Source organism: Streptomyces sp. NPDC000345, assembly GCF_042898825.1.
Taxonomy (GTDB): domain Bacteria; phylum Actinomycetota; class Actinomycetes; order Streptomycetales; family Streptomycetaceae; genus Streptomyces.
This window is the reverse complement of record NZ_JBIAZE010000018.1, coordinates 55779-110947: the sequence shown is the minus strand read 5'-3', so window position 1 is coordinate 110947 and position 55169 is coordinate 55779. Positions and strand designations below refer to the sequence as shown.

General features: G+C 73.9%; 54 protein-coding genes (1 of these 54 only partly in view). 26 read left to right on the top strand and 28 right to left on the bottom strand.

Annotated elements, in window-relative coordinates; all coding sequences use genetic code 11:
* The first annotated feature begins 1120 nt into the window (after nucleotides 1–1120).
* Together ACFY30_RS33215 and ACFY30_RS33210 are read left to right on the top strand one after the other, a co-directional pair.
* Nucleotides 1121–2707: an alkaline phosphatase D family protein gene (locus tag ACFY30_RS33215; protein ID WP_390848851.1), complete on the top strand. Its 1587-nt coding sequence runs from the start codon at nucleotides 1121–1123 to the stop codon at nucleotides 2705–2707.
* 123 nt (nucleotides 2708–2830) lie between these two features.
* Nucleotides 2831–4249: a GNAT family N-acetyltransferase gene (locus ACFY30_RS33210; protein WP_390848850.1), complete on the top strand. Its 1419-nt coding sequence runs from the start codon at nucleotides 2831–2833 to the stop codon at nucleotides 4247–4249.
* A gap of 195 nt (nucleotides 4250–4444) precedes the next feature.
* Here the strand turns inward: ACFY30_RS33210 and ACFY30_RS33205 are convergent, their stop codons facing one another.
* Nucleotides 4445–5710, bottom strand: coding sequence for a trans-sulfuration enzyme family protein (locus tag ACFY30_RS33205; protein ID WP_390848849.1), 1266 nt, complete (start codon nucleotides 5708–5710; stop codon nucleotides 4445–4447).
* Between the two features lie 60 nt (nucleotides 5711–5770).
* Between ACFY30_RS33205 and ACFY30_RS33200 the strand changes: the two genes are divergently transcribed.
* The 3 genes from ACFY30_RS33200 (at nucleotide 5771) to ACFY30_RS33190 (ending at nucleotide 9001) form a co-directional block, all read left to right on the top strand.
* Entirely contained in the window at nucleotides 5771–6274 is a 504-nt protein-coding gene (locus tag ACFY30_RS33200; RefSeq protein WP_390657252.1) for an Lrp/AsnC family transcriptional regulator, read from the top strand.
* Between the two features lie 136 nt (nucleotides 6275–6410).
* Entirely contained in the window at nucleotides 6411–8102 is a 1692-nt protein-coding gene (locus ACFY30_RS33195; RefSeq protein WP_390848848.1) for a DUF885 domain-containing protein, read from the top strand.
* A 104-nt stretch (nucleotides 8103–8206) separates the two neighbouring features.
* Nucleotides 8207–9001, top strand: coding sequence for an ATP-grasp domain-containing protein (locus tag ACFY30_RS33190; RefSeq protein WP_390848847.1), 795 nt, complete (start codon nucleotides 8207–8209; stop codon nucleotides 8999–9001).
* A gap of 16 nt (nucleotides 9002–9017) precedes the next feature.
* Here ACFY30_RS33190 and ACFY30_RS33185 read toward each other — a convergent pair whose 3' ends face one another.
* Nucleotides 9018–9497 carry a rhodanese-like domain-containing protein gene (locus ACFY30_RS33185; RefSeq protein ID WP_390848846.1) on the bottom strand — a complete coding sequence of 160 codons (480 nt, stop codon included), beginning with the start codon at nucleotides 9495–9497 and terminating at the stop codon, nucleotides 9018–9020.
* A gap of 124 nt (nucleotides 9498–9621) precedes the next feature.
* On the opposite strand from ACFY30_RS33185, the gene ACFY30_RS33180 reads away from it, so the two are divergent.
* Nucleotides 9622–10068, top strand: coding sequence for an Lrp/AsnC family transcriptional regulator (locus tag ACFY30_RS33180; protein WP_390848845.1), 447 nt, complete (start codon nucleotides 9622–9624; stop codon nucleotides 10066–10068).
* Here ACFY30_RS33180 and ACFY30_RS33175 read toward each other — a convergent pair.
* Both ACFY30_RS33175 and ACFY30_RS33170 read right to left on the bottom strand, forming a co-directional pair.
* Entirely contained in the window at nucleotides 10029–13139 is a 3111-nt protein-coding gene (locus ACFY30_RS33175) for an AAA family ATPase (protein WP_390848844.1), read from the bottom strand. The genes ACFY30_RS33180 and ACFY30_RS33175 overlap by 40 nt on opposite strands.
* Nucleotides 13136–14299: an exonuclease SbcCD subunit D gene (locus ACFY30_RS33170; protein ID WP_390848843.1), complete on the bottom strand. Its 1164-nt coding sequence runs from the start codon at nucleotides 14297–14299 to the stop codon at nucleotides 13136–13138. The genes ACFY30_RS33175 and ACFY30_RS33170 overlap by 4 nt, the downstream gene beginning before the upstream one ends.
* A 187-nt stretch (nucleotides 14300–14486) precedes the next feature.
* Here ACFY30_RS33170 and ACFY30_RS33165 point away from each other — a divergent pair, with 187 nt between their 5' ends.
* The gene (locus ACFY30_RS33165; RefSeq protein ID WP_390848842.1) at nucleotides 14487–15233 is read left to right on the top strand and encodes a class I SAM-dependent DNA methyltransferase; all 747 of its coding nucleotides are present in this window, start codon (nucleotides 14487–14489) and stop codon (nucleotides 15231–15233) included.
* A gap of 30 nt (nucleotides 15234–15263) precedes the next feature.
* On the opposite strand, the gene ACFY30_RS33160 is transcribed toward ACFY30_RS33165, so the two are convergent.
* The 3 genes from ACFY30_RS33160 to ACFY30_RS33150 form a co-directional block, all read right to left on the bottom strand.
* The gene (locus ACFY30_RS33160) at nucleotides 15264–15890 is read right to left on the bottom strand and encodes a YigZ family protein (RefSeq protein WP_390848841.1); all 627 of its coding nucleotides are present in this window, start codon (nucleotides 15888–15890) and stop codon (nucleotides 15264–15266) included.
* A 72-nt stretch (nucleotides 15891–15962) separates the two neighbouring features.
* Complete coding sequence (locus ACFY30_RS33155; protein ID WP_390848840.1) at nucleotides 15963–16502, bottom strand: SixA phosphatase family protein; 540 nt, start codon at nucleotides 16500–16502, stop codon at nucleotides 15963–15965.
* Nucleotides 16499–17212 (bottom strand): hypothetical protein, encoded by a 714-nt coding sequence (locus ACFY30_RS33150; RefSeq protein ID WP_390848839.1) that lies wholly within the window; start codon nucleotides 17210–17212, stop codon nucleotides 16499–16501. Before ACFY30_RS33150 ends, ACFY30_RS33155 begins: the two co-directional genes overlap by 4 nt.
* A 114-nt stretch (nucleotides 17213–17326) precedes the next feature.
* Between ACFY30_RS33150 and ACFY30_RS33145 the strand changes: the two genes are divergently transcribed.
* The 3 genes from ACFY30_RS33145 to ACFY30_RS33135 all read left to right on the top strand — a co-directional run bounded on the left by ACFY30_RS33145 (nucleotide 17327) and on the right by ACFY30_RS33135 (nucleotide 20015).
* Nucleotides 17327–17734 (top strand): CoA-binding protein, encoded by a 408-nt coding sequence (locus ACFY30_RS33145; RefSeq protein WP_390848838.1) that lies wholly within the window; start codon nucleotides 17327–17329, stop codon nucleotides 17732–17734.
* A gap of 89 nt (nucleotides 17735–17823) precedes the next feature.
* Nucleotides 17824–18750 (top strand): formylglycine-generating enzyme family protein, encoded by a 927-nt coding sequence (locus tag ACFY30_RS33140; RefSeq protein ID WP_390848837.1) that lies wholly within the window; start codon nucleotides 17824–17826, stop codon nucleotides 18748–18750.
* A gap of 56 nt (nucleotides 18751–18806) precedes the next feature.
* Nucleotides 18807–20015 (top strand): 4-hydroxybenzoate 3-monooxygenase, encoded by a 1209-nt coding sequence (locus ACFY30_RS33135; RefSeq protein WP_390848836.1) that lies wholly within the window; start codon nucleotides 18807–18809, stop codon nucleotides 20013–20015.
* Nucleotides 20016–20021: 6 nt separating this feature from the next.
* Here ACFY30_RS33135 and ACFY30_RS33130 read toward each other — a convergent pair whose 3' ends face one another.
* Nucleotides 20022–20381 carry an ArsR/SmtB family transcription factor gene (locus ACFY30_RS33130; RefSeq protein WP_390657238.1) on the bottom strand — a complete coding sequence of 120 codons (360 nt, stop codon included), beginning with the start codon at nucleotides 20379–20381 and terminating at the stop codon, nucleotides 20022–20024.
* A gap of 61 nt (nucleotides 20382–20442) precedes the next feature.
* Between ACFY30_RS33130 and ACFY30_RS33125 the strand changes: the two genes are divergently transcribed.
* Nucleotides 20443–21612, top strand: a complete 1170-nt coding sequence (locus ACFY30_RS33125) for a cation diffusion facilitator family transporter (protein WP_390848835.1) — start codon at nucleotides 20443–20445, stop codon at nucleotides 21610–21612.
* 9 nt (nucleotides 21613–21621) lie between these two features.
* On the opposite strand, the gene ACFY30_RS33120 is transcribed toward ACFY30_RS33125, so the two are convergent.
* Entirely contained in the window at nucleotides 21622–22176 is a 555-nt protein-coding gene (locus tag ACFY30_RS33120) for a YbaK/EbsC family protein (RefSeq protein ID WP_390848834.1), read from the bottom strand.
* Between the two features lie 43 nt (nucleotides 22177–22219).
* Nucleotides 22220–22792, bottom strand: coding sequence for a helix-turn-helix domain-containing protein (locus ACFY30_RS33115; protein WP_390657235.1), 573 nt, complete (start codon nucleotides 22790–22792; stop codon nucleotides 22220–22222).
* A gap of 124 nt (nucleotides 22793–22916) precedes the next feature.
* Here ACFY30_RS33115 and ACFY30_RS33110 point away from each other — a divergent pair, with 124 nt between their 5' ends.
* A complete protein-coding gene (locus ACFY30_RS33110) occupies nucleotides 22917–23774 on the top strand; it encodes an EamA family transporter (protein ID WP_390848833.1) in 858 nt (285 codons plus the stop codon).
* A gap of 1 nt (nucleotide 23775) precedes the next feature.
* Here ACFY30_RS33110 and ACFY30_RS33105 read toward each other — a convergent pair whose 3' ends face one another.
* Entirely contained in the window at nucleotides 23776–24540 is a 765-nt protein-coding gene (locus ACFY30_RS33105; protein ID WP_390848832.1) for an acyltransferase, read from the bottom strand.
* A gap of 110 nt (nucleotides 24541–24650) precedes the next feature.
* Between ACFY30_RS33105 and ACFY30_RS33100 the strand changes: the two genes are divergently transcribed.
* The gene (locus ACFY30_RS33100; protein WP_390848831.1) at nucleotides 24651–25178 is read left to right on the top strand and encodes a gamma carbonic anhydrase family protein; all 528 of its coding nucleotides are present in this window, start codon (nucleotides 24651–24653) and stop codon (nucleotides 25176–25178) included.
* A gap of 54 nt (nucleotides 25179–25232) precedes the next feature.
* On the opposite strand, the gene ACFY30_RS33095 is transcribed toward ACFY30_RS33100, so the two are convergent.
* Nucleotides 25233–25877 (bottom strand): DedA family protein, encoded by a 645-nt coding sequence (locus ACFY30_RS33095; protein WP_390848830.1) that lies wholly within the window; start codon nucleotides 25875–25877, stop codon nucleotides 25233–25235.
* 205 nt (nucleotides 25878–26082) lie between these two features.
* Between ACFY30_RS33095 and ACFY30_RS33090 the strand changes: the two genes are divergently transcribed.
* Nucleotides 26083–26481, top strand: coding sequence for a hypothetical protein (locus ACFY30_RS33090; protein ID WP_390848829.1), 399 nt, complete (start codon nucleotides 26083–26085; stop codon nucleotides 26479–26481).
* Nucleotides 26482–26625: 144 nt separating this feature from the next.
* Here the strand turns inward: ACFY30_RS33090 and ACFY30_RS33085 are convergent, their stop codons facing one another.
* Together ACFY30_RS33085 and ACFY30_RS33080 are read right to left on the bottom strand one after the other, a co-directional pair.
* On the bottom strand, nucleotides 26626–26865 hold the full coding sequence (locus tag ACFY30_RS33085) for a hypothetical protein (protein WP_390848828.1): 240 nt from the start codon (nucleotides 26863–26865) through the stop codon (nucleotides 26626–26628).
* Between the two features lie 595 nt (nucleotides 26866–27460).
* A complete protein-coding gene (locus tag ACFY30_RS33080; protein WP_390848827.1) occupies nucleotides 27461–28714 on the bottom strand; it encodes a hypothetical protein in 1254 nt (417 codons plus the stop codon).
* 382 nt (nucleotides 28715–29096) lie between these two features.
* Between ACFY30_RS33080 and galU the strand changes: the two genes are divergently transcribed.
* Nucleotides 29097–30029 carry a UTP--glucose-1-phosphate uridylyltransferase GalU gene (galU, locus tag ACFY30_RS33075; protein WP_390848826.1) on the top strand — a complete coding sequence of 311 codons (933 nt, stop codon included), beginning with the start codon at nucleotides 29097–29099 and terminating at the stop codon, nucleotides 30027–30029.
* Nucleotides 30030–30158: 129 nt separating this feature from the next.
* Here galU and ACFY30_RS33070 read toward each other — a convergent pair whose 3' ends face one another.
* Complete coding sequence (locus ACFY30_RS33070) at nucleotides 30159–30596, bottom strand: DUF4442 domain-containing protein (RefSeq protein WP_390848914.1); 438 nt, start codon at nucleotides 30594–30596, stop codon at nucleotides 30159–30161.
* A gap of 612 nt (nucleotides 30597–31208) precedes the next feature.
* Here ACFY30_RS33070 and ACFY30_RS33065 point away from each other — a divergent pair.
* Nucleotides 31209–32240, top strand: a complete 1032-nt coding sequence (locus ACFY30_RS33065; protein WP_390848825.1) for a hypothetical protein — start codon at nucleotides 31209–31211, stop codon at nucleotides 32238–32240.
* Nucleotides 32241–32477: 237 nt separating this feature from the next.
* Here ACFY30_RS33065 and ACFY30_RS33060 read toward each other — a convergent pair whose 3' ends face one another.
* Together ACFY30_RS33060 and tuf are read right to left on the bottom strand one after the other, a co-directional pair.
* A complete protein-coding gene (locus ACFY30_RS33060) occupies nucleotides 32478–33335 on the bottom strand; it encodes a spermidine synthase (RefSeq protein WP_390848824.1) in 858 nt (285 codons plus the stop codon).
* A gap of 112 nt (nucleotides 33336–33447) precedes the next feature.
* The gene (gene tuf, locus ACFY30_RS33055) at nucleotides 33448–34617 is read right to left on the bottom strand and encodes an elongation factor Tu (protein WP_390848823.1); all 1170 of its coding nucleotides are present in this window, start codon (nucleotides 34615–34617) and stop codon (nucleotides 33448–33450) included.
* A gap of 340 nt (nucleotides 34618–34957) precedes the next feature.
* On the opposite strand from tuf, the gene ACFY30_RS33050 reads away from it, so the two are divergent.
* A complete protein-coding gene (locus ACFY30_RS33050) occupies nucleotides 34958–36322 on the top strand; it encodes a cell filamentation protein Fic (protein WP_390848913.1) in 1365 nt (454 codons plus the stop codon).
* On the opposite strand, the gene ACFY30_RS33045 is transcribed toward ACFY30_RS33050, so the two are convergent.
* Nucleotides 36319–37047 carry a DNA alkylation repair protein gene (locus ACFY30_RS33045; protein ID WP_390848822.1) on the bottom strand — a complete coding sequence of 243 codons (729 nt, stop codon included), beginning with the start codon at nucleotides 37045–37047 and terminating at the stop codon, nucleotides 36319–36321. The two genes, ACFY30_RS33050 and ACFY30_RS33045, sit on opposite strands and share 4 nt — an antisense overlap.
* 49 nt (nucleotides 37048–37096) lie before the next feature.
* On the opposite strand from ACFY30_RS33045, the gene ACFY30_RS33040 reads away from it, so the two are divergent.
* A complete protein-coding gene (locus tag ACFY30_RS33040; protein ID WP_390848821.1) occupies nucleotides 37097–37903 on the top strand; it encodes a TVP38/TMEM64 family protein in 807 nt (268 codons plus the stop codon).
* 45 nt (nucleotides 37904–37948) lie between these two features.
* Here ACFY30_RS33040 and ACFY30_RS33035 read toward each other — a convergent pair whose 3' ends face one another.
* A complete protein-coding gene (locus ACFY30_RS33035; RefSeq protein ID WP_390848820.1) occupies nucleotides 37949–39118 on the bottom strand; it encodes a thiolase family protein in 1170 nt (389 codons plus the stop codon).
* Between the two features lie 116 nt (nucleotides 39119–39234).
* Here ACFY30_RS33035 and ACFY30_RS33030 point away from each other — a divergent pair, with 116 nt between their 5' ends.
* Nucleotides 39235–39714: a winged helix-turn-helix transcriptional regulator gene (locus tag ACFY30_RS33030; RefSeq protein ID WP_390848819.1), complete on the top strand. Its 480-nt coding sequence runs from the start codon at nucleotides 39235–39237 to the stop codon at nucleotides 39712–39714.
* Between the two features lie 149 nt (nucleotides 39715–39863).
* Here the strand turns inward: ACFY30_RS33030 and ACFY30_RS33025 are convergent, their stop codons facing one another.
* Genes ACFY30_RS33025 through ACFY30_RS33015 form a run of 3 tightly spaced genes read right to left on the bottom strand, consistent with a single transcriptional unit; the run spans nucleotide 39864 to nucleotide 42657 of the window.
* Nucleotides 39864–40574: a cupin domain-containing protein gene (locus ACFY30_RS33025; protein WP_390848818.1), complete on the bottom strand. Its 711-nt coding sequence runs from the start codon at nucleotides 40572–40574 to the stop codon at nucleotides 39864–39866.
* On the bottom strand, nucleotides 40568–41497 hold the full coding sequence (locus ACFY30_RS33020) for a PmoA family protein (RefSeq protein WP_390848817.1): 930 nt from the start codon (nucleotides 41495–41497) through the stop codon (nucleotides 40568–40570). The genes ACFY30_RS33025 and ACFY30_RS33020 overlap by 7 nt, the downstream gene beginning before the upstream one ends.
* Nucleotides 41494–42657, bottom strand: a complete 1164-nt coding sequence (locus tag ACFY30_RS33015; protein ID WP_390848816.1) for a Gfo/Idh/MocA family protein — start codon at nucleotides 42655–42657, stop codon at nucleotides 41494–41496. Before ACFY30_RS33015 ends, ACFY30_RS33020 begins: the two co-directional genes overlap by 4 nt.
* A 1038-nt stretch (nucleotides 42658–43695) precedes the next feature.
* Between ACFY30_RS33015 and ACFY30_RS33010 the strand changes: the two genes are divergently transcribed.
* Both ACFY30_RS33010 and ACFY30_RS33005 read left to right on the top strand, forming a co-directional pair.
* On the top strand, nucleotides 43696–44571 hold the full coding sequence (locus ACFY30_RS33010) for an undecaprenyl-diphosphate phosphatase (protein WP_390848815.1): 876 nt from the start codon (nucleotides 43696–43698) through the stop codon (nucleotides 44569–44571).
* Between the two features lie 160 nt (nucleotides 44572–44731).
* A complete protein-coding gene (locus tag ACFY30_RS33005) occupies nucleotides 44732–44911 on the top strand; it encodes a hypothetical protein (RefSeq protein ID WP_390848814.1) in 180 nt (59 codons plus the stop codon).
* Between the two features lie 228 nt (nucleotides 44912–45139).
* Here the strand turns inward: ACFY30_RS33005 and ACFY30_RS33000 are convergent, their stop codons facing one another.
* Nucleotides 45140–46252 (bottom strand): AI-2E family transporter, encoded by a 1113-nt coding sequence (locus tag ACFY30_RS33000; RefSeq protein ID WP_390848813.1) that lies wholly within the window; start codon nucleotides 46250–46252, stop codon nucleotides 45140–45142.
* A gap of 266 nt (nucleotides 46253–46518) precedes the next feature.
* On the opposite strand from ACFY30_RS33000, the gene ACFY30_RS32995 reads away from it, so the two are divergent.
* On the top strand, nucleotides 46519–46980 hold the full coding sequence (locus tag ACFY30_RS32995) for a nuclear transport factor 2 family protein (RefSeq protein WP_390848812.1): 462 nt from the start codon (nucleotides 46519–46521) through the stop codon (nucleotides 46978–46980).
* Nucleotides 46981–47087: 107 nt separating this feature from the next.
* On the top strand, nucleotides 47088–48665 hold the full coding sequence (gene lnt, locus ACFY30_RS32990) for an apolipoprotein N-acyltransferase (RefSeq protein WP_390848811.1): 1578 nt from the start codon (nucleotides 47088–47090) through the stop codon (nucleotides 48663–48665).
* On the opposite strand, the gene ACFY30_RS32985 is transcribed toward lnt, so the two are convergent.
* Both ACFY30_RS32985 and ACFY30_RS32980 read right to left on the bottom strand, forming a co-directional pair.
* Nucleotides 48583–49494 (bottom strand): Gfo/Idh/MocA family protein, encoded by a 912-nt coding sequence (locus ACFY30_RS32985; RefSeq protein WP_390848810.1) that lies wholly within the window; start codon nucleotides 49492–49494, stop codon nucleotides 48583–48585. The genes lnt and ACFY30_RS32985 overlap by 83 nt on opposite strands.
* A 10-nt stretch (nucleotides 49495–49504) precedes the next feature.
* Entirely contained in the window at nucleotides 49505–50719 is a 1215-nt protein-coding gene (locus ACFY30_RS32980; RefSeq protein WP_390848809.1) for an FAD-dependent monooxygenase, read from the bottom strand.
* A gap of 82 nt (nucleotides 50720–50801) precedes the next feature.
* Between ACFY30_RS32980 and ACFY30_RS32975 the strand changes: the two genes are divergently transcribed.
* The 3 genes from ACFY30_RS32975 to ACFY30_RS32965 all read left to right on the top strand — a co-directional run bounded on the left by ACFY30_RS32975 (nucleotide 50802) and on the right by ACFY30_RS32965 (nucleotide 52642).
* Nucleotides 50802–51401 (top strand): TetR/AcrR family transcriptional regulator, encoded by a 600-nt coding sequence (locus ACFY30_RS32975; RefSeq protein WP_390848808.1) that lies wholly within the window; start codon nucleotides 50802–50804, stop codon nucleotides 51399–51401.
* A gap of 118 nt (nucleotides 51402–51519) precedes the next feature.
* A complete protein-coding gene (locus ACFY30_RS32970; protein WP_390848807.1) occupies nucleotides 51520–52032 on the top strand; it encodes a DinB family protein in 513 nt (170 codons plus the stop codon).
* 148 nt (nucleotides 52033–52180) lie between these two features.
* On the top strand, nucleotides 52181–52642 hold the full coding sequence (locus ACFY30_RS32965; RefSeq protein WP_390848806.1) for a hypothetical protein: 462 nt from the start codon (nucleotides 52181–52183) through the stop codon (nucleotides 52640–52642).
* Between the two features lie 74 nt (nucleotides 52643–52716).
* Here ACFY30_RS32965 and ACFY30_RS32960 read toward each other — a convergent pair whose 3' ends face one another.
* From ACFY30_RS32960 to ACFY30_RS32950, 3 genes are all read right to left on the bottom strand, one after another.
* Entirely contained in the window at nucleotides 52717–53181 is a 465-nt protein-coding gene (locus ACFY30_RS32960) for a hypothetical protein (RefSeq protein ID WP_390848805.1), read from the bottom strand.
* Between the two features lie 157 nt (nucleotides 53182–53338).
* On the bottom strand, nucleotides 53339–54022 hold the full coding sequence (locus tag ACFY30_RS32955) for a uracil-DNA glycosylase (RefSeq protein ID WP_390848804.1): 684 nt from the start codon (nucleotides 54020–54022) through the stop codon (nucleotides 53339–53341).
* Nucleotides 54023–54147: 125 nt separating this feature from the next.
* On the bottom strand, nucleotides 54148–55169 hold the 3' portion of the coding sequence (locus ACFY30_RS32950; RefSeq protein WP_390848803.1) for an ABC transporter substrate-binding protein. The gene runs 562 nt beyond the window's last position; 1022 of the gene's 1584 nt are visible here — the last part of the coding sequence; its start codon lies off the right edge, out of view — the gene reads right to left on this strand; its stop codon occupies nucleotides 54148–54150.

Sequence of the window (55169 nt, the reverse complement as noted above, 5' to 3'; positions counted from 1 at the left end):
AGGCATCCGGACCGCGTGCCGAGGCGCCCGTGGCGACCCCGAGTCCGGCCAGGGCGCCGCCGGTCGTCCGGGCCGGGCGGCACGCGCCCGTTCCGGCCGGAGGGGCGGTGCCGGCGGCGACGGGGATGAGGCCGAGAAGAGGGGCGCGCGTTCGGCGCGGTCCGCTGGAGGCCCACGTACCAGCACACGAAGCCGACGACGGTGACGACCCGCCGCCCGCCCCGGCAGCGCACCCGCCCCGCCCGCGGCCGGCCGCCGCGCCACGCCGCGCCGTCGAGCAGCGGGCCGAGCACGGCGGACTCGGCGGCGGCGAGGCCGCACATCGTGGCGGACAGCAGCCGCGGGCCCGGCGACCGCGGCACGGGCACGGCCAGGACGGCGGAGCCCACCTGTCCGGCGAGGGCGCAGACTCAGCTCATGGATCGTCGGTCTGTACGCCGTCTCGAAGGCCTTGCAGGCCGGGCAGCGGAAGTCCTCCCACACGGTGAGCGTGGACCTGGGAGCGGGCGAGGCCCGCCCCGTCCGTACGCCCCCACCCCTGGAGCGTGAAGGCGCCCACGGCGACCGGCGCGGCCCCGTCCCCCTCGACCGGGCGCCGTTCGCCCGTTTCGTGGAGCGCGGCGGCTACGACCGCCGGCTGCGGCGCCGTCAACGGGCTCACCGGGAGCGTCGGGACGGCCCTGGTGGACGCGCTCCGGGAGCACTTCCCCCGGGCACGCGGGTGTCCGGGATCGCGGCCGGGCTGCACGTCATCGCGGAGCGTTCGGCGGCCCACGGGCCCGGGCGGACTTCCTCGGGCGGATGGCGGCGGTCGGTGTGGAGGAGCGCGCGCCGGAGGAGTAGGCACCCCCGCGTGACGGACGCGAGGGCGGGACAGGGGACGACAGCGGGACCGAGGGTCACGGCGGGACGGTGCGGATCGTCCTCGGGTACGCGCACGGGTCGCCCGCGCGACTCCGGGACGGTGTACGGCTGATGAGGGAAGCGGCGAGGGGCCGACGCGCGTCGGTTCCCCCGCCCCGCGCGGCCGGTTGTTCACTTGCGGTTCGCGTGTGCGCCGCGGTGCACCAGTAGGAGTGACGGTGCACATCGGCCGGATCCCGCCCCTGGAGGCCCACTCATGACACACCGTCCGTTTCCCGGGCGCCGCAGCGTCCTGCGCGGCTCGCTGGCCGCTTCCGCGGCCCTGACCCTGCCCGTCGCGGCCGGCGCGGCGCCGGCGCTCGCCCTGTCGGGGCGGCCACGGGCCGACTGGGGTGTGCAGACGGGGGACGTGACCTCCGACTCCGGGCTGGTGTGGGTGCGTGCGGACCGTCCGGCGCGGATGATCGTCGAGACGGCCGCCACCGAGTCGTTCCGGCACCCGCGCCGCTGGTACGGCCCGCTGCTCGGCGCGGGCACGGACTTCACCGGCACGACCGCGCTGCACGGGCTGCCGTCGGGCGAGCAGATCCACTACCGCGTGCTGCTGGCCGACCCGGACGACCCGCGCCGCACCGGAGAGCCGGTGACCGGCACCTTCCGCACGGTCCCCGCCGGGCGCCGGCGCGGGGTGCGCTTCCTGTGGTCGGGGGACCTGGCGGGCCAGGGCTGGGGCATCAACCCCGAGCTCGGCGGCTACCGCATCTACGACGCGATCGCGAGGCTCGACCCCGACTTCTTCCTCTGCAGCGGCGACACCATCTACGCCGACGGCCCGCTCACGGCGACGCAGGCCCTGCCCGACGGCGGTCTCTGGCGCAACGTCACCACCGAGGAGAAGTCCAAGGTGGCCGAGACGCTCGCGGAGTTCCGCGGCAACTTCCGCTACAACCTGCTGGACGAGAACCTGCGGCGGTTCAACGCCCAGGTGCCGTCGGTCATCCAGTGGGACGACCACGAGGTCCGCAACAACTGGTACCCCGGGGAGGTGATCGCCGCCTCCGACACCCGCTACACGGAGAAGAGCGTCGACGTCCTCGCGGCGCGCGCCCGGCGGGCGTTCGGCGAGTACTTCCCGATCTCCACGCTGCGGCCGGGCCTAAGGGAGGGCCGGGTGCACCGGGTGCTGCGGCACGGGCCGCTGCTCGACGTGTTCGTCCTGGACATGCGGACGTACCGCAACGCCAACTCGCCCGACGACCAGACGGTGGACCCGCAGGGCATCCTGGGCCGCGAGCAGCTGGAGTGGCTGAAGCGGGAGCTCGCGCGCTCGCGGGCGGTGTGGAAGGTGATCGCCGCCGACATGCCGCTCGGGCTGGTCGTGCCGGACACCACCGAGGGCAGGGCGAACCTCGAGGCGGTGGCACAGGGCGATCCGGACGCGCCGCTCGGCCGTGAGCTGCAGATCGCCGAGCTGCTGCGCTTCGTCAAGCACCGGCGGATCACCGGCACGGTGTGGCTGACCGCCGACGTGCACCACACCTCGGCCCAGCACTACCAGCCCTCGCGGGCCGCGTTCACCGACTTCGAGCCGTTCTGGGAGTTCGTCTCCGGCCCGCTCAACGCGGGCGCCTTCCCGGCCGGCGTCCTCGACGGCACGTTCGGCCCGGAGCGGATGTTCGTGAAGGCGCCCACCGCCTCCAACGTCTCTCCCGCCGGCGGATACCAGTTCTTCGGCGAGGTCGACATCGACGGCGACAGCGGCGAGCTCACGGTCCGGCTGCGCGAGCAGGACGGCACCGTGCTGTTCACGCAGGTCCTGCAGCCGGGACGGGTGGGGCAGTGAGAGCGGGGCCGCACGGGCGGGGCAGTAGTCGTAGAAGAATTAATAAAAGGGACATTGGGAACCTTTACCCATCAGTCACAAAGCGTTCGTGATCACGCAACACCATTCCTCCACAGTGGCCGCATGACTCGAGACATGTGTGACGTGACGCGTGCGAAACACGGGCGCCCCGTGCACCACTGGCGGCGGGACGTCGTGGAACTCGCCGCGGTCTTCACGGCCGTCGCCGTGGCCGACGTGGTGGCGAACCTGGTGGGACACGGGCCCGACGGTCCCGCGCTGCTGGCGTTCTCCGCGGCCGCGCTGGTCGCAACAGCGGGGTTCCACACCTGGTGGGCGAGGCGGCACGGCCACGCACCGCCGGTGAGCGATACCGATACCGGTGCCCGGCCGTCCTCTTCGCAGGAGCAGGCCGGGCCCGGCGTCGTCGGCGCGGAGAGCACCCTGTGGCGGATGCGGACGACGGTGAAGGACGCGCCGGGATCACTGGCCGCGCTGTGCACGGCGCTGGCCGGACACAGGGTGGACATCCTGAGCCTGCAGACGCATCCGCTGGGCGAGGACACGGTGGACGAGTTCCTGCTGCGCGGCCCGGGGGCGCTCGCGGCGGCCGACATCACCCGCGCGGTGGCCCGGGCGGGCGGCAGCGGCACCTGGATCGAGCGGGCCGACGCCCACGACCTGGTGGACGCGCCGACCCGGGTCCTCGGCCTCGCCACCCGCACCGCCCTGGACGCGGCGGAACTGCCGCTCGCGCTCAGGCAGTTGCTGGGCCGGTGCACGATACGATCACTGCCTGCCAGGCCTGCGGGCGGCGGCCGGGGACCGGCCGACGTGCCCGTCGAAGGGGTGCTGGAGGACACCGTGATGCGCCTGCGGGCGCCGGAAGGCGGAGTGATCACCGTGGAGCGGCCGTACCTGCCGTTCACCCCCACCGAGTTCGCACGCGCGCGTGCCCTGGTCGAGCTGGACGCCCGGCTCGGTCCGCGGATCCCCCGCAGCCAGGACGTGCTGACGCTGCCCGAGGGCAACGACATCACCGTGCGCCGGGCCGACACCGGTGACCTGGAGGCCGCCAGGGCGATGCACGAGCGCTGCTCGGCCCGCACGCTCGGCATGCGGTACCACGGGCCGGTCGGCGACGCCGACCGCTACCTCAACCACCTGCTCAGTCCCCGCTTCGGCCGCACGCTCGCCGTGCAGACGCCGTCGGGCCGTGTCGTCGGTCTCGGTCACCTCCTGTGGGACGGCGACGAGACCGAGGTGGCGCTGCTCGTCGAGGACCAGTGGCAGCGGCGCGGCATCGGCCGAGAACTGCTCGGCCGACTGGTCGCGATGGCCGTCGAAGCGGGGTGCGAGAGTGTCTACGCGGTGACGCAGTCGTCCAACACCGGAATGGTCGCCGCGATGCGCGGTCTCGGACTGCCCCTGGACTACCAGATCGAGGAGGGGACGCTCGTGATCACCGCTCGACTGGACTCTGCGGAGCGCGGGGCGGTCGGGGGACCGCTGTCCCGCTCCGGCGAGCCGGGGAACGCCTAAAGGGTGCTTCGCAAGTCCTGTGCGGTGCCCGGGGTGTCCGGTGCGTGCTCTCGGCGTGCCGGACGAAAGCCCACGTACTGGGTGTACTCGGGCTTTCGGCCGGTGCGGCGGTGGGGGTGCCTCCCGCTCGAGCGATGCCGAGAGCGGGGGAGGGTGCCGGGCGCCGCGGGTGCTGTGCGGGACTTACGAACCCCCCTAGGGCGCCATGCGGGCTGCCGTGCCGGCGGTTGCGGGTTCGTACGGCTGGGCGTCCCGTTCCCCGAGCCCCTCGGGGGGTGCGCAAGCACCCCCCAGAGCGCCGTCCAGGTCCCGCCACAGGTCCTCGACGTCCTCCAGCCCCACCGACAGCCGCAGCAGCCGGTCGCTCACCCCGGCGCCCCGGCGCTCGTCGGCGTCCACGATGCGGTGGCTGATGGACGCCGGGTGCTGGATCAGGGTGTCGACGCTGCCGAGGCTGACCGCCGGGGTGACCAGGCGGACCCCCGCGATCACCTCGTGCGGATCGCCGGACACCTCGAAGGCGATCATCGCGCCGCCCAGGCGCGGATAGTGGACGCGGGTGACGCGCGGGTCGGCGGCGAGGCGGCGGGCCAGTTCGGCGGCGGTCGCGGAGGCGGCCCGGACCCGCACCGGCAGCGTGGACAGGCCGCGCAGCAGCAGATAGCCGGCCAGCGGGTGCAGGACTCCGCCGGTGGCGAACCGTATCTGCCGAAGCTGTCCCGCGAACTCCTCGTCGCAGGCGACCACGCCGGCCAGCACGTCGCCGTGTCCGCCGAGGTACTTGGTGGCGCTGTGCAGGACGAGCCGCGCACCGTGTTCGGCGGGCCGCTGCAGCACGGGCGTGGCGAAGGTGTTGTCGGCGAGCAGCGGGACCGTGCCGCAGGCGTGGGCGACGGCCCGCAGATCGACCTCGGCGAGGGTCGGGTTGGCCGGTGACTCGACCATCACCAGCCCGGTGTCGGGGCGCAGCGCGTCCGCGATCCCGGCCGGGTCGGTCCAGGTGACCTCCGAGCCGAGCAGTCCGGCGGTCAGCAGATGGTCACTGCAGCCGTAGAGGGGGCGGACGGCCACCACGTGGCGCAGGCCCGTCGAGGCACGCGCGAGCAGCACGGCGCTCAGCGCGGCCATCCCGCTGGCGAAGGCGACGGCGCTCTCGGTGCCCTCCAGGCGGGCGAGGGCCGTCTCGAAGCGGGCGACGGTCGGGTTGCCCAGCCGTCCGTAGACCGGCGGGCCCTGCGGCTCCGCGCCCGTCGCGGCGAACGCGTCGATGCGGGCGGCCTCGGCGCGGCTGTCGTAGGAGGGGTAGGTGGTGGACAGGTCGATCGGCGGGGCGTGCAGGCCCTGCCGGGCCAGGTCGTCCCGCCCGGCGTGCACGGCCTCGGTGGCCAGTGCGCGGGGTGCCGGGGACGTACGCACCTCGTCGTACGGGTGCGCGTGCGTGCTCGCTGCGGCTGAGTCCATGGACCGCAGAGTGAACAACGGACGGGCGACGAGAATCGAACACCGTGCTACGTTCGGCCGATGGCCGAATCTGTCGTACTGGACCCGGTGGATCTCCAGCTGCTGCGGCTGCTGCAGAACGACGCCCGGACGACCTACCGCGATCTCGCGGCGCAGGTCGGGGTGGCGCCCTCGACGTGCCTGGACCGCGTGACACGGCTGCGCCGCTCGGGCGTGATCCTCGGGCATCAGCTGCGGCTGGATCCGGCCAAGCTGGGGCGGGGCCTGCAGGCGTTGCTGTCGGTGCAGGTCAGGCCGCATCGGCGGGAGCTGGTGGGGCCGTTCGTGGAGCGGATCCGGGCGCTGCCGGAGGCGCTGACCGTCTTCCATCTCACCGGTCCCGACGACTATCTGGTGCATGTCGCGGTCGCCGACATGGCCGATCTCCAGCGGCTGGTCCTCGACGAGTTCACGGCCCGGCGGGAGGTGGCCCGGGTCGAGACCCGGCTGATCTTCCAGCGGTGGGACTGCGGGCCGCTGCTGCCGCCCGGGGAGGGGCCCGCGCCCTCGGCTCGAACACCGTGACGACGCGCTCCCCGCCCCGCTCGAACAGCCGTGGAGGAGGTCCGGCGCACCGTCGGTTCAAACACCCGCACGCGGTCCTACGCCATCAGCTCAAACGCCGTGACGTGCGCCGTCCCCTCGTACGAGGATGGTGTGCATGTCACATACCAACAACCCGCTTCCCCGTGCGGTCGCCGACGCCTACGTCGACGGCCTCATCGCCCTCGACCCGGTCACCGGTACCTATCTAGGCGTGGCGGAGAGTTCGAGCCGTCTGCCCGACTTCTCGCCCTCCGGTCAGGAGGCGTTCGCCCGGCTCATGCGGGACACCCTGGCGCGGCTCGACGAGGCGGAGCGGCAACCGGGCGCGGACAGTGACATCGAGCGCCGGTGCGCGCGCCTGCTGCGCGAGCGCCTCACCGCCGCTCTCGCCGTGCACGACGCCGACGAAGGCCTGCGCTCGGTCGGCAACATGGGCACGCCCGCGCACCACGTGCGTGAGGTGTTCACCGTGACGCCCACGCAGACCGACGAGGACTGGGCGGCGGTCGCGGAGCGGCTGCGGGCGGTGCCCGCGGCCCTGGCCGGCTACCGGGAGTCCCTGGCGCTCGGTCTGGAGCGCAAGCTGTACGGCGCGCCGCGGCCGACCGCCACCTTCGTCGGCCAGCTGACCGAGTGGTCGGACACGGACGGCTCCGGCCGCGGCTGGTTCGAGGACTTCGTCGCGCCCGGACCGGACGCCCTGCGCGCGGAGCTGGACGAGGCGGCCCGTACGGCGACGGCGGCGGTCGTGGAACTGCGGGACTGGATGCGCGAGGTGTACGCGCCCACCGTCGAGCACGCGCCGAACACCGTCGGCCGCGAGCGGTACGCCCGCTGGTCGCGTCACTACAACGGCACCGACCTCGACCTGGACGAGGCGTACGCGTACGGCTGGGCGGAGTACCGCCGGCTCCTCGGCGAGATGCGCAAGGAGGCCGAGCGGATCCTGCCGGGCGCCGCGACGCCCTGGGTGGCGCTCGCGCACCTCGACGAGCACGGCAAGCACATCGAGGGTGTCGACGAGGTCCGCGACTGGCTGCAGGGCCTGATGGACCAGGCGATCGAGGCGCTGGACGGCACCCACTTCGAGCTCGCCGAGCGGGTACGGCGGGTGGAGTCGCGGATCGCCCCGGCCGGCAGCGCGGCCGCCCCGTACTACACGCCCCCCTCGGAGGACTTCTCGCGGCCGGGCCGCACCTGGCTGCCCACGATGGGCCAGACCCGGTTCCCGGTGTACGACCTCGTCTCGACCTGGTACCACGAGGGCGTCCCGGGCCATCACCTCCAGCTGGCGCAGTGGGCGCACGTCGCCGAGAACCTCTCGCGCTACCAGGCCTCCGTCGGCATGGTCAGCGCCAACGCCGAGGGCTGGGCGCTGTACGCGGAGCGCCTGATGGACGAGCTGGGCTTCCTCACGGATCCGGAGCACCGGCTCGGCTATCTGGACGCGCAGATGATGCGGGCGGTGCGGGTCATCGTGGACATCGGCATGCACCTGGAGCTGGAGATCCCGGCGGACTCGCCGTTCCACCCGGGCGAGCGCTGGACGCCCGAGCTGGCGCAGGAGTTCTTCGGGTCGCACAGCAGCCGCCCGGCGGACTTCGTGGAGAGCGAGCTGACCCGCTACCTGACCATCCCCGGCCAGGCGATCGGCTACAAGCTCGGCGAACGGGCCTGGCTGCTGGGCCGCGAGAAGGCCCGTGAGCGCCACGGGGCCGCCTTCGACCTCAAGTCCTGGCACATGGCGGCCCTTTCGCAGGGGTCTTTGGGCCTCGACGACCTGGTGGACGAGCTGGCGCGGCTCTGACCCGGGCGGGGCGGGCCCCGGAAGCGCGCTGTCGCCGGGGCGAGCGTGGGGGCCGCGGAAATTCGCTGTCGCCGGGGCCCGCCGCTGCGCCACCCTCGTCTCCCATGACGATCACCCGGACCCTGTTCCTGTCCCCGCGGCTCACCGCGACCGGCCGCGCCCTCGCGGACGCGGCGCGGCGGCGCGGGGCGCAGGTGGAGACGCTGCACGACGGGCGGGTGCCGGACGGGTGGCGCGCGGCCGAAGGCGCTTCGCTGTACGCCGGTCCGCTGTTCGCGGACGCGGTCGCGCGGGAGCTGGGCGTCGGACTGCTGGAGGCCCCGGAGGACTGGCTGGCCCGGCTGCCTCACGCCCTCACCCTGCGGGAGGTGGAGTTCACCACGATCGAGGAGGCGCGGAGGCTGCGCCGCCCCGCGTTCGTGAAGCCGCCGAACGACAAGAGCTTCCCGGCCCGCGTCTATCCGGACGGCAGCGGGCTGCCGGGGTCCGACGCGGTCGAGGGCACGGAGCCCGTGCTGGTCAGCGACATCGTGGCGTTCGCCGTGGAGTACCGCCTGTTCCTGCTGGACGGCGAGGTGCGCACGGGCAGCCGGTACGCGACCCGGGGCGCCCTGGACGTCGTCCCGCTGGCGGAGGACCCGCGGCGCGCGGAGGTGCCGGCCTTCGCGGAGCGGCTGGCGGGGACGGGGCTGCCGAGCGCGATCGTGGTGGACGTGGGCCTGATCGACGGCGCGGGCTGGGCGGTGGTGGAGGCCAACGCCGCCTGGGCCAGCGGCCATTACGCGTGCGACGCGGACGCGGCGCTGGACGTCGTCCTGTGCGCGGCCCGCCCCGAGGGGGAGTTCGGGGAGGCGGAGCGCCGCTTCCTGCGGCCGGTCCCCGAGGTCGTACGCGACTGACGCGGCACGGGAGCGGTCAGCAGCCGCAGTTCGCCGCGTCCACGGGAGCGGTGAGCGGATCGGCGTCGCGCCGCTCCCGGCCCTCCCAGGTCTCGTAGGCGAAGCCCTCGCGCACCCAGTACTCGAAGCCGCCGAGCATCTCCTTGACCCGGTAGCCGAGTTCGGCGAGCGCCAGGGCGGAGCGGGTGGCGCCGTTGCAGCCGGGGCCCCAGCAGTACGTCACCACCGGCACGTTCCTGTCGAGGAGCTGCTCGGCCTGCTCGGGGACGAGCGCGGTGGGCAGGTGGACGGCGCCGGGGAGGTGGCCCTGGTCCCAGGCCTCGGCGGAGCGGGAGTCCAGGACGACGAACCCGGGGTCGCCGCCGCCCGCCGCGTCGAGGGCGGCCGCCACGTCGGAGACGTCGGCGTGGAAGGCGAGGGAGGCGCGGAAGTAGGCGGCGGCCTCGGTGGGGGCGGCGGGGGCGACACGCAGGACGGGGTTCACGGTGGCGGTCATCGCAGGGCCTCTCTGTGGCGGGTTCCCTATGACCAGAAATCTACGGCCGGTGATCACCTGTCTGAAGGGGCATTCCCCGGCGCGAGGGTTGCTCCGCCGGGGATTCCCCTGCTATCCCTCGCTCATGACCGCGTATTCCCCGGACGCCACCGACTGGCGCATCCTCGAGGTCCTCCAGCGCGAGGGCCGGGCCAGCTTCGCCGAGCTGGCGCGGGCCGTGTCGATGTCCCCCAGCGCCGTGACCGAGCGGGTGCGGCGGCTGGAGGAGGCCGGCGTCATCCGGGGGTACGCGGCCGTCGTGGACCCCGAACGGCTGGGGCTGCCGATCCTGGCGTTCGTACGGCTGCGCTACCCCAACGGCCACTACAAGCCGTTCCACGACCTCGTGGCGGTCACCCCCGAGATCCTGGAGGCGCACCACGTCACGGGCGACGACTGCTTCGTGATCAAGGTGGCCGCCCGTTCGATGCGGCATCTGGAGGAGGTGTCCGGGAAGATCGGCGCGCTCGGGTCGGTGACGACCAGCGTCGTCTACTCCTCGCCGCTCCCCCGGCGCCCGCTGGGCCGGTAGCCCCGCTGCCGCACCACCGACCCCGCGCGGCCCTTCACGACCTCCAGCTGGGCGTGGACACGCCGGCGCAGGTCGGCGACGTGGCTGACGATGCCCACGCTGCGGTCGCGTTCCCGCAGGGAGTCCAGGACGTCGAGCACCTCGTCGAGGGTCTGGTCGTCCAGGCTGCCGAACCCCTCGTCGATGAAGAGGGTGTCCAGGCGCACCCCGCCCGCCTCGTCGGTGACCACGTCGGCGAGGCCGAGGGCGAGGGCGAGCGAGGCGAAGAAGGTCTCGCCGCCCGAGAGGGTCGCGGTGTCGCGCTCCCGGCCGGTCCAGGCGTCGACGACGTGCAGGCCCAGCCCGCTGCGGCCGCGTCCGGCCCGGTCGTCGGAGTGGACGAGGGTGTAGCGCCCCGACGACATCCGCTGCAGCCGCGCGGTCGCGGCGGCGGCCACCTGCTCCAGACGGGCCGCGAGGACGTACGCCTCCAGGCGCATCCTGCGCTCGTTGTCGGCCGAGGTGCCCGCGGTGAGGCCGGCCATGCGGGCCACCCGGTCGTACTCCTCGCGCAGGGGCGCGAGCCGCCGTACGCCCTCGGCCGTGCGGGCGGAGAGCCGGTCCAGTTCCGTGCAGCGCCGTGCGGCCGCGTCGCGCGCGGAGGCGGCGTCGCGCAGCCGCCGGGCCGCGGCGGCGGCCGCCTCCTGCGCCGTCGTGAGGTCGGCGGGCGGCTGCTGGGCGGCGGCCGCGGTGTCGGCCTCGGCGAGCACCGCGCGGACCGCGGCCTCCTCGGACTGCCGTGCGTCCAGGCGCCGTTGCAGCTCGCGGTGGGCGTCGGCGTCGAGGAGGGCGTCGGCCGCGGCCTGCGGGGTGTCGAAGCCGGCCCGGAACGCGGCGTCGGCGAGCCGTGCGTCGGCGTCCTTGAGCCGCTGAGCGGTGTCCTCTGCGGCCCGCGCGGCATCCGCGGCCTCGGTGAGCAGCGCGACCCGCCGCTCCAGCTGGGCGGCACGGGCCGCCACGCTGTCGGCCGCGCCCCGCGCCTGCGCCAACTCCGCTTCGAGTGAAGTCCGTTCCCGGTCCAGTGCGTCCCGTCGCGCGACCCTCGAAGCGGCGCGTACGGCGGCCTCCTGCTGATCGCGGACACGCCGGTCGCGTTCCTGCTCGGCCTGCCGCAGCTTGTCGTGCGCGTCCCGCAGGGTCGAGGCGCCGCTGCGAGCCAGGTCGTACTCCCGCTCCAACTCCTCGACGAGCGAGGCAAGTTGCTCGGTGGGCGCGTCACCGGCCTCGCCCTCGGCCACGGCCAGCTCCCGCTGGACGAGGCCCAGGCTCCGCTCGGCCTCGGCGCGCTCCTCGTCGGCCCGCTGGAACGCGGCCAGCGCCCGCTCCTCGGTCTCCCGGCCGATGTGCCCGGCGTCCTTGCGCGCGGGTGCCGGGTGCTCGACGGCACCGCAGACCGCGCAGGGTTCGCCGTCGGTGAGCCGCGCGGCGAGTTCGGCGGCGATGCCGTTCAGCCGCCGCTCCTTGACGTCCAGCCATGCGGCGCGGGCCTGCTGGGCGCGCTCGGTGGCGGTGAGCACGTGCCGGTGTGCGTCGTCCGCGTTCCGGGCGAGCCGGTCCCGCTGACGGGCGGCGGCGAGCCGCTTGCGGGCGGGTTCCCGCTGCACGGCGAGCCGTTCGGCCCGGGTGGCGTCCTCCTGGGCGGACTCGACGGCGCTCAGGAGGGCGGTACGGGACTCCTCCCACCCGGCGAGCCATGCCCCGGCCTCCTGGAGGACGTCCGCGTCGGCCCGCTCCTGCCGGTCCAGACCGGCACGCTCCGCGAGGAGTCCGGCCAGCCGCCGCTCGGCCCGGCGGGCCGACTCCAGACCGCCGAGCTCCTCCGCCGCCCGACGGGCGGCGGCCGCGAGTCCGGCGGCGCCGGCGTCGGCGAGCGCATCCCCCGGCAGCGCGGCCCGGGTCCCGCCCGCGCTGTCGCTGTCCGTCCGGGAACCCTCGGGTCCGGCCCCGTCGAAGGACTCCCGCACCAGCGCCCGCGCACGGGCCTCCGTCCGTACCGCCCTGTGGTGTTCCGTCTCGGCCGCCTCGCGCAGCTCCAGCGCGGGGGCCACCGCCTCGGCCTTGCGGGACCGCTCCATGCGTGCCTGGTCCTCGCGGTGGGCCCCGGCGCGCTCCTCCAGCCGCTCGGCCCGTTCCCGTGCCTCGGCGAACCGCCGCTGCAGACGTGCGAGTTCGCGTACGTCGGTCAGCGTCCGCTCGGCGGTCGCCTGGGCGGACTCGGCGGCGGCGAGGCGGCAGTGGGCGATCGTCAGCTGCTCGCGGGCGGTACTGCGGGCCACGGCCGCGGCGGTGACGACGGCCTCGGCGAGGCCCGGCTCGCCCGGCTGGAGCTCGGGCAGCTCCATGGCGTCCCCGGCGGCCTGCTGCATCCGGTGGGCGTCGGCGACGAGGTCGGCGTCGCCCTCCCGCACGCGTGCCTCCGCCTCCCGGCGGCGCTCGGCGAGCCGCTTCTCCACCTCGGCGAACCGCCGGGTGTCGAAGAGGCGGCCCAGCAGCCGGCCGCGTGCCTCGGCGTCGGCGCGCAGGAACCGCGCGAACTCGCCCTGCGGCAGCAGCACGACCTGGCAGAACTGCTCCCGGCTCATGCCGAGGAGCTGGGTGATCTCCTCGCCGATCTCCTGGTGGGACCGGCTGAGGTCCTTCCAGGCGCCGGTGACGGGGTCGTACTCGCGCAGCGAGGTCTGCGCCTTCTCGACCGTCGTGCCCGTGCCGCGCTTCTTGGCGCGCTCGTGCGGCGGCTGCCGGGTGATCTCCAGCCGTCGTCCGGCGACGGTGAGTTCGAGGGCGACCTCGGTGCGGGTGCCGGGGGCCGCGTGGTCGCTGCGCAGGGTGAGCCCCTGGCCCTGGACGCTCTGGCGGGCGCCCGGGACGGAGCCGTAGAGCGCGTAGCAGACCGCGTCGAGGACGGAGGTCTTGCCCGCGCCGGTCGGGCCGTGCAGCAGGAAGAGGCCGGCGGCGGAGAGTTCGTCGAAGTCGATGCTCTGGGAGCCGCCGAAGGGCCCGAAGGCCGTCAGATCGAGCCGGTGCAGCCTCACCGCGCCACCTCGCGCACGGTGTCGTCGGCACGGACGGCGTCGAAGGCGTCCCGCAGCACGCCCCGCTCGCGCTCGTCGGGCCCCGCGCCGCGCACATGGGCGACGAAGTCCTCGGCGATCTCCTGGTCGCTGCGGCCGGCGAGGCGCCTCGCGTACGAGACGTCCGGGTCGTCCGGGGCCCGCTCGGGGGCGAAGACGAGGCTGAGCGTGTGCGGGAACCGCTCGGTCAGCCGGGCCATGGGGTCGGCGGGGCGGACGGTGTCGGTGAGCGTCGCCTCGACCCAGGCCTCCTCGTACCGGGCGAGCGCGGGGTCGGCGAGCAGCTCCTCCAGGGTCCCGGAGATCCGGGCCAGCGCGCGCGGCACCGGGCAGTCGATCCGCTCGGCGGTGACGGCCCCTTGCGCGTCGAGGTCGACGAGCCACATGGTCTTGCGGTGGTCGGCCTCGGAGAAGGATTGCGGCAGCGGTGAGCCCGAGTAGCGGACCCGCTCGGTGAGGGTCTGGGAGCCGTGCAGATGCCCCAGGGCCACGTAGTCCACGCCGTCGAAGACACCCGCGGGCACCGAGGCGACTCCGCCGACGGTGATGTCCCGCTCGCTGTCGCTGGGTTCGCCGCCGGTGACGAAGGCGTGGGCGAGGACGACGGACCGGGTGCCGCCCGCGCGGGTCGCGAGGTCGGCGCGGACCCGGTCCATGGCGGCGGCGAGCACGGCCTCGTGGCCGGCCTTCTCCACGCCGAACTCGTCCTTCACCAGGGCGGGTTCGAGGTAGGGCAGACCGTAGAAGGCGACGTCGCCGTGGGGGTCGGCGAGCACCACCGGGGTCCCGGCCGCCGAGGGGTCGGTACGCAGATGGATGCCCGCCCGGCCGATCAGTCCGGCGCCCACGCCGAGCCGGCGGGCGGAGTCGTGGTTGCCGGAGATCATCACCGTCGGCACGCCCAGGTCCGCGAGGCGGTGCAGGGCGTCGTCGAACAGCTCGACCGCGGCGAGCGGCGGCACCGCGCGGTCGTAGACGTCGCCCGACACGACGACCGCGTCGACCTCGCGCTCCCGCACGGTGGTGACGAGATGGCCGATGAACGCGGCCTGCGCCCCGAGCATGTTCACGCGGTGGAAGGACCGGCCGAGATGCCAGTCGGACGTGTGCAGCAATCTCAAGAAACCGCTCCGACCTACAGGACCGACCGTGAACAGCGACCACGCTAACGCCTTCGGCCCCTGATCCCTCACCCGCTTCGGTCTTTTGTCCGAACCAGTGCATAAATCGAACGATATGCCCGCTCCCTTGGCCGGCCCGGCATGAATTCGTTGGACAACTGGTCCGCGTCCGACGACCGTTGGTGGGATGGAACAGGAGCAGATCTGGGACGCGGACACCGCCCGGCGCTACGACACCCCCGGTAGCGGAATGTTCGCACCCGAGGTTCTCGAACCGGCCGTGGAGCGCCTCGCCGAGCTCGCGGGCGGCGGACCGGCGCTCGAGTTCGCCGTCGGCACCGGACGTGTGGCCGTCCCGCTCGCCGCGCGCGGGGTGCCCGTGACCGGCATCGAGCTGTCCCGCCCGATGATCGACCGGCTGCGGGAGAAGGCGGACGACACGACGATCCCGGTGGTGGTCGGGGACATGGCGACCGCCCGCGCGCCGGGAACCTACGCACTCGTCTACCTGGTCTACAACACGATCTCCAACCTGCTCACCCAGGCCGAGCAGGTGGAGTGCTTCCGCAACGCGGCCCGCCACCTCGCTCCCGGGGGACGGTTCGTGATCGAGCTCTGGGTGCCCGAACTGCGCAGGCTCCCCCCGGGGACCCCGGCGACCGTCTGGCACGCGGAGCCCGGCTACATCGGCCTGGACACCTATGACGTCCTGCGCCAGCACGTCGTCTCGCACCACTTCAGGTTCGACGAGGAGGGCCGCCAGGCCCGGCTGGACCGCTCACCGCACCGTTACATCTGGCCGGCCGAGCTCGACCTCATGGCCCAGCTGGCCGGATTCGAGCGGGAGAGCCGGCACGCGGACTGGTCGGGAGCCGAGTTCACCGCCGAGTCCCGTTCCCACGTGTCGGTCTACCGCATCCCCGCGGACGCCTAGGGCGTCCCCCGTCCGGCCGCGCGCCGCCCGTCAGGCGTCCCCGTACGCCTCGCCGCCCACTTCGAGGACCGCGGTGCCCGCCGTGGTGTCGGCGAGCCAGGAGCGGAAGGCGTCCACGTCGGCGTCCGGGAGACCGATCTCGATGGTGACGGTCTCGCCGTAGCGGACGTCCCGCACCTCGCGGCCGGTGGAGCGCAGGTCGTTCTGGACCCTGCCGGCGCGCTGGTGGTCGACGGTGACGGTGGCGAGACGGAAGCGGCGGCGGGTGAGGGTGCCGAGAGTGTCGAGGGCCTCGCCGACCGCGCCGCCGTAGGCCCGGATCAGGCCGCCGGCGCCGAGCTTGACACCGCCGTAGTACCGGGTGACGACGGCGACGACGTACCGCATGTCCCGGCGCAGCAGCATCTGGAGCATCGGGACGCCCGCGGTGCCGCCGGGTTCGCCGTCGTCGCTGGCCTTCTGGACGGCCGCGTCGGCGCCGATGACGTAGGCCCAGCAGTTGTGGGTGGCGTCGGCGTGCTCCTTGCGGACGGACGCGATGAAGTCCTGGGCCTCCCGCTCGGTGGCCGCCGGGGCGAGGGCGCACAGGAAGCGTGAGCGGTTGACCTCGGTCTCGTGCACGCCCGCCCGGGCGACTGTGCGGTACTCGTCCTGCATCCGGCCAGCCTATGCGCCGGCGCCGGGCCCGCCGGCACCGGAGGTGCGGCGGCGCCGACGGGCGGGGCCGGTTCAGCCGCCCTTCTTGCCCCGGGGCACGATCATCGAGGTCAGCAGGGCGGTCCCCGGCGTCAGGGTGTCCCAGGCGGTCCCGTGCCAGGCCAGCACCGCGATCGCCGACGTCGGGAACTTCAGCCGGACCTCGTCCAGCGCGTCGTCGAGTGCGTCCCCGGCCAGATCCAGGACCAGTTCCTCCAGCCCCGGGTTGTGCGCGACGAGCAGCAGCGTCCCGACCCCCGCGGGCGTCTCCCCCACGACCTCCAGCAGTTCGGGCACGTCGGCCGCGTACAGGCGCGGCTCGAAGCGGACCGGGGGCGGGGTGTCCCACTGGGCACGGGCCAGGTCCCAGGTCTGGCGGGCGCGTACGGCGGTGGAGCACAGGGCGAGGTCGGGGACGCAGCCCGCCTCGGCGAGGGCGCGGCCCGCGGCCGGGGCGTCCCGGCGGCCGCGCGGCGCGAGGGGCCGCTCGTGGTCGGGGACGCCGTCCGGCCAGTCCGACTTGGCGTGCCGCAGCACCACAAGCCGGCGCAGGGGGCTCCCCTGCGCGCTCATGCCGGGGCTCCCAGGTCGCGGGTGAGGTCGAGGCCGAGGAGACGGTCGGCGTAGGCGTAGGTCTCGAAGCGGGCGCCGTCCGGCAACTCGGGCCCGGCGTCCTCCACCCCGCGCAGCACCCTCAGCACCTCCGGCACGTCCAGGTCGTCCTCCCAGGCGGCACGGAGCCGTCCGCGCACCTCGTCCGGGACGGGCCGCGACGGCCGGCGCGCCCAGCCGGCGACGGCCCTCCGCCAGCGTACGAGGAGGTCCTGGGCCTCGCCCAGCGCCGCGGCGTCGAGCCCGACGGGCTCGGTGCGGGGCCGGGACAGCAGCGCGAGGCGCAGCGCGGCGGAGTCGGCCGGGACCGCCCCCGTCACCGGCGCCACGGCGATCCGCACCCCGTCGGGGGCGGGGCCGGCCTCCCCCACCACGTGCAGGATCCGCGCCTCCCCCACCCCGGCGCCGAGGTCCCGGCCGTCCTCGAAGGGGTGGATGCCGAGGGCGGTCGCGCCCGCGCGGAGCTCCGCCTGGTCGCGTTCGCCGGTCAGCACGGCCCACACGGGCGTGCCGCCGAGCTCCAGCGTCCGCACGAGGACGTCGGCCACGAGGAGGACGCGGAGCGAGCTCGCGTCGTACCCCGAGGCGTGCGCCTGCACCCGGGTCAGTCCACGGCGGGCGGGGGCGGCGACGACGGGTTCGCCGGTTCGGGCGTCGGTGATGCGCAGCACGAGGCGAGCCTAGGCGGCCCGCGGGCGATGCGCAGGCGGGCCCCGGAATCAGCGGGCGGCCCGCGCTGTTGACGCCCTGGACAGACCCCGTCCGCACCCCGCAGGAGGCCGACCGTGTACGGCGACGAGGCAACGATCCGCAAGATCCTCACCGGGCTCGGTGACACCTGGGCCGTGGTGGGGCTCTCGACGAACCGCGGGCGGGCCGCGTACGGCGTCGCCGAGGTGCTGCGGCGTTACGGCAAGCGGGTGGTGCCGGTCCACCCGAAGGCGGAGACGGTGCACGGGGAGCGGGGCTACGCCTCCCTCGCGGACATCCCCTTCGAGGTGGACGTCGTCGACGTCTTCGTCAACAGCGACCTCGCGGGTGCCGTCGCCGACGAGGCGGTCGCCAAGGGGGCCAAGGCCGTGTGGTTCCAGCTCGGCGTGGTCGACGAGGCGGCCTACGGGCGGACGCGCGCGGCGGGCCTGGAGATGGTGATGGACCGCTGCCCGGCCATCGAGATCCCGCGGCTGGGCTGACCCGGCCTGCGCTCCCCCGGCCGGCTGGGCCGACCCGGCCGGCAGGCCTCCCCGGGCCCACAGGTTCCTCGGGCATGCTGGGCGCCCGTATGCCCGAGAACGAGTACGGCTCCCCGTCCCCCGCCCGCTGCTGCATGCCCGCCGGCGGGGGTGCCGCCGAGCCGGCGCGCCCGTCGCCCGTCCCGTCGCCGCGTGCCGCCGCCGACGGGACGGTGGAGCTGCCCGGCGGTGAGTTCCTGATGGGCGCGGAGGACTGCGAGGGTTTCCCGGCGGACGGCGAGGGTCCCGTGCGGGCGGTGCGGGTCGCGCCCTTCCGGATCGACGCGTACGCCGTCTCGAACGACCGGTTCGCGGAGTTCGTCGCCGGCACCGGGCATGTGACGGACGCCGAACGGCTCGGCTGGTCGTACGTGTTCGCCGGCTTCCTGCCGGGCGCGCTGCGCCGGGACTCGCCGCGCCCCGAGCGGACTCCCTGGTGGTGCGCGGTCTCCGGGGCCGCCTGGAACCGGCCGGAGGGACCGGGCAGCGGCCTGGACGGACGCGGGGACCACCCGGTGGTGCACGTCTCCTGGTTCGACGCGGCCGCCTACGCCGCCTGGGCGGGCGGGCGGCTGCCCACCGAGGCCGAGTGGGAGTACGCGGCCCGGGGTGGTCTGGAGCAGAAGCGCTATCCATGGGGCGACGAGCTGAATCCGGGCGGGGAATTCCGCTGCAACATCTGGCGGGGCACCTTTCCGGCGAAGAACACCGCCGCCGACGGACATCGGGGAACGGCGCCCGTCGACGCCTTCGCACCGAACGGGTTCGGGCTGTACAACGTGTCGGGAAACGTGTGGGAGTGGTGTGCCGACGCCTGGTCCGCGCACAGCCCGGAGAAGGTGATCCGGGGCGGCTCGCACCTGTGTCACGCCTCCTACTGCAACCGTTACCGCGTGGCCGCACGCAGCGCCAACACCCCCGACAGCTCCAGTGGCCACGCGGGTTTCCGGTGCGTCCAGGACGTCCAGGACGTCTGAAAGACGCGTGACCGCCGGACGGCCGGCCTGTTCCAGAGGGCGTCCATAATGTGCGGGTGACCACCAACTCCCCTGCCCCCGGCCATGCTTCGGTCGTCATCCTCGGCGCGGGGCCCGCGGGACTGACCGTCGGCAACATCCTGCGGGCCGCGGCCGTCGACTGTGTCGTCCTGGAGACGGAGAGCCGTGCGTTCATCGAGCAGCGGCCGCGGGCCGGCGTCCTGGAGGAGTGGGCCGTCCGCGGTCTCCAGCAGCGCGGCCTGGCCGGGAACCTGCTGGCGCGGGCCCAGCGGCACACCGCCTGCGAGTTCCGCTTCGGCGGCGAGCGGTACCGCCTCTCCTACGCCGAACTGACGGGTCATCACCACTGGGTGTACCCGCAGCCGTTGCTGGTGACGGACCTCGTCCACGAGTACGTCGACGTGCGCGCCGGTGACGCCCGGTTCTCCGTGCGCGACGTCGAGCTGCACGACCTGGACTCCGCCCGCCCCGCGGTGTCGTACACCTGCCCGGAGACGGGTGAACGGCGTTTGCTGCACTGCGACTTCGTCGTCGGCGCCGACGGGGCGCGCGGGGTCAGCCGGAACGCGCTGCCGCCGGAGCACCTGCGGATCGCGCGGCACGACTACGGCGTCGCCTGGCTGGCCCTGCTCGCCGAGGCGCCGCCGTCCGCCGACTGCGTGGTGTTCGGCGTCCACCCCAACGGCTTCGCCGGGCACATGGCCCGCAGCCCCGAGGTGACCCGCTACTACCTCCAGTGTCCGCCCGGCGACGACCCGGACGACTGGCCCCACGACCGCGTCTGGTCCGAGCTGCACCAGCGCCTCGCGGGCGCGGGCGCCCCGCCGCTCACCGAGGGACCGCTGATCGAGAAGCGGGTGCTCGACATGCACGACTACGTGGTCGAACCGATGACGTACGGGCGGCTCTTCCTGGCCGGTGACGCGGCGCATCTCGTCGCACCGATCGCCGCCAAGGGCATGAACCTGGCTCTGCACGACGCGTTCCTGCTGGGCGACGCGCTGTGCGCCTGTCTCGACGGCGGGGACGGCGGAGGCCTGGACGGCTACTCGGAGCTGTGTCTGCGCCGGGTGTGGGACTACCAGGAGTTCTCGCAGTGGCTGTCGGAGGTCTACCACGGCACCGCGGCCGGGGACCCGTTCCGCGCGGGCACGGCCTTCGCCCGGCTGCGCCGCCTGTTCACCTCACCCGCCGCCGCGGCCGCCTTCGCCGAGCAGTACCTGGGAACCGCCGAGCACTACTGACGTGCCCTAGTCGTGCACCGGCTGGTCCCCGAGCCGGTGGTCGGCCACGTTCAGCGCCTCGTCCAGCAGGCGGCGCAGATGGCCGTCGGAGAGGGAGTAGATCACCCGGCGGCCCTCCTTGCGGGTCTGCACGAGTCCGGCCAGCCGCAGCCGGGCCAGGTGCTGACTGACCGCCGGCCGGGCGGCCCCGCACGCCTCCGTCAGTGTGGTCACGTCGGCCGCGCCGGAGGTCAGGGCGTGCAGCAGGGTGAGCCGGGTGCGGTCGCCGAGCAGGGCCAGCAGCTCGGCCGCGAGCGCGAACTGCTCCTCGCCGGGGGTGCGCGGGTGCACATGGTGCGCAGGTGACAGGTGCATGCGTGCGCTCATACGCACATAATGGCGGGGTGGGCGTACGCACGTCCACCCCGGCGCACCTGAAGGGACCGACGTGAGCGAGCAGCACGACCACCACCACGGTCACGACCACCCCCTCGGGGACGAGCACCGCCACCGGCACGGGCACCACCACGGGCCCGGGCATCCCCGCGGGCACGAACACCCCGACGGGCCCGACGCCCCTCAGGGACACGACCGCCGTCACGCCCCTGACCCCTCGTCCCACCGCCCCTCCGCCGGCCTCCGCCACCGCCTGGAGCACCTGCTCACCCCGCACTCCCACGAGACCGCCGACAAGCTCGACCGGGCCCTGGAGTCCTCGGCCCGGGGCATGCGCGCCCTGTGGGTCTCCCTGGCGGTGCTGGGCGTGACGGCCCTGGTCCAGGCGGTCGTGGTGGTGGTCTCGGGGTCGGTGGCCCTGCTCGGCGACACGGTGCACAACGCGGCGGACGCGCTGACCGCCGTACCGCTCGGCATCGCCTTCGTGCTCGGCCGGCGGGCGGCCACCCGCCGCTTCACGTACGGCTACGGGCGCGCCGAGGACCTGGCGGGTCTCGCGATCGTGCTGACCATCGCCGGGTCGGCGGTCTTCGCCGGCTGGACGGCGGTCGAGCGGCTTCTTCATCCCCGGCCGGTCGAACACCTCGGCGCCGTCGCGGTGGCCGCGCTGGCCGGCTTCGCGGGCAACGAGTGGGTGGCCCGGTACCGCATCCGCGTCGGCCGCTCGATCGGCTCGGCGGCGCTGGTGGCGGACGGGCTGCACGCGCGCACGGACGGCTTCACCTCACTGGCCGTGCTGGTGGGGGCGGGCGGTTCGGCGCTGGGGTGGCAGGCGGCCGACCCGGTCGTGGGACTGGTGATCACCGCGGCGATCGCGCTGGTGCTGCGGGACGCGGCGCGGGAGGTGTTCCGGCGGGTGCTGGACGCCGTGGACCCGGCCCTGGTCGACCGGGCCGAGCGGGCGCTGCGGGAGGTCGCAGGGGTGCACGGGGTGGGCGAGCTGCGGCTGCGCTGGATCGGGCACCGGCTGCGCGCCGAGGTGGCGGTCGTCGTGGACGGCGAGGCGACGGTACGCGAGGCGCACGCGATCGCCGTGAACGCGGAGCACGCGCTGCTGCACGCGGTCCCCCGGCTCACCGCGGCCCTGGTGCACGCGGACCCGGCGCCGGTGCCGGGCGAGGCGGATCCGCACCTGGCCCTCGCCCACCACACGGCGGCCTGAGCGGGGGCGTCAGACCCCCAGCCCCTCCAGCACGACCGCGCCCGGCAGTTCGGCCAGCGCCTTGCCCGGGACGAGCAGCTTGCCGCGCCGGCGCCCGCTGCCCACCAGGACGTACGGCAGGTCGACGACGCGGGAGTCCACCAGCACCGGCCAGGCGGCGGGCAGGCCGATCGGGGTGATGCCGCCGTACTCCATGCCGGTCTCCCCGACCGCCGTGTCCATCGGGGCGAACGAGGCCTTGCGGGCGCCCAGTTGACGGCGGACGGCGCCGTTGACGTCCACCCGGGTGGTGGAGAGGACGACACACGCGGCGAGGGTGGTCTCCCCGCCGCGCTTGCCCGCCACGACGACACAGTTCGCGGACCGCTCCAGCAGCTCCTGCCCGTAGTGCTCGACGAAGACCGCGGTGTCGGCCCACCGGGGGTCGGTGTCGACGTGGACGAGCTGTTCGGCGGGCACGCTGCCGCTCCAGTGGCGCACGGCGTCGGCGACCGGGCCGGTCAGCTCGTCGAGGCAGTCGGGGGCGGGGGCGGCGGTGTCGAAGTGTCCGATGGGTGCGCGCATGTCCGCACGCTGACAAGACCCGGCCGGGCGGGGCGGCGGTGTCTCAGTGCACGGGCGGCACGGACACGGTCAGCACCATCTCGGTCGGGACCTCGCCCCGATTGGCGTACGTATGGGCCGCGTTGGCCTCGAAAGTGACGCTCGCACCGGCCGGGACGCGGAACTCCGCGCCCTCGACGGTGAGGGTCAGCTCACCGGCCGTGACATGGGCGATCTCGACCGTGCCGGCCGGGTGCGGGTCGGAGCCGCTGCTCTCGCCGGGCATCAGCCTCCAGTCCCACATCTCCAGCGGGCCGGGCGCCTCCGTGCCCGCGAGGAGGCGGCTGTAGCTGCCCGCCTCGGTGTGCCACAGCCGGACCACCTGGTCGGCGGGGACGACGCGGACCTTGGGGCCCTGTTCGTAGTCGAGCAGGGTGGTGATGCTGATGCCGAGCGCGTCGCCGATCTTGACGACCGTGCCGAGGCTGGGGTTGGTGCGGGCCTGCTCGATCTGGATCAGCATGCCGCGGCTGACGCCCGCGCGGGCGGCGAGCGTGTCGAGGGTGAAGCCGCGCTCGGTGCGCCAGCGCTTGACGTTGCGCGCCAGGGACTGGGTCAGCAGGTCGAGGTCCGACACGTTCCGTCCAATTCCGTCCGTTCCCCTCCGGGCCAGGAGTCCAATATTCTGGATGCCGGGGTCCACTTCCATGAACTACGGTGGGGTGCACCTGATCGTGCACCGAACTGTACTGCGAGGGACCGTGACAGCACTCTTCGCCCTGGCCACCAGCCTGCTGTGGGGCCTGGCCGACTTCGGCGGCGGGCTGCTGACCCGTCGTGCCCCGGCCCTGACGGTGGTCGTCGTGTCGCAGTCGATCGCGGCGGTCGTCCTCGGCGCGGTCGTGGTCACCGGCGGCGGCTGGAGCGAGGCTGGGCCGCGCCTGTGGTTCGCGGTCGCCGCCGGTCTGGCCGGCCCGGTCGCCCTGCTCGCCTTCTACCAGGCGCTGGCGCTGGGCCCGATGGGTGTGGTCTCCCCGCTGGCCACCCTGAGCGTGGCCGTCCCGGTCTCGGTCGGGCTGTTCCTCGGCGAGCGCCCCGGGCTGGTCCAGGTCGCGGGCATCGCGGTCGCGGTCGCGGGCGTCGTCCTGGCGGGCGGTCCGCAGCTGCGCGGCGCGGCGGTCCAGCGGCGGGCCGTGCTGCTCACACTGGTCGCGGCGCTCGGCTTCGGCACGGTGTTCGTGCTGATCACCGAGGCGTCGACGACGGTCACCGGCCTGTTCCTCGCCCTCTTCGTGCAGCGCGTGACCAGTGCGGCGGTGGGCGGCGCCGTCCTGTACGCCACGGTCCGGCGCGGCACGCCCGCGCTCCCCGAGGGCGGACTGCCCCGGGCCGCGCTGCCGGCGTACGCCTTCGTGGGGCTCGCCGACGTCGCCGCCAACGGCACCTACGCGGTCGCCGCCCAGCACGGCCCGGTGACCGTGGCCGCCGTGCTCGCCTCCCTCTACCCCGTGGTGACCGCCCTGGCCGCGCGCGGCTTCCTGCGGGAGCGGCTGCGGGCCGTGCAGGCGGCGGGCGCGGGGCTGGCGCTGGTCGGCACGCTGCTGCTCGCGACCGGCTGAGTCAGCCCTCGGGCTCCAGCTGTGCCAGCTTCTCCACCGTCTCCTCGTCGAGGTCCGACAGCGCGACCAGCTGGTCCGGGGTGACCCCGTCCGGGATCGGCACCGGCGCCGGGGTGCGCAGCGGCGGCTGCCAGCCCTCGCCGGGAGTCCACCGTCGTACGACTCTGGCGGGCGCGCCCGCGACGACGGCGTGGTCGGGGACGGTCCCGCGCACCACGGCCCCCGCCGCGACCACGACGTTCCGCCCGATCCGCGCCCCCGGCAGGATCACCGCGCCGGTGCCGATCCAGCACCCGGGGCCGATCTCCACCGGCTCCATGCGCGGCCACTGCTTGCCGATGGGCTCGTGCGGATCGTCGTAGGAGTGGTTGGTGGAGGTGACGTAGACGTACGGACCGAAGTAGCAGTCGCTGCCGATGGTGACCGTCGTGTCGGCGATGACGTGGCTGCCCCGGCCCAGGACGACCCCGTCGCCGATGCGCAGGATCGGGTCCGGGCCCAGGTCGAGGTCGGGCATCAGACCGGCCGTCAGGGTGACCTGTTCGCCGACGATGCAGTGGGAGCCGAGGTGGATCCAGGGCTCGCCGAAGACGGTGCCGAGCGGGAAGGCGAGCCGGGTCGCCGGTCCGATCGAGCCGAAGCGCAGACGTCCGGGGTGCTCGGCGGTGACGGAGCCGGCGCGCTGCACCCAGGCCCAGCCCGCGTGGACGGCGCGCTGCGCGAGGCGGCCCCGCCAGGATGAGAACGTGTTCTTGCGCTTCGGCACCCGTTCACCGTACTCAGCGCCCGGTGCGGGGATACGGCCGCAGGCCTGTGATCTTCGCCCCACCGGGGTGGCGTACGGTGCGACGGTACGACGGACACGAGGAGACGGTGATGACGCACAGGGCGCTGATCGTGGGCATCGGCGGCAGGGAACCGAAGGTCGACGAGGAGGCGTTCGTGGCGCCGACGGCCTCGGTCGTCGGGGACGTGACGCTGGAGGCGGGGGCGAGCGTCTGGTACGGGGCGGTAGTGCGCGGTGACGTCGAGCGGATCACCGTCCGGCGCGACGCCAACATCCAGGACAACGTGACCCTGCACGCCGACCCCGGCTTCCCGGTCACCGTCGGCGAGCGGGTGTCCATCGGCCACAACGCGGTCGTGCACGGGGCGACCGTCGGGGACGACTGTCTGATCGGGATGGGGGCGACGGTGCTCAACGGGGCGGTGATCGGGGAGGGTTCGCTCGTCGCCGCGCAGGCGCTGGTCCCGCAGGGGATGGAGGTGCCACCCGGGTCGCTGGTGGCCGGGGTGCCGGCCAAGGTCAGGCGGGAGCTGACGGAGGAGGAGCGGCAGGGCGTCACCCTGAACGGCACCCTGTACGCGGAACTCGCGAAGGCTCACGGAGAGCTGCATCGCTGACCGCGGGTGCGGGGTGGCCGGCCGCGCGGTCCCCGGCGCCCCTCGGGGCGGGCCTCACTCCCCGGCGGGGACCGGCTCCGGTTCCTGCTGCGCGGCCTGGGCCTTCCTGGCCTTGCGCCGGATGACGAGGAAGGACGTGAGGCCGATCAGCACCGCCAGCACCAGCCCCAGCCAGGAGAACCTCTTCAGCCAGGACTCCGCGACCACCCCGACGTAGTAGATGACGGCCGTCGTCCCGCCCGCCCAGACGATCCCGCCCAGCACGTTGGCGATGAGGAACTTCCAGTACGGCATGTGCAGCACGCCCGCGAGCGGGCCGGCGAAGATGCGGAGCAGGGCGATGAAACGGCCGAAGAAGACGGCCCACATGCCCCACTTCTCGAAGGACCGCTCGGCCGTGGCGATGTGCGCCTCGCCGAAGTGCTTCGGGAACCTCTTGCCGAGCCAGGCCAGCAGCGGGCGCCCGCCCTTGCGGCCGATGGCGTAGCCGATCGAGTCACCGATCACGGCGCCCGCGGAGGCGACGGTGCCGAGGATGACGGGGTTGATGCCGCCGTGCTGGGAGGACAGCAGCGCGGCGGAGACCAGGATGATCTCGCCGGGCAGCGGGATGCCGAGGCTCTCCAGCCCGATGACCAGGCCGACCACGGCGTAGACGGCCGCCGCGGGCACCGTGTCGAGCCACTCCTGGACGTGCACCGGCGGTCCCTCCCCTTTGGCATTCCTTGAACGTCGCGTGCTGCCGGGAAGCCTACCGGGTCTGCCGGCCCCGGCCGGGATCCGTGGTGGAGCGGACTCCACCACGGATCGGGGGGTGCGGTCCCTCGTGACGGCGCCGCGGCCCGCGTGATCGTGGTCGGTGACCACAGCAGCGCGAAGCAGCAGCGAAGAAGGGACCCCTCCCATGCCCGTGAACCGTCGGCGCCGTCGCCGTACCGCCGTCATCTCCTCCGTCGCGGCGGCGGCCGCGCTGACCACCGGACTGCTCACCGGCTGCGAGTTCGGCGACCCGGCCGACTGCCTCTCGCACGCCGACGCCATCACGCGGACCGTCGCGGCGATCGACGAGGCCGGAGCGGACGCGACCGAGGACCCGTCGAGCGCCGAGGACTCCATCGCCACGATCGAGAAGAACCTCGACAAGATCGACGACGGCGCGGACGACACCGAGGTCGGCAAGGCGGTGAACGACCTCCACCGGGCGATACGGGACTACAACCAGGACATCCTCGACGGCCGCACACCGGACGCGAGCGGGATCGACAAGGCGGCCGCCGGTTTGAGGGACCTCTGCGCCTCCTAGTGCGGCGTCACAGGGGTACCTCGCGCCCGGGGCGTGCGGAGCGCGGGGCGGGAGTGTGTGCGGCCGGGCGTCGGGACGAACCCCTGCGGGGCGAACGTCGTCGGCCAGGGCACGGGCGTGCGGCCGGTTCCGCATCCGTACGGTTCAGCGGCCGAGTGCCGTCGTCACGTCCGCGACGGTGTCGGCGACCGCGTCGACGGGAGCCGGCAGGGGGTGGCGGTCCCCGGCCGGCTCGGGCGCTCCGCAGCAGCCGGTCTGGGCGATCCTCGTCTCGGCCCCCGAGGGCCGGGGAACCGTCCCGGACCCGCCCGGCGTGGGCTCGGTGGGCGCCGGGCCGGTGCCGCGGGAGAGCGGCGGGGCGGTGGGCGCCGCCGCCGGCTCCACCGGTGACCGCCCCTCAGGAACCGGCGTGGCCCGCGCCGCCCGCATCGCCCGCGCCACCGGCTCCACCGGTGACCGCCCCTCAGGAACCGACGTGGACCCCGTCCCCGCGCCGCCCGCATCGCCCGCGCCACCGGCTCCACCGGTGACCGCCCCTCAGGAACCGACGTGGACCCCGTCCCCGCGCCGCCCGCGCCGCCGGGCCTGCCGGTGCCGCCTGAATCGCCTGCGCCGCCGGGCCCGCCGGTGCCGGCCGTGTCGAACACCCAGCGGCGGCGCTCGGGACCGTCCCGTTGCGCGACCACGGCCTGCGCCCGGGCCCCCCGGTGCCGGGGGCCACGACCAGCTCTCCGCCCCCGCGCGGCAGCAGTTCACCGCGGACGGTCAGGCCGAAGAAGACCTCGCCGGAGTGCACCACGCAGCCGGCCGGCGCGGCCGGCGCCCGGCCGGTGTCGGCGGCCAGGCAGAGGGTGGGGGCGGCGGCGCTGCGCAGCGGCCCATCGTCCCGGTACGACCACTGTCGGGAGGCGGCCGAGGAGCAGTCCGCCAGGACGGCCGGCGCACCGGACCGGGCGCGAGCTACCCCTGTGACGCCGCACTAGGAGGCGCAGAGGTCTCTCAGCCTGGCGGCCGCCTTGGCGTTCCCGCTCGCGTCCGGTGTGCGGCCGTCGAGGCAGCGCCCCGTCTCCGGGCTGCGCAACCGCCCGTGGGCGACCTCCCCGGAGCGGGCGCCGGAGGCGGCCGAGGGCGAGGCGGAGGGCGGGCGGTCGTCGGCGCCCGGGCTGCTGGTGCCGCCGGCCGGCACGCCCCAGGTGGCGCGGGAGGCGGGGACACCGTTGTCGTCGGACCAGCCCTTGGCCACGAGGACGGTCGCCAGCAGGACGAGGGAGGTCAGGCCGACGCCGACGAGCACGGCCGTGGAGCGCCGCCCGCCCGGCAGGGCGAGCAGCCCGGCCGACGTCGTGCGATGGCGTCCGGTCGGGCGCGTCGGAGCGGGCCCGGCCGGGCGGCCGCCGGACGCGGTGCGGGCGGGGCGTGAGCCGAGGTAGCGGTGGGCTCCCCAGCCCAGAACGGTCTCGGCGAGCAGGGCGTCCAGCCCGCCGTCGAAGTGGCTGAGCTGTTCGGCGGCGTGCCGGCAGAAGCGGCAGTGCGCGAGATGCCTGCGGACATCGGGCAGCAGGGTTCCGCCGCGGCGCAGGGGAACGTCGAGGAGGCGGTTGTAGAAGCGGCATTCGGGGGTGGGCGCGAGTTCGCGGTGGGCGCGGACGCAGCCCGCCCGGAATTGCTCGCGGGCCTGTTCCAGTCCGGCCGTCGCCGTGATGTCGTCCACGCCCAGCAGAGCGGCCGGCACGGATATGGGTTCCGCCTCCACCTCGGTGTGCCACAGCAGGCATTGGGAGGCGGCCGGAAGCAAGGAGAAAGCGCGCTCGGCGAGCTGCCGCCTTTCGGGGGTGCCGGGCCGTGCGGCACGCAGGCCGCGGCCGCCGACGGTTTTGCGCAACTCCGGCAGGAAGGCGGAAAGTCCTTCGTTCCCGGCCCATTCCCGGACCGTGTTCCGCACGGCGATGAGGAGTTGGGGCCGCAGGGCCCCTCCCCCGTGCCCGTCGGCGAGCCGGGCGAACACCGTGTGGAACGCGGCGGCGGCCACGAGCCGCGCCGAGTCGCCGGTGTCGGCCAGGCAGACCGCCGCGTAGTCCTGGGCGGCCGGCCAGTGCCGGGCGAGCAGCAGGGCGACCGCGCGACCGGTTCCGTCACCCTGGGCCAGCCGGGCGATGAGGTGGGGGTCGGAATCGCCGGGGTGCCATCCGGGACGGGGCGGGTAAGGGGGTCGCGGGGGGTTCGGGGACTGCACGGAACCATTTCCTTCCAAGCCGACGGGACGTACGCGAATAGCGCGTCCGTCGGAAAGCAGGTGGCTGATTGGTGCGTACCTTTGACCTGGCCGGATGGGGACTACCGGCTCGGCCGCAAGGGGAGGCTCACCTTCGCACACGCGCATCACAGGAAACAAGGAGTCAGATCGACCCAAGTTCAAAGCGCGGGAATTCCAGATAAGTTACCGGCGGTATCCACACTCGCATTCGAAATGCGGCCGGACTCCGCGACTCAACTTGTGGACGAGCCAGGCCGGTTGGCACACGGAATCTGCAACTTACCGGCACCGGACGCGCTCCACAGGAATCTCCAATGCGGCTCTCGGGATACTCCCATCCCGTTCGTACAACATGATCCACATGAGTACCCCCCACTCCGCACCCACGGTCCGCAAGGCGGTCGTCCCGGCGGCGGGCCTCGGCACCCGCTTCCTGCCCGCGACGAAGGCCACCCCGAAGGAAATGCTGCCGGTCGTCGACAAGCCGGCCATCCAGTACGTCGTCGAGGAGGCCGCCGCGGCCGGTCTGGACGACATCCTGATGGTCACCGGCCGGCACAAGCGGGCCATCGAGGACCACTTCGACCACGCCTTCGAGCTGGAACAGGCTCTCGCGGCCAAGGGCGACACCGTACGGCTGGACGCGGTGCGCGACCCGGCCCGGCTCGCCGACATCCACCACATCCGGCAGGGCGACCCGCTCGGGCTCGGCCACGCGGTGCTGTGCGCCCGCCACCACGTCGGCGACCAGCCCTTCGCCGTCCTCCTGGGCGACGACCTCATCGACCCGCGCGACACCCTGCTCAGCCGGATGCTGGAGGTCCGCGACCGGCACGCCGGCAGCGTCGTCGCCCTGATGGAGGTCCCTCCGGAGCAGGTCCACCTCTACGGCTGCGCGGCCGTCGAACCGTCCGGCGAGGACGGCGTCGTACGGGTCACCGGACTGGTGGAGAAACCGTCGCGCGAGGTCGCGCCCAGCCGGTACGCCGTCATCGGGCGCTATGTCCTGGACCCGGCCGTCTTCGACGTCCTGGAACGCACCGGGCCCGGCCGCGGCGGCGAGATCCAGCTCACCGACGCCCTGCAGGAACTGGCCGCGGACGGCACGGTCCACGGCGTGGTCTTCTCCGGCCGCCGCTACGACACCGGCGACAAGGCCGACTACCTGCGCACGGTGGTCCGGCTGGCCTGCGACCGGCCCGACCTGGGACCGGAGTTCGTGGCCTGGCTCAAGGACTTCGTGGCGGAGCTGGAGAACGGCGGCACGACCGACCACGAGCAGCTCGCAGCCTGACGCCCCCGCCTCGCCGCCGGACCGTCTGCGACTGCGAGGGGCCGGGTGACGGCGGGGCCGGGACTGGCGGGAGCCCGGTGCCGGCGTACCCCCTCACCGCCGTACGGGCCCCTGACGCGTCGGTGTCGCTCAGCCGTTGGGGCGCAGTGTCCACACGACGGTCATCTCGCCGGTGACGGCGCCGTCGGCGCGGCGGATCTCGATCGCCACCGGGAACTCGGGGCGCTCCCCCGCGTCGAGCTGCGCGACGACCTCGGCGGCCGGGCGGCCCAGCGTCGCGGTGGCGGTGACGGGACCCATCGCGAGCTTCTTGTAGGCGATCTGGGCGCTGACGGCGAGCGGCACGGCGCGCGAGAGCTGGTCGCCGAACGCGGCCAGCACGATCGCGCCGCTGGCGGACTCACCGAGCGTGAACATCGCGCCGGCGTGCGGGCCGCCCACGTGATTGTGGTAGTCACTCTGGTCCGGCAGGGCGACGACGGCCCGGTCCCGGCTGGTCTCGAGGAAATCGAGGTTGAGGGTCCGGGCCATGGGCACCGTGGCGGCGAGCATCTCGCCGATGGACATCTGGTCTGCGCTCATGCCCGGATGTTACCCATGAGTAGCCTCGGCTGGCCAGGCCCGTGTGATGAATCGCCGTACGCCCGCCGCCCATGCGGATGTGGCCGGGAGAGCAACCGCCGGCCTGCGGCCCCAGCCGGCCTCCTCAGCCGAGCCCGTAGGAGCGGCCCCGGCTGTCAGCAGCCCGACCCCCGCACCCAGCAGCCGGCCGCCTCCTGGACCGCACCGACCATGACGGCCGCACCCCCCGCCACCCGGTGGGGGCCGGCGGACGAAGGCGGTGGCGATCACCGCGGCCGGCGCCGTGCTGGTGGCCGCCGGCTGACGGGCGCCGTACGGCTCGCTCCGCCGCGTCGGCCTCGGCGGACCCGAGCGGCACCGCGGCCGCGCAGCCGACCGTCGCCGGCTGGAAGGCCGTGGTGAACGCCGACCGGGGCATCGCCTTCGACGTACCGGCCGCGTGGGTCTTGGGCGCCTGCGCCCGGCCCGACCACACCCGCAATCCGGAGGATCATGGGCACAGTACGCGTGTACGAGCCCGCCGGCTCCTGATTCGGTACGGCCCTGACGAGGGGCGGTGACCCTACCGTGTCCCGGACGGCACTAGGGTTTCTCGCCATGTGGCCAGGAAACCAGCCGCCCGGGGGAGAGCAGAACCCGCAGGCGCAGAACAATCCGTACCAGCAGCCGGGATACCAGCAGCCGAATCCCTATCAGCAGCCCGGCTATCAGCAACCGGGGTACCAGCAGCCCAACCCCTATGCGCAGCAGCCGCAGTGGGGCACCCCGACCGCCGCGGGCGCGCCGCAGCCGCAGCCCGGTGGCGGGGGTGGGGGCAACCGCACCAAGGTGGTCGCGATCGTCGCGGCCACGGCCGTCGTCGTGACCGCCGGTGTCACCGGGTTCCTGGTGCTGGGCAGCGACGACGACAAGCCGGCCGAGGTGGCCAAGGGCAGCGCCTCGGCCTCGGCCTCCGCCTCCGCCTCGGCGTCCGCCTCCACCGGCACGGACGACAACCCGCGCGACGGCGAGGAGGAGCAGGCGACCGTCTCCGGCTGGAAGGTCGTGGTGAACCCCAAGTGGGGCCTCGCCTTCGACGTGCCGGCCGACTGGGAGGTCCAGAAGCCGGGCCTCGGCCAGGGCTTCGAGTGGGAGGACAAGGAGGAGCCCAGCGGATACGGCTCGATCCTGATGTCGGGCACCGCCGAGTACAAGTCCAAGTGGTGCGGCACGGACAGCGACAAGGACGGCAAGACGGACTACACACCGCTGGCGATGGCCGGCACCAAGGGTGCCGAAGGGGCCAAGAACACCGACGAGATCGCCCTCAACACCCCGGCGTGGTGGGTCTTCGGCGGTTACACCGAGCCGGACAAGAAGAGCATCAGCTACGACGAGAAGGCGACCGCCTTCACCACCGCGTCCGGCATCAAGGGCAGCTACGCCTGGGCCCAGTCGACGAACACGCCCCAGAAGGGCAAGTGCGACAGCGACGGCAAGGCGATCACGTTCGGCTTCAAGAACTCCCAGGGCGACTACGTGTCCTGGAACTGGTACGGGGCCAAGGGCGTGAAGGACGAGGTCCCGAAGGCCACGGTCCTGAAGATCCTGAGCACCGTGCGGTGGCACGGCGAGCCCACGGCGAACTGAGCGGACCAGCGGACCGCTTCCGACGGGCAATCCGGTTGGCAGACCGGGGCACGGGCGGGGACAGTCGGCAGGTGACCCCTTCCGCCGACACCCGCCGCCTGCGCGGACCCGCGTGGGCGGGCCGCAACTACAGCCTGCTGACCGCCGCCGCGTTCGTGACGAACCTGCCAGCCCTCCCGAGAGCGAGCGGGACGTGGTTCCGTAGGACCCGGGGTCCGGTCACGGGGGGCGGGCGGTTCAGCCGATGCCGAACGCCCCGTCCGGTGGCTCGGGTGACGGTACGGCGTCCTCGTCGCGCACCGGACGCGCGTCACCGATGAACCGCCGCAGCCCTGGGCCGTGTTCCACCCGGGCCGGGAAGGCGTCCGAGGCGGTACGGCGGGCCAGGGCGGTCACGTCGACGGGGTGGTGCGCGGCGACGAGGACCGCGTTGCCGAAGCGGCGGCCGCGCAGGACGGCCGGCTCGGCGATGAGCACGAGCTCTTCGAACACCGCCGCGAAGTTGGCCAGTTGGGACCGCAGGAAGGTGAAGGGCGCCGCGTCGGCGAGGTTGGCGAGGTACACGCCGTCGCCACGCAGGACCCGTTGGGCCTCTCGGGCGTAGGCGAGGGACGTCAGATGGGCGGGGACCCGGGAACCCCCGAAGACGTCGGCGACGAGCACGTCGGCGGAGTCGTCCGGGGCCGCCTCCAGCCAGGCCCGGGCGTCGGCCGGGTGCAGCGCGACACCGGCGCCGTCCGGGAGCGGCAGGTGCTCGACGACCAGTTCCAGCAGCCCCCGGTCGGCGTCGACGACGTCCTGGCGCGAGCCCGGCCGGGTCGCGGCCAGGTAGCGGGGCAGTGTGAGCGCCCCGCCGCCGAGATGCAGCACGTCCAGCGGGCGTCCCGCCTCGGCGACGGTGTCCAGGACATGCCCGAGCCGCCGCGCGTACTCGAACTCCAGATGCGTCGGCGCGTCCAGGTCCACGTACGACTGCGGCGCCCCGTCCACCGTCAGCAGCCAGGCCCGCTCCCGGTCGACGTCGGGCATCAGTTTGGCGGTGCCGTGGTCGACGGCGCGGGTGACGGGTATGGGCTCGTCGTTCACGTGCCCCATTGTGCCGGGAGGGAGCCGGTCCGACGCCCGCGTGGGGGCCCGCCGGGAGGGTGCGGGGAACCGCGCGGCCGGCCCCTGCCCGGCCCGCGGCCCCCGCACACCGCGGCCACGCTCACAGAACGGCGGTCACGGTCCCCGCCCCCACGGTCCGCCCGCCCTCACGGATGGCGAACCCGAGCCCCGCCTCCAGGGGCACCTCCCGCCCCAGTTCGACGGTCATCACCACGCGCTCCCCGGGCCTCGCCACCGCCGCCTCGCCCAGGTCCACGTCCCCCACGACGTCCGCCGTACGGATGTAGAACTGCGGCCGGTACCCGGTCGAGACAGGCGTCGTACGGCCCCCTTCACGCGCCGACAGCACATACACCTGCGCCGTGAAACGGCGGCTCGGACTGACGCTCCCCGGTGCCGCCACCACATGCCCCCGCCGGACGGCGTCCCGCGGCACGCCCCGCAGCAGCAGCGCCACGTTGTCCCCGGCCTGCGCCTCCCGCATCGGCTTCCCGAAGGTCTCGATCCCCGTCACCACGGTGTCGAGGCCGGCACCGAGCACGTGGACCGGCTCCCCCAGGCGCAGTGTCCCCCGTTCCACCGCACCGGTGACGACGGTCCCCCGCCCCGTGATGGTGAGGACGTTCTCCACGGGCAGCAGGAACGGCGCGTCCAGGTACCGCTCGGGCATCGGGACGTACGTGTCCACGGCGTCGAGCAGCGCGTCGATCGACGCGGTCCAGCGCGGGTCGCCCTCCAGGGCCCTCAGCCCCGAGACCCGTACGACGGGCGCGGCGTCGCCGCCGTAGCCGTGCTCGGTGAGCAGGTCGCGGACCTCCAGCTCGACCAGGTCGATGAGTTCCTCGTCGCCCGCGTCGGCCTTGTTGAGGGCGACCACGATGTGGTCGACGCCCACCTGCCGGGCGAGCAGGACGTGTTCGGCGGTCTGCGGCATGATCCCGTCGAGCGCGGAGACGACGAGGATCGCGCCGTCGAGCTGGGCGGCGCCGGTGACCATGTTCTTGACGTAGTCGGCGTGGCCCGGCATGTCGACGTGCGCGTAGTGCCGGGTGTCGGTCTCGTACTCGACGTGCGCGATGTTGATGGTGATGCCGCGCGCCGCCTCCTCGGGGGCGCGGTCGATGCGGTCGAAGGGCACGAAGGTGCCGGCGCCCCGGTCGGCGAGGACCTTGGTGATGGCGGCGGTCAGGGTGGTCTTGCCATGGTCGACGTGCCCCATGGTGCCGATGTTCACGTGCGGCTTGGTGCGTACGTACGCGGTCTTGGGCATGGCTGTACCTCGCAGCGTCTGCGTGGAAGATCTCCGGCGGGAGACGGGGACCCCGGGAACCGCCCGACCCTCCCCCTGCGGGGTCCGCCGGGCGATCCGGGGAGGGTCAGCTTCGGGCGCCGTCGACGGCGGCCAGGAACAGCGGGACGGCAGCCTTCGGGGCATCCGCGACGGCGGATGCTGCGACGACGAAGGCGAACCGGAACATGGTGCCGATCATTGCCGACGGTTCGTTCGGTGTCGAATGGTTTTTGGCGGCCCCCCGACGACGGGGCTCCCCGCCGGCGGCCCGTAATCGACTTGAACGGGCGCCGGGTGGCCGTGGCATGTTTGCGCGGTGATGCTTGAGCTGTCCCCGCGCCATCTGAGCTGGGACGAGGTGGATCCCGCCCGTCATCCCTTCGACGGCGCGTCGGCGGCGCGGGTGGTGCACGCGCTCGGCCCGGCCCGGCGGGTGCCACGCCGCCCCGACGTCTCGTCCGCCGGCCCGGCGGGGTACGACTGGGTCTGGGACGGGGCCCGGCCCTGGGCCGACGCCGTGTCGCACGCCCTCGTCGAACATTACGGCCGCTGGGCCGCGGGCTGGCGCTGGGCGCACGACGAGGGGGACTTCGACGGGGGGCCGGTCGGGAGCTGGTGCTGTCCTTCGCACTCGGTCACCACTCCGCACGAGACGCTCGGCCGTGTCGTCGCGGGGCTGTGCGAGTGGCGCGCGTGGCTGGAGAGTCTCGCCGGGTGGTTCGAGGCGTACCCGCTGGACCTGGCGTCGGTCGAGGACCAGCGCATCCTGTGGGAGTGCGCCGCCCGCAACCTGATCCTGCAGGTGACCGACCGCACCGGCTGCGGCAGCGGCTGGTACGGGCACTGCCACCAGGTGCTCACCTGGTTCCTCGGCCGCTGGGGAGTCGCGCCCGACCACGCGGAGAAGCTGGTCGCCCGAGCCATCGGGGGGCGCTTCCGGAGCTGGACCGGCCCCGACAGACCGCTGCTGGACGACGTCGCCGAGCAGCTGGCGCTGTCCCTGCGGCCGGGCGACGGCGTGTGGTCCGCCGGGCCCGCGCGCGACCACCTGCGAGCCTGGCTCGCGGTGCGTGAGGACGTGCCCTGGCCACAGGCGCCGGACGGTGGTGACGCGGCGGGACCGGTGACACCGTCGTGCGACGGCGCCGCGGAGGACATCCGCGCCTTCGACGGCGCGCTGGACCCCGCCCGCGCCGAAGGCATGCTCGCCGCTCTGGAGCTGGTCCGGGCCGACGCGGCGCGCGGCGCCCCGCTCGACTTCGAACTGCTGCGCGGCTGGCAGCGGCACGTCCTGGGCACGGCGCAGCCGCCGCCCTTCCGCAGCCTGCCCGCCTTCGCCAAGGAGGGCCGGGAACGGTACGGGATCGGTCCGGACACCCGGGCGCGCCTCGACGCGTGCCTGGCCGAGAGCGCACCGGACGGTGGCCGGCCCGCCTCCCTGACCGCGCGCGCCGCCCGCGCGTATCTGGACGTCTGCTTCTTCCATCCCTTCGACGACGGCAACGCCCGGTCCGCCGTTCTCGCCCTGGTCTTCGTCCTCGCCCGCGAGGGCGTCGCGCTCGACAAGGTGTTCCTGCTCCGCCGCATCGCCTTCCAGGCCGACGACCCCCAGGACGCGCTGATCCTGACCCGGTACATCGACACGCATCTGGCGGAGTCCCGCCGGAGCCGGCCCACGGCCTAGCCGGCGGTCCCGATGTTCTTCAGCGCCTCACGCACCGTCAGCGGCGCGAACCGTCCCCGCTCGCGGGCGAGGAAGGCGCGGACCGCCTCCGGGTCGGTCTTGGCGTACTCCCGCAGACACCAGCCGATCGCCTTGCGGACGAAGAAGTCCGGGTGGCCGGACTGGCGCAGGCAGTAGGCGAAGAGGCGCTCGGCGTCGGTGCGGTCCTTGTAGCGGAGCTGGTGCAGCAGGGCGGTGCGCGCGACCCACAGGTCCTCGTCGGCGATCCACAGGTCCATGGTGGCGGTGAGGCGGGGGTCGGCCGCGACGAGGGCTCCGACGACATGCGCGGCGAGCAGGTCGACCGTGTCCCACCAGGAGGTCGTGGTGATCAGCCGGTGGGCCACCGGAAGGAACGCCGACGAGCAGCGGCCCGCGTGGCGGCGCAGGTAGTCGACGGCGAAGTAGTGGTACTCGCGCTGCGGCAGTGCCCAGCAGCGCAGGGCGACGGCCGTGCAGTCGGCCTCGTCGGGGCGGGGTGTGCCCGCGAGGACGGTGCGGGACAGGGCGCGGCGTTCGGGCGTGGGGAGGCCGAGGAAGGGGGCCACGTCCTTCATGTACGCCTGCATGACAGCCGCCTTGGCGGGGTCGGCCGCGCCCGCGTACACGGCGGTCAGGCGCTCCAGCACGGTGTCGGCGAGGGCGCTGTGCGGCACGTCGAGGGGGCCCGCGCCTGTGCCGGTCATGAGACGAACCATACGGCGATCACACATGTCCGTCCGTTAGTGTCGCGGGATGCTCGATGCCACCACCCGCTCTGGGGGCACCGCCACGGCCTCTCCCCGGGCCGCCGCCACGGAGTTCCTCGTTCCCGTGCCCGTCGTCCCCCTGCCCGCCGCCCCCGTACCCGCCGCCGCGGCGCCCGCCCGTCCCCTGGCGCGCCTCGGCAGAGTGCTGCTGTCGCCCTGGTCCCGGTTCTCGCTGCTGGTCGCGCTGCTGGCGGCGGCCGGTGCGAGCGTGCTGCTGTTCGAGCCGCAGAAGCTCCTCGCCGAAGGCTGGCCACCGCAGGTGGGCGGTGCGACCGCGGCCGCCGTGTTCGCGGTGGCGTACGGGCTGTGCACCGTGGCGTTCGTGCCGCGGCCGCTGCTGAACCTGGCCGCGGGCGCGCTGTTCGGCTCGGCGATGGGTCTGACCACGGCGCTGGCGGGCACGGTCCTGGGCGCCGGACTCGCCTTCGGCCTCGGCCGTGTGCTGGGCCAGGACGCTCTGCGGCCCCTGCTGCGCGGACGGCTGCTGAAGGCGGCGGACGGTCAGCTGAGCCGGCACGGGCTGCGCTCGATGCTGGCGGCGCGGCTGTTTCCCGGGCTGCCGTTCTGGGGCGTCAACTACTGCGCGGCCGTCTCCCGGATGGGCTGGGTGTCCTTCCTGGTCGCGACGGCGCTGGGCTCGATCCCTAACACGGCGGCCTATGTCGTCGCCGGGGCCCGTGCCTCGGCCCCGACCTCGCCGCTCTTCCTGATCGCCCTGGCGTGCATCGCCCTGCCGATGGTGGCGGGCGCGGTGATGGCCTGGCGCAAGCGCCACCACCTGCGCAAGCCGTAAATCCCGGGCTCCTGGGGCTGCCGGCGCCTGTCGCGAGCCCCCGTCCTAGACGCCTTCCAGGATCATCGCGTTCGCCAGGCCGCCCGCCTCGCACATCGTCTGCAGGGCGTAGCGGGCGCCCCGTTCGCGCATCGCGTGGACGAGGGTCGTCGTCAGGCGGGTGCCGCTCGCGCCGAGCGGATGGCCGAGCGCGATCGCGCCGCCGTGCACGTTGACCTTGGCGAGGTCGGCGCCGGTCTCCTGGTGCCAGGCCAGGACGACGCTGGCGAACGCCTCGTTGACCTCGAACAGGTCGATGTCGTCGAGGCGCAGACCGGCCCTGCGCAGCACCTTCTCGGTCGCCGGGATCACGCCGGTGAGCATCAGCAGCGGGTCGGAGCCGGTGACGGCGAAGCTGTGCAGCCGGGCGAGCGGGCGCAGGCCGAGCCGGGCCGCGGTCTCGCCGGACGTGATGAGCACCGCCGAGGCGCCGTCGTTGACGGGACTGGCGTTGCCGGCCGTGACGGTCCACTCGATCTGGGGGAAGCGTTCGGCGAACACCGGGTCGTGGTAGGCGGGCTTGAGCCCGGCGAGGATCTCGGGGGTGCTGCCGGGCCGTACGCACTCGTCGCGCGCGACCCCGTCCAGCGGTGCGACCTCGGCGTCGAAGAGGCCCGTGCGCCAGGCGTCGGCGGCCCGGTGGTGCGAGGACACGGCGAAGGCGTCCAGCCGCTCCCGGGTGAGGGACCACTTGGCGGCGATGAGTTCGGCGCTGATGCCCTGCGGGACGAGCCCGTCCGGGTAGCGCTCGGCGACGCCGGGACCGAAGGGGTCCTTGCCGGGCGGCACGTTCGACCACATCGGCACACGGCTCATCGACTCGACCCCGCAGGCGACGACGAGGTCGTAGGCGCCGGACATGACCCCCTGCGCCGCGAAGTGCACGGCCTGCTGGGAGGAGCCGCACTGCCGGTCCACCGTGGTCGCGGGGACCGTCTCCGGGAAGCCCGCCGACAGGAGGGCGTAGCGGGTGGTGTTCATGGCCTGTTCGCCGACCTGGTCGACGGTGCCGCCGATGACGTCGTCGATCAGCGCGGGGTCGACGCCGGAGCGCTCGACGAGGGCGCGCAGGGTGTGGGCGAGGAGTTCGACGGGATGGACGTGCGCGAGGGAGCCGTTCGGCTTGCCCTTGCCGATGGGGGTGCGTACGGCTTCGACGATGACTGCGTCACGCATGTGCGGGCCTCCGCGACTACTGGTGAGTAGGAAATCCGAACTCACCGTAGACCAGCGAGTTGGAAAATCCAACCCACTAAGGTTGGATTTTCCAACCCTCCCCTAGACTGATCCGCATGGCCGCCTCCAAGGACTCCCGACAGCCGCGCCCCTGCTCGATCGCCGACACCCTCGCCCTCGTCGGCGAGAAGTACTCCCTGCTCGTCCTGCGGGAGGTGTGCCTCGGCAACGGCCGCTTCGACCAACTGGTGCGCAACATCGGCGCCCCGCGCGACATCCTGGCCACCCGGCTGCGCCGCCTCGTCGACGCCGGCATCCTCACCAAGCGCGCCTACAGCGAGCGTCCGCAGCGCTTCGAGTACCGGCCCACGCAGGCGGGCCTGGAGCTGGAGCCGGTCCTGATGACCCTCATGGCGTGGGGCGACCGCCACCTCCGTGACGACGACGACCGCCCCATGGTGATCGAGCACGTCTGCGGCAACGAACTGGTCCCGGTGGTCACCTGCTCGTCCTGCGGCGACGCGGTCCGCCACGAGGATCTCAGCGCCCACCCGCAGGTACCGGGCTGGACGGTGGCGGGACCGACGGCGGCTTAGCCCGGCGGGCGGGCGGGCCCGGCCCGGCGCCCGCGGGCCCGGAGACGTGCGGCCCGGAGACGTGCGGGGGGGGGCGGAGGCGTGCCGGGGGGCGGCCGACGCCCGGGCCGGGGCGCCATGGGTCGGCGCCCTTCAGCGTGTGCGCGCCGTCACCCCTGTCGCGGGTACACGTCCAACCGCCCGCACATCCCGAACTTCCCGTACGAGGAGGGCTGTTCGGCCCGTACGACCGCCTCGGCCAGGTGGGACGCGTCGCCCTCCGCCAGCCGGTCGAGCTGCTCCCCCGTCGCCTCCGCCGCCGCCCGCGCGCCGCGCAGCCAGCGTTCCCGCCACTCGGCGAGCCGGGGCCGTACGAGCGCGGCCGCGGCCCGGTGGAAGGCGGCCAGCCCCTCGGGTGCCTCCCGCAGCGCGCGGTAGCCCTCCAGGGCGAGATCACGCCGGGCGCGGGCGACGCGGGCCTGCTCCTCCTCCGGCGCGTCCGCCGGGACTGCGGTCGCGGCGGCGTACGTCTCCGGGTCGGCCAGGTACCGCGGGGGCAGCGTGAGAACCGCGTCGCCCGCCTCCGGGAGCCCGCTGTTCTGCATCAGGACGGTGATCCGCAGATCGCCCTCGTTGACCAGCCGGTGGACGGTGCCCGGCGTGAACCAGGCGACCGTGCCGGGCGCGAGGGGCGTGACCTCGTACCCGGACACGGTCAGCGTCTGGACCGCGCCCCGGCCGTCCGTGACGACGTACCCCTCCGAACAGGCCAGGTGCATATGGGGGGTTCCGCCGTGCGAGCCGTCGGCGGCGGGCCAGTCGTACACGCACAGGTGCGAGACGGCGACCCCGCCGGGCAGCCCGGCGTACGCGCTCACCACGGGTGCGCCGCCAGGTACTCGGCGATCTCCTCCCGCTCCCAGGCGCCGTCGGCCACGATCACGCGGTAGCGGCGGGCGAGCGTGTCCCCGGGCGCGAGTTCCAGCTCGTCGAAGAAGGCCCAGGACGGCGCCATGCCGGCGAAGGGTTCGTTGCGGACGAACCAGTGGGCGGGGTGGGCGCCGTGGGCGCCCGAGTGGTCGTTCTCCGGGGCGTGCGCGAAGACGACGGTGGCATGGCCGTCGGATCCGTCGTGCTCGCCGGAGAGGGCGAGCCAGGGGCTCTGCGAGGCCATCAGTGCGGGGCCCTCGCCGTCCGGTCCGACGATCCGGCCGTCACGGAAGGCGCGCGGACCGCGCCAGAACAGGCCGGTGTAGCCCGCCAGCTCGCGTCCGGCGGTCGTCGGGCTGCCGAAGCGGAGCGGCTCGTCCCGCCGGTTGGTGATGGCGCTGCTCCAGGTCAGCGCCCAGGAACCGGACGCCGGGTCGACGTCGTGCACCTCGATCCGGCGCGCCTCCTCGGCCCACAGCTCGCCGCCGTACGGGTGCCAGGTGAGCCGCTCCGCGATGACCGCCCGGCCGCCGTCGACGCGGACCTCGTCGAAGCCGGCGTGCGCCATCGAGCCGACACGTTCGGGGAGGGCGAGGTACCCCTCGCCGTGGACGTACGAGTTGCCGCCCCACAGGTTCGCGCCCGAGAGGTGGGAGGCGGTCAGCGACAGGCCCTTGTGCCAGCGGTGGTCGTTGGGCCGGTAGTCCGTGACGACCTCGCCCGCGAGCGTCCGCAGCGGGTGGATGTACGGCCTCGGCGCCTCCCAGGCCGCCTCCGCGCGGTAGACGTAGGCCATCAGCTCGACGCCGCCGTCCGGGTCCGACACCGTGACGCGGTCGCCGTGGGTGTGGACGAGACGCAGGTCGCCGGTCACGCGGGCACCTCCGCGTCCGCCGTGACCGTGCCCGGCGCCCAGCCGGGGGCCTCGCCGTGCAGGGCCGTGTAGTACGGGTCCCCGGGGCCGATCTCGCCCCGCTTCACCGTGGTGTCGGTGAACGCCGACTTGTACAGCGCGGTGATCAGCTCCAGGCTGGTGCGCCCGTCGGCGCCGCTGCTGCGCGGCCGCTCACCGGCGCGCATGCTCGCCACCAGCTCCCGCAACTGCGCCAGGTGCGAGCTGGGCACGTCCGCGCCGAAGTCCTGCCACGCGGCCGCCTCGTCGCCGGGCACGCCGGGGGCCGGGGTGATCCGCCAGTTGGCGTTGGAATGACCGTAGAGATGGGTGAGTTCGACGGTGGCGCGCTCGCAGTCGATGCGGATACGGCTGACCTCGTCGGGGCTCAGCACGCTGTTGACGACGGTCGCCATCGCCCCGCTCTCGAAGCGGAGCAGCGCGGTGGACACGTCCTCGGTCTCGACGTCGTGCACGAGCCGCCCGGCCATGCCGCGCACCTCGCTCCACGGCCCGAGCAGGTCGAGGAGCAGGTCCATCTGGTGGATGCCGTGGCCCATCGCCGGGCCGCCGCCCTCGGTCCGCCAGCGGCCGCGCCAGGGCACCGCGTAGTAGGCGGTGTCGCGGTACCAGGTGGTCTGGCAGTGCGCGACCAGCGGCCTGCCCAGCGCCCCCTCGGCGAGCAGCCGCCGCACATGCCGGGTGCCGGAGCCGAAGCGGTGCTGGAAGACGATCGAGGCGTACGGCCCGCTCTCGGCCCCCTCCTCCGCCTCGACGGCGTCGTAGTCGGCGAGGGTCGGCACCGGCGGCTTCTCGCACCACACCCACGCACCGGCCCGCAGCGCGGCCACGCTCTGCTCGCGGTGCAGGGTCGGCGGGGTGCAGATGGTCACCAGGTCGGGCCGCTGCTCCGCGAGCATCCGCTCCAGGTCGGTGTACGCGTGCGGAACCCCGCCTTCCGCGCAGAACGCCTCGACCGCCGCGGCATCGATGTCAACGGCCGCGACCACCTCGGCCTCACCCTCGGCCGCGAGCTGCTCGAGGGCGGGGAGGTGGGAGCCGCGCCCGATGGCGCCGGTACCGATGACGGCGGCCCGGACGGGGCGGCCGGCGAGCGGAGTGAGCGGAGTGGATGGGGACATGAGGGCGATCAGCACTCCTCCGACGTACGGCCCGAAAGGGCCGGGTGAGCGGCAACGGAGCAGCAAGCACGCACAGCAAGCGCTTTCCGCTCGGCAGCAACGTATGCGGCCCGGCTGGGGCCGGTCAACCATGCGCGCGTGGGCTGACGTGGCGGCCGGAGAGCGGGTGACCTGGCGGCCGGTGAAACGGTTGTTCTGGGGGGCGGTGATGCGCGTGTACCGGTGGTCGGTGATGCGCGTGTTCCGGTGATCGGCGATGCGCCGGTTCGGCGGTGGGCGTGAGCGCTCTCGCGGCCGCTGCGGAAACCTGCTCTCGCGGTCTCCCGAGCCCTCGTCCAAGGGCCGCGAGACCCTCGGGCGGCGGGTTGCGGCGCCTCGCTGAGGCCTCAGCGGACCGCGACGCCTTTGGCGCCTCGTCCCGGCGGCCGGCGGCCGACGGCCGGCGCAACCCGGTTCCCCCGGTCCCGGCTGCCGCGAGACCGTGCGACGGCGGGCCGCGAAGACCCTGGCTCCAGCCACCCGGGGAACCCGACCCGGCGGGCTGCGGAACCCACCGCTCGGAGGCCGGTGAGGCCCTGCGGCGACGGGCCGCGGACGCCATGGCCCGGTCGGCCTCACCCCCCGTCACCCGCGGACCCCCTGCCGGCGCCCGCGTACGCCCTCGCACCGGAGTCCCGCGAACCCCGTCCCAGCGGTCAGCAGCCTCCTTCCTCGCCAACAGCCACCCCCCGGCGTCCCGGCGCCCCGGCCTCCCTACCTGGCGGCCCGCGAAACCCTTACGCCCAACCGCCCGCATGCGTTACGCCCGACCGCCCGCGCATGCCCTGCCCCGACCGCCTTCGCAACCCCGCCCCCACCGCCGCCAAACCCCCGCCCTCGCGGCCCGCGAGAACCGTCGCTCCGGCCCCCTGCGAAACCCCTGTGCCGGGCCTGTATCCCGGGACCGCTACGCTTCCCTTCGCACACCCTTGATCACCGCGCGGACGGCCCGTCGCCTCCGTCGCCCCTCTCCGATCGGCACTTGGACTCCATAACCTCATGTCTTGGTTTGAATCCCTCATCCTCGGACTCGTCCAGGGGCTGACCGAGTTCCTCCCCGTCTCCTCCAGCGCGCACCTGCGGCTGACCGCCGCCTTCTCGGGCTGGAAGGACCCCGGCGCCGCCTTCACGGCGATCACCCAGATCGGCACGGAGGCCGCGGTGCTGATCTACTTCCGCAAGGACATCGGGCGGATCATCTCCGCGTGGTCGAAGTCGCTCTTCGACAAGACGATGCGCAAGGACCACGACGCCCAGATGGGCTGGCTGGTGATCGTCGGCTCGATCCCGATCGGTGTGCTGGGGCTCACGCTCAAGGACCAGATCGAGGGTCCCTTCCGTGATCTGCGGGTCACCGCGACCATGCTCGTGGTCATCGGCGTCGTCATCGGCATCGCCGACCGCCTGGCGGCGCGCGACGAGACGGGCGGAAAGCACCGCGCGCCCAAGCAGCGCAAGACGCTGGAGAACCTGGGCGTCAAGGACGGCCTCATATTCGGCCTCTGCCAGGCCTGCGCCCTCGTCCCGGGCGTCTCCCGCTCCGGTGCGACGATCAGCGGCGGCCTGTTCATGGGCTACAAGCGCGAGGCCGCGGCCCGCTACTCGTTCCTGCTCGCCATTCCCGCGGTGCTGGCCTCCGGGACCTTCGAGGTGAAGGACGCGCTGGAGACCGGCCATGTGGCGTGGGGGCCGACGCTGTTCGCCACGGCGATCGCGTTCGCGTCCGGATACGCCGTCATCGCGTGGTTCATGAAGTTCATCAGCACCAAGTCCTTCATGCCGTTCGTCTACTACCGCGTCGTCCTCGGAGTCGTGATCATCGCCCTCGTCGCGACGGGCGCGCTCAGCCCGCACGCGGCGGAGTCGGCGGGCTGAGCCCCCCGGCACGAAGCGCTCCCGAAGGACTGACCGCAGCCTGATTGCGTCAACCCCCTTGCGGAAAAGGCCGTTTGATCGATCACCCGTGACGAAGCCCATACCCGTCCGCGTAGTGGGTCGGTAGCGCGCTGTCAGTCTCTGGTCCTACGCTTCAGACATGTCCCCGCATTCCGACGTCCGTGGTTCCGTGCGGTCCGCTGCCGAGTTGAACGAGCGCATCCGGTCCTTGTGGCTGCGCGCCGGCGGGTCCCTGTCGGCCCAGGAACGGGCGGAGTACGAACTGCTGGTGGTGGAGTGGGCCGCGGCGATACGCGGCGAGGTCGTCAAGGCGGCCTGAGGCCCGTACGGCGGGCGCGGCGAGGACGGACGCGGGCGGCTGCTCGCGCACCGACGCGGGCGGAGACCGGGCCGGCGGCAGCCCACACCCGCTTTGGTCCGTGCCCGCCGAAACCGGACCGGCGCGCAGAGGCCCCACGCCGACTCGCCAATTCGCTGACTCGCCAATTCGCCAGCACGCCGACTCGCCGACTCCGCCGACTCACTGACGCCGCCCGGATCGCCCCGCTCAGCTCCCGGGCGCCCCGGAAGGCGACCCTTCGGGCTCCACGTCCTGGGGCGCGTCGCTCAGTTGCTCGCGGACGTAGTTCCAGACCACCGCGATCAGCGCGGCGGCGGGGACGGCGAGCAGACTGCCCACGATGCCGGCCAGGGCGCCGCCCAGCGTCACCGCGAGCAGGACCACCGCCGCGTGCAGGCCGAGCCCCCGGCTCTGGATCATGGGCTGGAAGACGTTGCCCTCGAGCTGCTGCACCACGACGATGATCGCCAGCACGATCAGCGCGTCCGTCAGGCCGTTCGACACGAGCGCGATGAGAACCGCCACGAACCCGGCGAACATGGCACCCACGATCGGCACGAACGCGGAGACGAAGGTCAGCACCGCCAGCGGAAGCACCAGCGGCACCCCCAGGATCCACAGGCCGAGGCCGATGAAGACGGCGTCGAGCAGTCCGACGAGCGCCTGGGACCGTACGAAGGCACCGAGGGTCTCCCAGCCGCGCAGGGCCACGACCGGGACGTCGGTGGCGAGCCGGCCGGGCAACTGGCGGGCGAGCCAGGGCAGGAACCGCGGGCCGTCCTTCAGGAAGAAGAACATCAGGAAGAGCGCCAGCAGGGCGGTGACCACACCGTCGACCACGGTCCCCACTCCCGTGGCGACGGCGGAGACCATGCTGCCGACGCTGTTCTGGACGCGGTCGGCCGCGGCGTCGAAGGCGCCGGAGATCTGGTCCTCGCCGATGTTCAGCGGCGGCCCCTCGGCCCACTCGCGCAGCCTCTGGAGGCCGGCGACCACGCCGTCGGTCAGCTCACCGGACTGCGAGGCCACCGGGACCGCGATCAGGGCCACGATACCGAGGACGACCAGGAGGAACAGCACGGTCACCGCCGAGGCGGCGAGAGCGGGGCGCCATCCGCGCCGGCGCAGGAAACGGGTCAGCGGCCAGGTCAGGGTGGTGAGGAACAGGGCGACCACGAGCGGCCAGACGACCGACCACATCCGGCCCAGGCCCCACAGAGCCACCGCGAGCATGACGAGGACCACCAGCAACTCACCCGAGACCCGCGCCGACACACGAAGCGCGGCGCGGGTTCTCGTGGAACTCAAGGGGGCAGACATGTGATCACCCTATGAGCAGCCTCCGCCCCCTCCCTCATGGCCCCGGCCGCGCACCCACCACCGCAGACGATCCACCGCGCAACCCCGGCCACGGTTCCGCGTCCACGGACGCGCCCCGGCCGACGGCGCGTCTGCGTGGCGCCCTGCCCGCGTGGCCGCTGTGCCCCTCCGGGACCCCTGTGGCCGGGCCTGAGGTGCGGTGTGAATATTCGCGGGTCGTCGCGCGGCTCTTGGCTGGGCGGTCGTCATGCTCAACACTCGGGCCCATGACGCAGCGTGTGGAGCTCGCCACGGTGATGGACCGGCTGGCTGTCGACGAGATGGTCACCGACTACGCGGTGGCCGTGGACGACGGCGACTGGGCCGCGTACCGGGAACTGTTCGCGCCGGACGGGCGGGCGGACTACCGCTCGGCCGGGGGGATCGAGGGGGAGGCCGGGGAGGTCGCCGAGTGGCTCGCGGAGAGCATGCGCGTGTTCTCGATGCGGCAGCATCTCATCGTCAACCGGCGGGTGCGGTTCGGGATCCTGGACCAGGACACGGGAGACACCGCCCGGGTGCGGGCCGACTACGTCAATCCGATGCGGCTGGTCGGCGGCCAAGGCGGCGCCGGCGCGCCGGACTTCGTCTGCGGGGGCCGGTACGCGTTCGGGCTGTTGCGGACGCACGACGGATGGCGGTTTCGGGAAGTGGTCGTCGAGGAGAAGTGGCGGCGGCTGCCCGGATGAGCCGAAGGGCGCCGGGCGGGCCGCGAGCGCCGGGCCGCCGCACGAACGCCCTGTCGTAGATCGTCCGTGACGCGCACACTGGAGGCACACCGGGTAGGAGGTGCGGCATGAAGACGTCCGGTCACTGGCTCACCTCCCCCAAGCGGCGCTCGGCCGTCGCGGTCCTCGCGGGCGCGCTGCCCGTACTCGCCTTCCCCGCGCCGGCCCTGTGGTGGTGGGCGTACGTCGCCCTCGTCCCCTGGATGCTCCTCGCCCGCTCCGCGCCGACCGGACGCCGCGCGGCCTGCGACGGCTGGTGCGGCGGGTTCGGTTTCATGCTGGCGATGCACCACTGGCTGCTGCCGAACCTGCATGTGTTCACGCTCGTCATCGCCGCGCTGCTCGGTGCCCTGTGGGCGCCCTGGGGCCGGCTGGTCCGCCGCTTCCTGGCCCCGGCCGGCTCCGGGCCGATCACCGGTGGGCGGGTCTTCGGCGCCCTGCTCATCCTCCCCTCCGCCTGGCTGGCCGTCGAACTCGTCCGCTCCTGGCAGGGGTTGGGCGGGCCGTGGGGCATGCTGGGCGCCAGTCAGTGGCAGGTGGAGCCCGCGCTGCGGCTCGCCTCCGTCGGCGGGGTGTGGCTGCTCAGCTTCCTGGTGGTGGCGGTGAACGTGGCCGTCGCCGTGCTCGTCTCCGTACCGGCCTCCCGGGTTCCGGCCGTCGCGGGGCTCGTCGCCACCGCGGCCACCGCCTCGGCGGCCTGGGTGTGGGCACCGCGCCCCGATGTCGAGGGGCGGTCGCGGATCGCCGTCGTACAGGCGGGGGTCGTGGAGGGTCCCGACCACCGGTTCGACATCGAGGAGCGGCTCACCCGGCGGCTGATCGGGCAGGACGTCGACCTGATCGTCTGGGGGGAGAGCAGCGTCGGGTACGACCTCGCCGACCGGCCCGATCTGGCCGGGCGGCTCGCGGAGCTCTCCCGGGCCACCGGCGCCGGCATCCTCGTCAACGTCGACGCCCGCCGCTCGGACCGGCCCGGCATCTACAAGAGCGCGATCCTCGTCGGCCCGGACGGCCCCACCGGCCTCCGGTACGACAAGATGCGGCTGGTGCCCTTCGGGGAGTACATACCGGCCCGTTCGCTGCTCGGCTGGGCGACCTCGGTCGGCAAGGCGGCCGGTGAGGACCGGCGGCGCGGCAGCGAGCAGGTCGTGATGCACGCCGGCCCGGGACTGCGGATCGGGCCGATGGTGTGCTTCGAGACGGCGTTCCCGGACATGAGCCGGCACCTCGCCGAGGACGGCACCGACGTCCTCGTCGCCCAGTCCTCGACCTCCAGCTTCCAGCACAGTTGGGCGCCCGCGCAGCACGCCTCCCTGGCCGCGCTGCGCGCCGCGGAGACCGGGCGGACGTTCGTGCACGCCACCCTCACCGGTGTCTCGGCCGTGTACGACGCGAGCGGTCACCGGATCGGCTCCCGGCTGGGCACGGACGCGCGGACCACGGCCGTCTACGACGTCCCGATCGCCGGCGGCGTCACCCCGTACGTCCGCTACGGCGACTGGCCGGTGCACGGGGCACTGCTGGTCCTGGTGGCCCTGGGGCTGACGGAGGGGGCGCGGGCGATCAGGCTGCGCCGGAGCGCTCCCGCACCGCTCGGACCACCTGCTCGCACAGTTCATGAGTCGCCAGCGCGTCGCGGGCGCTGAGCACCTTGCCGGCCCGTACGGCGTCCAGGAAGGCCAGCACGGCCTGTTCCATGCCGCGCTGCCGGGCCACCGGCACCCAGTCGCCGCGCCGCCGCACGGTCGGCTGGCCCTTGTGGTCGATCACCTCGGCGAGGTTGACGACCTGACGCTTGGTGTCCTGCCCGGAGACCTCCAGGATCTCCTCGTTCGAGCCGCTGAGCCGGTTCATCACGCCGAGTGCGGTGAAGCCGTACCCGGACAGCTGCAGGACGACGTGGTGCAGCAGCCCGTCCTCGACGCGGGCGCGCACGGTCACGTCGTCGACCGGTGCGGGCGCGAGGAAGCGCAGGGTGTCGACGACGTGGATGAAGTCGTCGAGGATCATCGTGCGCGGTTCCTCGGGCAGCCCGATCCGGTTCTTCTGCATGAGGATCAGCTCGCGCGGATGGTCGGCGCACTGCGCGTAGCCGGGCGCGAAGCGCCGGTTGAAGCCGACGGCCAGCGACACGCCGCGGTCCTCGGCGAGCCTCACCAGCCGCTCGGAGTCGGCGAGTCGGTACGCCAGCGGCTTGTCCACGTACGTCGGCACGCCCGCCTCCAGCAGCCGGGCGACGATCTCGGGGTGGGCGCCGGTGGGCGCGTGCACGAAGGCCGCGTCGAGGCCGGCGCCGAGCAGCGCGTCGAGGTCCCGGTGGCGCTGCGCGGCGGGCAGGCGGAGGGTGTCGGCGACCCGCTCCAGGGTGGCGGCCGTGCGGGTCTGCAGATGCAGCTCGATCCCGGGCAGCGCGCCGAGCACCGGCAGATACGCCTTCTGCGCGATGTCACCGAGTCCGATGCAACCGACCTTCACGGACGCTCCCTCACCTCGTACGGCCTGCCTCCACGGCAGCATACGGCGGCTGCGGCGGCCGCCAGTCCGCGATGCCGTCGAAGCCGCGCAGCACCAGCGCCGGGGCGGCCGCCGACAGCGCGGTGATCGCGGTGTCGCGCAGGGCGACGGCGACCGGGTGCGCGGTCATGGTGAGCCGCGCCGTGCGCACCGCCTTGCGCGCGACGGCCGTCGTACGGGGCAGGCGGGCCGCCGAGTACGCGGGGAGGTCGGCGCGGTGGTGGGCGAGGACGATCGCGTCCTCGATCGCCTGGTTGCCGCCCTGGCCGAGGCTCGGGGGCATGGCGTGGGCGGCGTCACCGACGAGGGCGACCCGGCCGCGGTGGAAGGCGGGGAGGGGCGGGGCGAGGTGGTGGACGTCGTGCCGCAGGACGTCCTCGGGGCGGACGGCGGCGAGGATCTCGGGAACGGGCCGGTGCCAGTCGCCGAAGCGGCGCAGGAGTTCGGCGCGTTCGTCGGGGGCGCGTTCCCCGGCCGGGGCGGTCGCGGCGGCGTACGCGTACACCCGGCCGTCCTTGAGCGGGTGCGAGCCCCAGATGCGGCCCCTTCCCCAGGTCTCGTGCGAGGCGAACTCCGTGCCGGGCAGCGGGAGCACGATCCGCCAGGTGGTGAAGCCGGAGTAGACGGGGCCGGGGTGGCCGGGGAAGAGGGTGCGGCGCGTGGCGGAGTGGATGCCGTCGGCGGCGACCACCAGGCCGGCCTCCAGTTCCCCGCCGGGGATGCTCACACGGGCCGGGCGGCCGGCGGCGCCGGGGTCGGCGAGGGCGGCCGGTGTGCCGGTGCGCACGGCGTCGGGCGGGAGCCGGGCCGTCAGGGTGGCGACGAGGGTCGAGCGGTGCAGCAGGACGAGGGGGCCGCCGAAACGCGCTTCGGCCTCGGCCGCGCTGGTGCGGGAGAGCCAGCGGCCGCCCGGGGCGCGCAGCCCTCCGTCGCCCTGCCAGGCCGCCAGGTCGCGGACCTCGTCGCCGGCGCCGATGACGTCCAGGGCGCGCAGGGAGTTGGGGGCCAGCGAGATGGCCGAGCCCACGGGGGCGAGGGAGGCGGCCCGTTCCAGCACGGTGACGTGCCAGCCCCGCTGGTGCAGGGCCACGGCGGCGGTGAGGCCGCCGATCCCGCCGCCCACGACCACGGCGACGCGCGAGGCGCGTGCCGGTGGCTGTTCCGGTGGTTCGGACAGGGCTGACATGGCTCCTCCTCGGCTCTCACTACACCTGTAGTGTGCGACTCCGACCATACTACGGGTGTAGTTGCGGGGGTAGGTTGAGGGCATGCCCGTACGCACCACCCCCTCCCCCGGCTCCTCCCGCACCGACCTGGTCGCCGACACCGCCCTGACCCTGCTCGCCGAGCGCGGGATGCGCGGGCTGACGCACCGGGCCGTGGACGAGGCCGCCGGGCTCCCCCAGGGCTCCACCTCCAACCTCGCGCGCACCCGCGAGGCCCTGCTGGGGCTCGCCGTGCGCCGGCTCGCCGAGCGGGAGGCGAGGGTGCTGGCGCTGGAGGAGATGCCGGACCCGAGCGGTGGCCTCGACGCGCTGACCGGGGCGCTGGCCCTCGCGGTCCACCGCTCCCTGACCGGTCACCGCGACCTCCTGATCGCCCGCTACGAACTCGCCCTCGAGGCGACCCGCCGCCCCGAGCTGCGTGCCTTCTACGACAGCGCGGGCGCCGTGTTCCGCGAGCGGCTGACCGCGATGGTCGCCGCCGCCGGCTCGACCGCCCCGCACCGGCACTCGCTGTCCCTGGCGGCCTGGGCGGACGGGCTGATGTTCTCCTGCGCGGCGGGGTCCTTCAGCGCGCGGACGCCGGACCTGGAGGAGATCCGCACGGGGCTGCGGGAGCTGCTGGCGGGGATGCTCGGCGACTGACAGCCCGCCACCGCCGGACAAGGACCCGGACGGCGGCGAGATCCGTCGTCGCCGGACCCGCGCCCGCCCGCCTCGAAAACCCGTGGTCGCGGCAGCCGCCTTGGGCGATCATGCGGGGATGACGACGCAGCGCACCGAGCCCGCCCAGAACGCCGACGAACGCACCATGCTGGAGGGCTGGTTGGAGTACCACCGGCAGACCCTGGTCTGGAAGTGCGAGGGTCTCACCGACGAGCAGCTCCGCACGGCCTCGGCACCACCGTCCGAGCTCTCCCTGATGGGGCTGGTGCGGCACATGGCGGACGTGGAACGCGGCTGGTTCCGCAGGGTGCTGGCCGGCGAGGATCCCGGCCCGATCCACTACAGCGAGGCCGACCCCGACGGCGAGTTCCACCTGACCGAGGAGGACACCTGGGAGGAGGCGTACGGCACCTGGCAGGCCGAGGTGGAGGCCGCCCGGCGGTGCGCGGAGGGCGTCGCGCTGGACGACCTCTCGCGGGGCAGGAGCAAGTTCACCGACGAGCCGTTCAGCCTGCGCTGGATCTACACCCACATGATCGAGGAGTACGCCCGTCACAACGGCCACGCCGACCTGCTGCGCGAGCGCATCGACGGCGCGACCGGCGACTGACGTCAGCCCGGGCGGGCGGGCGTCCTCCCCGAGAGGGACGAGATCGACCCGTGCGGGGCAACCTCCGCTTGTCCGCTGTCGCGCGCGCGGCCGAAGCACCAGAGTGGCGCGGGTGCATCGAACGACGACTACCGCGACGCTCCTGGTCGTGGCCCTCTCGGCCCTCTCCGGATGCGTGACCGTCCAGCGCCCGCCCATGACCGGGCCGGCCGCCGCCGTGCCGTCCCCGCCGTCCGCGCACGGGCCGGAGGGGCAGGCGAAGACGCCGGTCGTGCAGGCGCCGGCCCGCGAGGCACTGGAGAGGGTCGGGCCCTCCCGGAGACCGGCGGCCACGACGCTGAAGCAACGACAGCGGCAGCAGCCTGCGGCGGGGGCGGCGCCCGCCGAACGGCCCCCGTCCTCCGGCTCGCACCCGCACCGGCACCGCCCGCAGCCGCGGCCCGCACACCCGGAACCGCGACGCCACGCACCGCCGCACGTGGACATCCCGGACGTGGAGGCGGAGGTGCGGCGCACCACCGATGTGTGCGCCCTGGGCAGGAAGTACGGCGGCTGGCGGGGCGACAGCCCCGAGTCGGTCATCTGCGACCAGGCGTACGGCCGCCGTTAGGGCTTGTCGCGGGACTAAGGCCGGCCGCGCGGCTCCGGCACTCGGGGCGGCCCCGGGTCCGTCCGGGGCGGTCGCTATCCCTCGGGGTCCGCCCCGCCCAGGCGCAGCTCCATCCTGCTGATCGCCGCCCGTACGCCGTCCCCGTAGCTGTCGTCCCGCAGAGCCCCGGCCGCCCCCCGGGCCCTGCGCACATGGGTGCGGGCGGCCTCCGCGCGGCCGAGCTTGACGTAGTCCGCCGCCAGGTTCAGGTGCAGCGAGGGATACAGGGCCCGCACCGCCCGCGACCCCCCGTGCTCCTCCGCGGCCGTCAGGGCCCGCAGGTCCCAGGCCAGCTCGTCGAACGGATCGTCCTGGGTGTCGGCCAGATAGTGCGCCAGGGTGCAGCGGTGCAGCGGATCCCCGTCCGCCCCGAGCTCCGTCCACAGGTCGAGCAGCCTGCGGCGGGCCTCCTCGCGGTCTCCCCCGTGATGCAGCATCACGACCTGCCCGATCCGCGTCAGCAGGCCGTCCGGCGCCGTCTGCCCCTGTCGCTCCGCCACCGCGTCCTCCTTGCGTCCTCGCGACGACGCCGCGCCCCTGGGACGGCACCGCGTCCTTGGCACGACGCTAGCCGCAGTCACCGGCGATCCGGGTCAGGCGGCACCGGACCGGCCCCCGGAGGAACCGGCCCGGCGGCAGGAGCGCGGGGCCGGGGCCTCAGGCGAGGTTCGGGACCGTCCAGTCGATCGGGGTGTGGCCCTGCCGGGCCACCGCCTCGTTGATCTGCGTGAACGGGCGTGAGCCGAAGAACTTCTTCGCCGACAGCGGGGAGGGGTGCGCGCCCTTGACCACGATGTGCCGGGACTCGTCGATCAGCGGGAGCTTCTTCTGCGCGTAGTTGCCCCACAGCACGAAGACCGCCGGGTCGGGCCGGTCGGCCACGGCGCGGATCACCGCGTCCGTGAACTTCTCCCAGCCCTTGCCCTTGTGCGAGTTCGCCTCCCCGGAGCGGACCGTGAGGACCGCGTTGAGCAGCAGGACGCCCTGCTGGGCCCACGGCATCAGATAGCCGTTGTCCGGGATGGGCGTGCCCAGCTCCTCGTGCATCTCCTTGTAGATGTTGCGCAGGGAGGGCGGGATCTTCACGCCGGGCCGCACCGAGAAGCACAGACCGTGGCCCTGGCCCTCGCCGTGGTACGGGTCCTGGCCGAGGACCAGGACCTTCACCTGCTCGTACGGCGTCGCGTCGAGCGCGGCGAACACCTCCTCGCGCGGAGGGTAGACGGGACCCTTCGCTCGCTCCTCCTCGACGAACTCGGTCAGCTCCTTGAAGTAGGGCTGCTGCAGCTCGTCACCCAGGACCCCGCGCCAGGACTCGGGCAGCATGGCGATGTCGGTCACGTCAACGTCCTTCGTTGTGCGGTCACTTCCAGACCACAGAACCTACAGGCGACCACTGACAACGAGCCCCCGGACCGTCCCTTCGGCCCGCGGCCAGTGGTCGACCGGCAGGTCCACCGGCTGCTCTACCAGCTGGTCTTCCGCGACAGCTCCCACATCATCATGATCGTCGACGGGTCGAGGGAGCGCTCGGCGCCGGAGATGTCCTCGCTGCCGGCGAGGTACTGCTTGCCCTGCCACAGCGGCAGCAGCCGGGCGTCGTCGACGAGGATCTGCTGGGCGTCCTCGAACTCCTTCGCCACGCTGGCGCGGTCGCTCTCCTCGCGGGAGCGCGGCAGCAGCACCTGGGTGATCTCCTTGGCCGGGTACGGCGTGCCGAGGGCGTTCTGGTCGCCGACGAAGGGGGCGATGAAGTTGTCGGGGTCCGGGAAGTCGGGGGCCCAGCCGCGGCCGAAGACCGGGTACTCGCCCTTCTGGTAGCCCACCACGTAGTCGTTCCAGGCACGGCTCTTGAGCGTGATCTTGAACAGCCCGGAGGCCTCCAGCTGGCGCTTGAGCTCCTTGAACTCCAGCGCGGTGTCGGAGCCGTAGCGGTCGGAGGTGTACCAGAGGGTGAGCGGGACGGGCGAGCTGATGCCGGCGTCGCTGAGGATCGCGGCGGCCTTGTCGGCGTCGGGCCGGCCGAAGTCGTCGAAGAAGCCGGTGGTGTGGCCGGTCAGGCCCGTCGGCACCATCGAGTACAGCGGGTCGACGGTGTCCTGGTAGACCTTGTGGGCGATCGCGTCCCGGTCGACGAGCTGGGCGACGGCCCGGCGCACGGCGAGCTTGTTCGAGTACTCGTCCTTGGGGTTGAACACCAGGTAGTTGATGTTGCTGCCGGCGCCCTCGACGAGCTGCAGGCCGTCGTTCTCGGCGCTCTTGGTCTCCAGGTCGACGATGTCGTCGGCGGCGAGGCCCTGGTAGGTGAGGTCGATGTCGCCGCCCCGCAGCGCCTTGACCATCGTCGCGGAGTCCTGGAAGTAGCGGATGGTCACCGCGTCGTTCTTGCGGTCGGCGAAGCCCTTGTAGTTGTCGCTGCGGACGAGCTCGGCCTGCTTGCCCTCCTCGTAGGCCTGCAGCCGGTACGGCCCGGAGCCGACGATGCCGT

Coding starts and splice junctions, on each gene's coding strand:
- ACFY30_RS33070 (WP_390848914.1), bottom strand. CDS start 30,596: ATGTCCATCGGCGAGATGCTCGCCGCCACGGTGCCCATGGCCCGGACC.
- ACFY30_RS33050 (WP_390848913.1), top strand. CDS start 34,958: ATGCTTGAGCTGTCCCCGCGCCATCTGAGCTGGGACGAGGTGGATCCC.
- ACFY30_RS33205 (WP_390848849.1), bottom strand. CDS start 5,710: ATGGACTCAGCCGCAGCGAGCACGCACGCGCACCCGTACGACGAGGTG.
- ACFY30_RS33215 (WP_390848851.1), top strand. CDS start 1,121: ATGACACACCGTCCGTTTCCCGGGCGCCGCAGCGTCCTGCGCGGCTCG.
- ACFY30_RS33185 (WP_390848846.1), bottom strand. CDS start 9,497: ATGACCGCCACCGTGAACCCCGTCCTGCGTGTCGCCCCCGCCGCCCCC.
- tuf (WP_390848823.1), bottom strand. CDS start 34,617: ATGCCCAAGACCGCGTACGTACGCACCAAGCCGCACGTGAACATCGGC.
- ACFY30_RS33065 (WP_390848825.1), top strand. CDS start 31,209: ATGTGGCCAGGAAACCAGCCGCCCGGGGGAGAGCAGAACCCGCAGGCG.
- ACFY30_RS33035 (WP_390848820.1), bottom strand. CDS start 39,118: ATGCGTGACGCAGTCATCGTCGAAGCCGTACGCACCCCCATCGGCAAG.
- ACFY30_RS33005 (WP_390848814.1), top strand. CDS start 44,732: ATGTCCCCGCATTCCGACGTCCGTGGTTCCGTGCGGTCCGCTGCCGAG.
- ACFY30_RS33130 (WP_390657238.1), bottom strand. CDS start 20,381: ATGAGCGCACGCATGCACCTGTCACCTGCGCACCATGTGCACCCGCGC.
- ACFY30_RS33155 (WP_390848840.1), bottom strand. CDS start 16,502: ATGAGCGCGCAGGGGAGCCCCCTGCGCCGGCTTGTGGTGCTGCGGCAC.
- ACFY30_RS32995 (WP_390848812.1), top strand. CDS start 46,519: ATGACGCAGCGTGTGGAGCTCGCCACGGTGATGGACCGGCTGGCTGTC.
- ACFY30_RS33140 (WP_390848837.1), top strand. CDS start 17,824: ATGCCCGAGAACGAGTACGGCTCCCCGTCCCCCGCCCGCTGCTGCATG.
- ACFY30_RS33090 (WP_390848829.1), top strand. CDS start 26,083: ATGCCCGTGAACCGTCGGCGCCGTCGCCGTACCGCCGTCATCTCCTCC.
- ACFY30_RS33200 (WP_390657252.1), top strand. CDS start 5,771: ATGGCCGAATCTGTCGTACTGGACCCGGTGGATCTCCAGCTGCTGCGG.
- ACFY30_RS32970 (WP_390848807.1), top strand. CDS start 51,520: ATGACGACGCAGCGCACCGAGCCCGCCCAGAACGCCGACGAACGCACC.
- ACFY30_RS33190 (WP_390848847.1), top strand. CDS start 8,207: ATGACGATCACCCGGACCCTGTTCCTGTCCCCGCGGCTCACCGCGACC.
- ACFY30_RS33060 (WP_390848824.1), bottom strand. CDS start 33,335: ATGGGGCACGTGAACGACGAGCCCATACCCGTCACCCGCGCCGTCGAC.
- ACFY30_RS33010 (WP_390848815.1), top strand. CDS start 43,696: ATGTCTTGGTTTGAATCCCTCATCCTCGGACTCGTCCAGGGGCTGACC.
- ACFY30_RS33000 (WP_390848813.1), bottom strand. CDS start 46,252: ATGTCTGCCCCCTTGAGTTCCACGAGAACCCGCGCCGCGCTTCGTGTG.
- ACFY30_RS33180 (WP_390848845.1), top strand. CDS start 9,622: ATGACCGCGTATTCCCCGGACGCCACCGACTGGCGCATCCTCGAGGTC.
- ACFY30_RS33120 (WP_390848834.1), bottom strand. CDS start 22,176: ATGCGCGCACCCATCGGACACTTCGACACCGCCGCCCCCGCCCCCGAC.
- lnt (WP_390848811.1), top strand. CDS start 47,088: ATGAAGACGTCCGGTCACTGGCTCACCTCCCCCAAGCGGCGCTCGGCC.
- ACFY30_RS33165 (WP_390848842.1), top strand. CDS start 14,487: ATGGAACAGGAGCAGATCTGGGACGCGGACACCGCCCGGCGCTACGAC.
- ACFY30_RS32980 (WP_390848809.1), bottom strand. CDS start 50,719: ATGTCAGCCCTGTCCGAACCACCGGAACAGCCACCGGCACGCGCCTCG.
- ACFY30_RS33100 (WP_390848831.1), top strand. CDS start 24,651: ATGACGCACAGGGCGCTGATCGTGGGCATCGGCGGCAGGGAACCGAAG.
- galU (WP_390848826.1), top strand. CDS start 29,097: ATGAGTACCCCCCACTCCGCACCCACGGTCCGCAAGGCGGTCGTCCCG.
- ACFY30_RS33195 (WP_390848848.1), top strand. CDS start 6,411: ATGTCACATACCAACAACCCGCTTCCCCGTGCGGTCGCCGACGCCTAC.
- ACFY30_RS33040 (WP_390848821.1), top strand. CDS start 37,097: ATGCTCGATGCCACCACCCGCTCTGGGGGCACCGCCACGGCCTCTCCC.
- ACFY30_RS33030 (WP_390848819.1), top strand. CDS start 39,235: ATGGCCGCCTCCAAGGACTCCCGACAGCCGCGCCCCTGCTCGATCGCC.
- ACFY30_RS33210 (WP_390848850.1), top strand. CDS start 2,831: ATGACTCGAGACATGTGTGACGTGACGCGTGCGAAACACGGGCGCCCC.
- ACFY30_RS32975 (WP_390848808.1), top strand. CDS start 50,802: ATGCCCGTACGCACCACCCCCTCCCCCGGCTCCTCCCGCACCGACCTG.
- ACFY30_RS33015 (WP_390848816.1), bottom strand. CDS start 42,657: ATGTCCCCATCCACTCCGCTCACTCCGCTCGCCGGCCGCCCCGTCCGG.
- ACFY30_RS33160 (WP_390848841.1), bottom strand. CDS start 15,890: ATGCAGGACGAGTACCGCACAGTCGCCCGGGCGGGCGTGCACGAGACC.
- ACFY30_RS33045 (WP_390848822.1), bottom strand. CDS start 37,047: ATGACCGGCACAGGCGCGGGCCCCCTCGACGTGCCGCACAGCGCCCTC.